Annotated in this window: 51 protein-coding genes (1 of these 51 running past the window's edge); 21 read left to right on the forward strand and 30 right to left on the reverse strand. The window is 64.4% G+C overall.

All coding sequences use genetic code 11. The features are described 5' to 3' along the window. Positions 1–300 precede the first annotated feature (300 nt). Positions 301–1,413, forward strand: coding sequence for an SMP-30/gluconolactonase/LRE family protein (locus tag AC628_RS04220; RefSeq protein ID WP_074125546.1), 1,113 nt, complete (start codon positions 301–303; stop codon positions 1,411–1,413). A 139-nt stretch (positions 1,414–1,552) separates the two neighbouring features. Here the strand turns inward: AC628_RS04220 and ppc are convergent, their stop codons facing one another. The 3 genes from ppc to AC628_RS04235 all read right to left on the reverse strand — a co-directional run bounded on the left by ppc (position 1,553) and on the right by AC628_RS04235 (position 7,030). Next, complete coding sequence (gene ppc, locus AC628_RS04225; RefSeq protein WP_143201434.1) at positions 1,553–4,345, reverse strand: phosphoenolpyruvate carboxylase; 2,793 nt, start codon at positions 4,343–4,345, stop codon at positions 1,553–1,555. 242 nt (positions 4,346–4,587) lie between these two features. After that, complete coding sequence (locus AC628_RS04230) at positions 4,588–6,135, reverse strand: acyl-CoA synthetase (RefSeq protein ID WP_074125498.1); 1,548 nt, start codon at positions 6,133–6,135, stop codon at positions 4,588–4,590. Positions 6,136–6,220: 85 nt separating this feature from the next. After that, entirely contained in the window at positions 6,221–7,030 is an 810-nt protein-coding gene (locus tag AC628_RS04235; protein WP_074125547.1) for a crotonase/enoyl-CoA hydratase family protein, read from the reverse strand. 101 nt (positions 7,031–7,131) lie between these two features. On the opposite strand from AC628_RS04235, the gene AC628_RS04240 reads away from it, so the two are divergent. Then, positions 7,132–8,007, forward strand: a complete 876-nt coding sequence (locus AC628_RS04240; RefSeq protein WP_074125548.1) for an SDR family oxidoreductase — start codon at positions 7,132–7,134, stop codon at positions 8,005–8,007. Between the two features lie 254 nt (positions 8,008–8,261). Then, positions 8,262–9,842 carry a fatty acid--CoA ligase gene (locus AC628_RS04245; RefSeq protein WP_074125499.1) on the forward strand — a complete coding sequence of 527 codons (1,581 nt, stop codon included), beginning with the start codon at positions 8,262–8,264 and terminating at the stop codon, positions 9,840–9,842. 159 nt (positions 9,843–10,001) lie between these two features. On the opposite strand, the gene AC628_RS04250 is transcribed toward AC628_RS04245, so the two are convergent. Next, positions 10,002–10,475 carry a GFA family protein gene (locus AC628_RS04250; RefSeq protein ID WP_074125500.1) on the reverse strand — a complete coding sequence of 158 codons (474 nt, stop codon included), beginning with the start codon at positions 10,473–10,475 and terminating at the stop codon, positions 10,002–10,004. A gap of 20 nt (positions 10,476–10,495) precedes the next feature. Then, complete coding sequence (locus AC628_RS04255; protein ID WP_050420078.1) at positions 10,496–11,770, reverse strand: acyl-CoA dehydrogenase family protein; 1,275 nt, start codon at positions 11,768–11,770, stop codon at positions 10,496–10,498. A 220-nt stretch (positions 11,771–11,990) separates the two neighbouring features. Here AC628_RS04255 and AC628_RS04260 point away from each other — a divergent pair, with 220 nt between their 5' ends. Further along, positions 11,991–12,770 (forward strand): enoyl-CoA hydratase-related protein, encoded by a 780-nt coding sequence (locus AC628_RS04260; protein WP_074125501.1) that lies wholly within the window; start codon positions 11,991–11,993, stop codon positions 12,768–12,770. 175 nt (positions 12,771–12,945) lie between these two features. On the opposite strand, the gene AC628_RS04265 is transcribed toward AC628_RS04260, so the two are convergent. The 3 genes from AC628_RS04265 to AC628_RS04275 are packed head-to-tail and all read right to left on the reverse strand — an operon-like array spanning position 12,946 to position 15,097. Then, positions 12,946–13,317, reverse strand: a complete 372-nt coding sequence (locus AC628_RS04265; RefSeq protein WP_074125502.1) for a DUF6285 domain-containing protein — start codon at positions 13,315–13,317, stop codon at positions 12,946–12,948. 2 nt (positions 13,318–13,319) lie between these two features. Further along, positions 13,320–14,306: a phosphotransferase family protein gene (locus tag AC628_RS04270; RefSeq protein WP_074125503.1), complete on the reverse strand. Its 987-nt coding sequence runs from the start codon at positions 14,304–14,306 to the stop codon at positions 13,320–13,322. Beyond that, positions 14,303–15,097, reverse strand: coding sequence for an enoyl-CoA hydratase/isomerase (locus AC628_RS04275; RefSeq protein ID WP_074125504.1), 795 nt, complete (start codon positions 15,095–15,097; stop codon positions 14,303–14,305). Before AC628_RS04275 ends, AC628_RS04270 begins: the two co-directional genes overlap by 4 nt. A gap of 163 nt (positions 15,098–15,260) precedes the next feature. On the opposite strand from AC628_RS04275, the gene AC628_RS04280 reads away from it, so the two are divergent. From AC628_RS04280 to AC628_RS04300, 5 genes are all read left to right on the forward strand, one after another. Further along, positions 15,261–16,043, forward strand: a complete 783-nt coding sequence (locus tag AC628_RS04280; RefSeq protein ID WP_050406764.1) for an SDR family NAD(P)-dependent oxidoreductase — start codon at positions 15,261–15,263, stop codon at positions 16,041–16,043. A gap of 352 nt (positions 16,044–16,395) precedes the next feature. Then, on the forward strand, positions 16,396–16,773 hold the full coding sequence (locus tag AC628_RS04285) for a VOC family protein (RefSeq protein WP_074125505.1): 378 nt from the start codon (positions 16,396–16,398) through the stop codon (positions 16,771–16,773). A gap of 162 nt (positions 16,774–16,935) precedes the next feature. Beyond that, on the forward strand, positions 16,936–18,210 hold the full coding sequence (locus AC628_RS04290; RefSeq protein WP_074125506.1) for an acyl-CoA dehydrogenase family protein: 1,275 nt from the start codon (positions 16,936–16,938) through the stop codon (positions 18,208–18,210). 272 nt (positions 18,211–18,482) lie between these two features. Then, positions 18,483–19,121: a flavin reductase family protein gene (locus AC628_RS04295; RefSeq protein WP_074125507.1), complete on the forward strand. Its 639-nt coding sequence runs from the start codon at positions 18,483–18,485 to the stop codon at positions 19,119–19,121. Further along, a complete protein-coding gene (locus AC628_RS04300) occupies positions 19,114–19,389 on the forward strand; it encodes a GNAT family N-acetyltransferase (RefSeq protein WP_074125508.1) in 276 nt (91 codons plus the stop codon). The genes AC628_RS04295 and AC628_RS04300 overlap by 8 nt, the downstream gene beginning before the upstream one ends. Positions 19,390–19,580: 191 nt before the next feature. Here AC628_RS04300 and yghU read toward each other — a convergent pair whose 3' ends face one another. After that, on the reverse strand, positions 19,581–20,462 hold the full coding sequence (gene yghU, locus AC628_RS04305) for a glutathione-dependent disulfide-bond oxidoreductase (protein ID WP_074125549.1): 882 nt from the start codon (positions 20,460–20,462) through the stop codon (positions 19,581–19,583). A 276-nt stretch (positions 20,463–20,738) separates the two neighbouring features. On the opposite strand from yghU, the gene AC628_RS04310 reads away from it, so the two are divergent. Continuing rightward, complete coding sequence (locus AC628_RS04310) at positions 20,739–21,872, forward strand: nitronate monooxygenase (RefSeq protein ID WP_074125509.1); 1,134 nt, start codon at positions 20,739–20,741, stop codon at positions 21,870–21,872. Between the two features lie 142 nt (positions 21,873–22,014). After that, a complete protein-coding gene (locus AC628_RS04315; RefSeq protein WP_074125510.1) occupies positions 22,015–23,526 on the forward strand; it encodes an acetyl-CoA acetyltransferase in 1,512 nt (503 codons plus the stop codon). A 100-nt stretch (positions 23,527–23,626) separates the two neighbouring features. Here the strand turns inward: AC628_RS04315 and AC628_RS04320 are convergent, their stop codons facing one another. From AC628_RS04320 to ltnD, 6 genes are all read right to left on the reverse strand, one after another. Next, positions 23,627–24,832 (reverse strand): efflux RND transporter periplasmic adaptor subunit, encoded by a 1,206-nt coding sequence (locus AC628_RS04320; RefSeq protein WP_074125511.1) that lies wholly within the window; start codon positions 24,830–24,832, stop codon positions 23,627–23,629. After that, a complete protein-coding gene (locus AC628_RS04325) occupies positions 24,819–27,998 on the reverse strand; it encodes an efflux RND transporter permease subunit (RefSeq protein WP_074125512.1) in 3,180 nt (1,059 codons plus the stop codon). Before AC628_RS04325 ends, AC628_RS04320 begins: the two co-directional genes overlap by 14 nt. Before the next feature lie 380 nt (positions 27,999–28,378). Next, positions 28,379–30,070: a methyl-accepting chemotaxis protein gene (locus AC628_RS04330; protein ID WP_074125513.1), complete on the reverse strand. Its 1,692-nt coding sequence runs from the start codon at positions 30,068–30,070 to the stop codon at positions 28,379–28,381. A gap of 170 nt (positions 30,071–30,240) precedes the next feature. Then, complete coding sequence (gene otnK / locus AC628_RS04335; protein WP_074125514.1) at positions 30,241–31,518, reverse strand: 3-oxo-tetronate kinase; 1,278 nt, start codon at positions 31,516–31,518, stop codon at positions 30,241–30,243. After that, positions 31,515–32,297, reverse strand: a complete 783-nt coding sequence (gene otnI / locus AC628_RS04340) for a 2-oxo-tetronate isomerase (protein WP_074125515.1) — start codon at positions 32,295–32,297, stop codon at positions 31,515–31,517. The genes otnK and otnI overlap by 4 nt, the downstream gene beginning before the upstream one ends. A gap of 12 nt (positions 32,298–32,309) precedes the next feature. After that, positions 32,310–33,221, reverse strand: coding sequence for an L-threonate dehydrogenase (ltnD, locus tag AC628_RS04345; protein ID WP_074125550.1), 912 nt, complete (start codon positions 33,219–33,221; stop codon positions 32,310–32,312). 184 nt (positions 33,222–33,405) lie between these two features. On the opposite strand from ltnD, the gene otnC reads away from it, so the two are divergent. Continuing rightward, entirely contained in the window at positions 33,406–34,062 is a 657-nt protein-coding gene (gene otnC / locus AC628_RS04350) for a 3-oxo-tetronate 4-phosphate decarboxylase (protein WP_143201433.1), read from the forward strand. A 33-nt stretch (positions 34,063–34,095) separates the two neighbouring features. After that, positions 34,096–34,383, forward strand: coding sequence for a hypothetical protein (locus tag AC628_RS04355; RefSeq protein ID WP_083632573.1), 288 nt, complete (start codon positions 34,096–34,098; stop codon positions 34,381–34,383). Positions 34,384–34,565: 182 nt separating this feature from the next. Here AC628_RS04355 and AC628_RS04360 read toward each other — a convergent pair whose 3' ends face one another. The 6 genes from AC628_RS04360 to AC628_RS04385 form a co-directional block, all read right to left on the reverse strand. Then, positions 34,566–35,270, reverse strand: coding sequence for an ABC transporter ATP-binding protein (locus tag AC628_RS04360; RefSeq protein ID WP_074125517.1), 705 nt, complete (start codon positions 35,268–35,270; stop codon positions 34,566–34,568). Continuing rightward, positions 35,254–35,985 (reverse strand): ABC transporter ATP-binding protein, encoded by a 732-nt coding sequence (locus tag AC628_RS04365; protein ID WP_074125518.1) that lies wholly within the window; start codon positions 35,983–35,985, stop codon positions 35,254–35,256. Before AC628_RS04365 ends, AC628_RS04360 begins: the two co-directional genes overlap by 17 nt. Continuing rightward, positions 35,982–36,968, reverse strand: a complete 987-nt coding sequence (locus AC628_RS04370) for a branched-chain amino acid ABC transporter permease (RefSeq protein WP_074125519.1) — start codon at positions 36,966–36,968, stop codon at positions 35,982–35,984. Before AC628_RS04370 ends, AC628_RS04365 begins: the two co-directional genes overlap by 4 nt. Next, entirely contained in the window at positions 36,968–37,846 is an 879-nt protein-coding gene (locus AC628_RS04375; protein WP_074125520.1) for a branched-chain amino acid ABC transporter permease, read from the reverse strand. The genes AC628_RS04370 and AC628_RS04375 overlap by 1 nt, the downstream gene beginning before the upstream one ends. A 191-nt stretch (positions 37,847–38,037) precedes the next feature. Then, the gene (locus AC628_RS04380; RefSeq protein WP_050420056.1) at positions 38,038–39,285 is read right to left on the reverse strand and encodes an ABC transporter substrate-binding protein; all 1,248 of its coding nucleotides are present in this window, start codon (positions 39,283–39,285) and stop codon (positions 38,038–38,040) included. 85 nt (positions 39,286–39,370) lie between these two features. Next, entirely contained in the window at positions 39,371–40,189 is an 819-nt protein-coding gene (locus tag AC628_RS04385; RefSeq protein ID WP_074125521.1) for a putative hydro-lyase, read from the reverse strand. 119 nt (positions 40,190–40,308) lie between these two features. Here AC628_RS04385 and AC628_RS04390 point away from each other — a divergent pair, with 119 nt between their 5' ends. Genes AC628_RS04390 through AC628_RS04400 form a run of 3 tightly spaced genes read left to right on the forward strand, consistent with a single transcriptional unit; the run spans position 40,309 to position 43,449 of the window. Beyond that, positions 40,309–41,241 carry a LysR family transcriptional regulator gene (locus AC628_RS04390; protein WP_074125522.1) on the forward strand — a complete coding sequence of 311 codons (933 nt, stop codon included), beginning with the start codon at positions 40,309–40,311 and terminating at the stop codon, positions 41,239–41,241. A 14-nt stretch (positions 41,242–41,255) separates the two neighbouring features. Then, positions 41,256–42,506, forward strand: coding sequence for a Zn-dependent hydrolase (locus AC628_RS04395; RefSeq protein WP_074125523.1), 1,251 nt, complete (start codon positions 41,256–41,258; stop codon positions 42,504–42,506). Between the two features lie 31 nt (positions 42,507–42,537). Then, a complete protein-coding gene (locus AC628_RS04400) occupies positions 42,538–43,449 on the forward strand; it encodes an NAD(P)-dependent oxidoreductase (protein ID WP_074125552.1) in 912 nt (303 codons plus the stop codon). Between the two features lie 273 nt (positions 43,450–43,722). On the opposite strand, the gene AC628_RS04405 is transcribed toward AC628_RS04400, so the two are convergent. Continuing rightward, positions 43,723–44,796: a tartrate dehydrogenase gene (locus AC628_RS04405; RefSeq protein ID WP_074125553.1), complete on the reverse strand. Its 1,074-nt coding sequence runs from the start codon at positions 44,794–44,796 to the stop codon at positions 43,723–43,725. A gap of 168 nt (positions 44,797–44,964) precedes the next feature. Between AC628_RS04405 and AC628_RS04410 the strand changes: the two genes are divergently transcribed. Then, positions 44,965–45,741, forward strand: coding sequence for an SDR family oxidoreductase (locus tag AC628_RS04410; RefSeq protein ID WP_074125524.1), 777 nt, complete (start codon positions 44,965–44,967; stop codon positions 45,739–45,741). Positions 45,742–45,836: 95 nt separating this feature from the next. On the opposite strand, the gene AC628_RS04415 is transcribed toward AC628_RS04410, so the two are convergent. Beyond that, on the reverse strand, positions 45,837–46,688 hold the full coding sequence (locus tag AC628_RS04415; RefSeq protein ID WP_074125525.1) for an alpha/beta hydrolase: 852 nt from the start codon (positions 46,686–46,688) through the stop codon (positions 45,837–45,839). 88 nt (positions 46,689–46,776) lie between these two features. Between AC628_RS04415 and AC628_RS04420 the strand changes: the two genes are divergently transcribed. Then, on the forward strand, positions 46,777–48,198 hold the full coding sequence (locus tag AC628_RS04420; RefSeq protein ID WP_074125526.1) for an amidase: 1,422 nt from the start codon (positions 46,777–46,779) through the stop codon (positions 48,196–48,198). 6 nt (positions 48,199–48,204) lie between these two features. Here the strand turns inward: AC628_RS04420 and AC628_RS04425 are convergent, their stop codons facing one another. Together AC628_RS04425 and AC628_RS04430 are read right to left on the reverse strand one after the other, a co-directional pair. Next, positions 48,205–48,837: a TetR/AcrR family transcriptional regulator gene (locus AC628_RS04425; RefSeq protein WP_074125527.1), complete on the reverse strand. Its 633-nt coding sequence runs from the start codon at positions 48,835–48,837 to the stop codon at positions 48,205–48,207. Between the two features lie 213 nt (positions 48,838–49,050). Then, positions 49,051–50,217 carry an OpgC domain-containing protein gene (locus AC628_RS04430; RefSeq protein ID WP_245321023.1) on the reverse strand — a complete coding sequence of 389 codons (1,167 nt, stop codon included), beginning with the start codon at positions 50,215–50,217 and terminating at the stop codon, positions 49,051–49,053. 206 nt (positions 50,218–50,423) lie between these two features. Here AC628_RS04430 and AC628_RS04435 point away from each other — a divergent pair, with 206 nt between their 5' ends. Next, positions 50,424–51,161, forward strand: coding sequence for a CBS domain-containing protein (locus tag AC628_RS04435; protein ID WP_083632574.1), 738 nt, complete (start codon positions 50,424–50,426; stop codon positions 51,159–51,161). A 379-nt stretch (positions 51,162–51,540) separates the two neighbouring features. Here the strand turns inward: AC628_RS04435 and AC628_RS04440 are convergent, their stop codons facing one another. From AC628_RS04440 to AC628_RS04460, 5 genes are all read right to left on the reverse strand, one after another. Continuing rightward, complete coding sequence (locus AC628_RS04440) at positions 51,541–52,164, reverse strand: S1C family serine protease (RefSeq protein ID WP_245321024.1); 624 nt, start codon at positions 52,162–52,164, stop codon at positions 51,541–51,543. 149 nt (positions 52,165–52,313) lie between these two features. Continuing rightward, positions 52,314–52,883 carry a hypothetical protein gene (locus AC628_RS04445; RefSeq protein WP_245321025.1) on the reverse strand — a complete coding sequence of 190 codons (570 nt, stop codon included), beginning with the start codon at positions 52,881–52,883 and terminating at the stop codon, positions 52,314–52,316. Between the two features lie 96 nt (positions 52,884–52,979). After that, on the reverse strand, positions 52,980–53,429 hold the full coding sequence (locus tag AC628_RS04450; RefSeq protein ID WP_074125531.1) for a c-type cytochrome: 450 nt from the start codon (positions 53,427–53,429) through the stop codon (positions 52,980–52,982). Positions 53,430–53,788: 359 nt separating this feature from the next. Next, positions 53,789–54,814, reverse strand: a complete 1,026-nt coding sequence (locus tag AC628_RS04455) for a histone deacetylase family protein (protein ID WP_074125532.1) — start codon at positions 54,812–54,814, stop codon at positions 53,789–53,791. A 48-nt stretch (positions 54,815–54,862) separates the two neighbouring features. After that, entirely contained in the window at positions 54,863–55,567 is a 705-nt protein-coding gene (locus AC628_RS04460) for a GntR family transcriptional regulator (protein ID WP_074125533.1), read from the reverse strand. A 148-nt stretch (positions 55,568–55,715) separates the two neighbouring features. Here AC628_RS04460 and AC628_RS04465 point away from each other — a divergent pair, with 148 nt between their 5' ends. Further along, positions 55,716–56,489 (forward strand): class II aldolase/adducin family protein, encoded by a 774-nt coding sequence (locus AC628_RS04465; protein WP_074125534.1) that lies wholly within the window; start codon positions 55,716–55,718, stop codon positions 56,487–56,489. A gap of 27 nt (positions 56,490–56,516) precedes the next feature. Next, positions 56,517–57,671, forward strand: partial view of an ABC transporter substrate-binding protein gene (locus tag AC628_RS04470; protein WP_074125535.1) — the 5' portion only. The gene runs 396 nt beyond the window's last position; only the first 1,155 of its 1,551 coding nucleotides appear in the window; it begins with the start codon at positions 56,517–56,519; the stop codon falls past the right edge of the window.

Genomic DNA, 57,671 nt, shown 5'->3' on the forward strand with positions numbered 1-57,671 from the left:
AGATGCCGCCGCCTCGCCAAAGACTTCGAGGCGACGGTGGCAACCGAAGCTGCCTGGCTGCTGATTGCACACATCAGACTCCTGACCCGCAGACTTGCCGCTGCAGATAGGGGGCGATGATTTATGAGTCAGACTCTCAGGATGAGGTCTTCGATCTGACAGTTTTATGAAAAAGTCGCCTCCGCGAAGCCGCGGGGGCGACACACTCTTTGGTTGTTTCTTCATAGCGTGCCCGCATTGTGCCAGAATTGCGGGCGCATGATCGTCCTCCCCGATAACAAGAAACCTGGGAGGACTTTCGTGACAAATCCAAGCAACACAGAGCAACACGAGAGCGACGGAACGAAGGCGTTCGACCGTCGGACCATTTTGCGCGGCGCAACCGCGCTTGCTGCAACCGCGATGGCGGCGTCAGATGCATCCGCGCGCGACTACGGCCGCAACGCGGAACCGCAGCGCTATCCCGATCCGGATATCGTCGTAATCGACGACAAGCGCTTCAAGGCCAAGGTCGGCAACACCGCGATCAAGCGGCTGTACACCGGCTGCCTGTGGGCAGAAGGCCCGGCCTGGAACGCGCAGGGGCAGTATCTGGTGTGGAGCGACATCCCGGCCAACCGGCAGTTGCGCTACCTCGACGATGACGGCCACATCTCCGAGCAGTTCCATAAGCCGTCGAACGAAGCCAACGGCTCGACCTTCGATTTCGAGGGCCGGCAGATCACCGCCGAGCGCACGCGGCTGGTGCGCTACGAGCACGACGGAACCGTCACGTCATTGGCGGAGCAGGCCAACGGCAAGCAGCTCAACGGGCCGAACGACATGGTCGTGCACCCCAACGACAAGTCGATCTGGTTCACCGATCCCGGCTACGGCGCGGTCTCGATCTATGAAGGTCAGCGCGCCAACACCGGCTCGAACCAGCCCTACCAGAAAGAAGCCGTCTATCGCATCGACGCCACGACCGGACAAATCACCAAGGTCTGCGACGAACCGTTCAAGCCCAACGGCATCGCCTTCAGCCATGACTACAAGAAGGTCTATGTTTGCGACACCGGCATCACGCATTATCCGAGCGCCAAGAACATCGTCTGGCAGTACGACCTCAACGGCGACAAGCTCTCCAATCCGCGCACGCTGATCGACATGACGCTGGACGGCAAGTCGGGCTTTCCGGACGGCATGCGCGTCGACATCGACGGCAATATCTGGGTCGGCGCCGGCTGGGTCGGACCGGGCTATGACGGCGTCCAGGTGTTCGCGCCCGACGGCCAGCGCATCGGCCAGATCCTGTTGCCCGAGACCTGCGCCAACCTCACCTTCGGCGGCAAGAAGCGCAACCGCCTGTTCATGACGGCGAGTCAGTCGCTGTATGCGGTGTATGTGGAGACGCGAGGCGCGCATAACTGCTGATGCAAACACGCTGTCGTCCCTGCGAAAGCAGGGACCCATAACCACCAGTGCCGATTGTTTGAAAAACTGGGGCTCCAGCTTCTCACAATTCAGCCAGTCGTGGTTATGGGTCCCGGCCTTCGCCGGGACGACGCCGTAGCTAACCGCTATTCCTCAGCCCCGCCGAAATGCCGTTGATCGTGATCTGAATCCCACGCAGCACCTGCTCGTCCGGGTTCTGCGCGCGATGCTCCTTCAACAGCTCCACCTGCACGTGATTGAGAGGATCCATGTAAGGGAAGCGGTTGCGGATGCCGCGCTCCAGCAGCGGGTTGCCCTGCAGCAGCCGGTCGTGGCCCATGATGTCGAGCAGCGTCTCGATCGACAGATGCCACTCGCGGCGGATCTCGCCGAAGATCTTCTCGCGCAGCGCGACGTCGGGCACCAGTTCAGCATAGCGCGAGGCGATCGCGATCGAGCTCTTCGCAAGCACCATGTCCATGTTGGACAGCAGCGTGCGGAAGAACGGCCATTCCCGGTAGAGCTCCTGCAGGAACGGCATGCCCTGCTCCGGATGCTCAGAGATCCAGGTCTCGACCGCAGCGCCGAAGCCATACCAGCCCGGCAGCATCAACCGGCATTGCGCCCAGGAGAACACCCAGGGAATCGCGCGAAGGTCCTCGATCTCGCGGGTCTTCTTGCGCGAGGCCGGACGACTGCCGATGTTCAACGTCGCGATCTCGTTGATCACGGTCGAGCCCCAGAAGTAGTCGGCGAAACCGGGTGTCTCGTAGACGAGCCCGCGATAGGCCTTGAACGCGAGCGCGGAAATCTCCTCCATCGCCTTGAGATATTCGGGGCGCGGCGCGCTCCGCCGCGGCTGCAGCAGGCTGGTCTCGAGCGTTGCCGCGGCGAGGATCTCCAGATTGCTGCGGCCGACCTCGGCGTTGGAATATTTCGACGAGATGATCTCGCCCTGCTCGGTGATGCGGATCTGGCCGTTCACCGCGCCGCCGGGCTGCGCGATGATCGCATCATAGCTCGGGCCGCCGCCGCGGCCGACCGAGCCGCCGCGGCCGTGGAACAGGCGCAGCCGCACGCCGTGGCGCTCGAACACCTCGACGAGGCCGATCTCGGCCTTGTAGAGCTCCCAGCCCGAGGTGACGAAGCCGCCATCCTTGTTGCTGTCGGAATAGCCGAGCATCACCTCCTGCACGCTGCCGAGACTGTCGACCAGCTTGCGATAGTCGTGCAGCACCAGCATGCGGTCCATGATGCCGCTCGAGGCCTGCAGGTCCTCGATGGTCTCGAACAGCGGCACGATGTTGACGGCGCTGCGGCCGGACGGATTGACGAGGCCAACCTCCTTCAGCAGCACCGCGACCTCGAGCATGTCGGACATGCCCTGGCACATCGAGATGATGCATTGGGAGATCACCTCGGGGCCGAATTTGGCATGCGCCTCGGCCGCGGCGCGGAACACCGCGAGCTCGCTTTGGGTCTCCTCGGAATATTTGACGAAGGGCGAGGCCAGCGGCCGTGCGTTGCGCAGCTCACCGAGCAGCAGGCTGACACGCGCGTCCTCGCCGAGCGCCAGATACGACATGCCGGGATTGGCGGTGTCAAGCAGCTCTGCGACGGTGCGCTCATGCACTGCCGAGTTCTGGCGGATGTCGAGCCGCGCAAGATGGAAGCCGAAGCAATCCACCGCGCGCCGCAGGTGCCGCAGCCGGCCGCGCCCGATCACACCGGAATTGTTCGCGATCAGTGAGCGGTTGAGCACATCGAGGTCGGCCTGGAATTCCCTGACGGTCGCATAGGGCTCGGCCTTGCCGACCGGCGGCCGCATGGTCTCGACCTCGAGCCGCGTCGCGGTGGCTGCGAGCCGCGCATAGATGCCGGAGACGGCCAGGCGATACGGCTCGCCGCTGCGATGCGGCGAAGTGTCGGGCGAACGCTCGGCCAGGATCCGCAGCTCCTCCGAGACGTCGGCAAGGTGCGCCGCGAGCGACAGCTCGGCACCGAGTGCATGCAGCTCCTCGAGGTAGAAGCTGAGCGCCCGGCTCGACTGCAGCCGCAGCGTGCCGCGCATCACCTCTGCGGTGACGAACGGATTGCCGTCGCGATCACCGCCGATCCAGCTTCCCATCCTGAGGAACGAGGCGAGATCGCCGGCCTCGCCGCCCTCCTTGTTGAGCCGGTCCTCCAGCGCGCAATGCAGCCGCGGCACCTCCTGCAGGAAGGTGTAGTCGTAGAACGACAGGCCGTTGGCGACCTCGTCGAGCACGGTCAGCTTGGTCCGGCGCAGCAGGTTGGTCTGCCACAGCGTCACGACCGCGCGGCGAAGCTGCTCATCGCTGGCTTCGCTCTCCTCCGGCGTCATCTGCAACCGCTCGCGGCGGTCGAGCAGATGGGCGATCTCCATCTCGCGGTCCATCGTGCTCTTGCGGCGGACCTCGGTCGGATGCGCTGTCAGCACCGGGCTGACCAGCGCGCCCCTGAAGAAGCTGCGCAGGTCGGCCGGGCTGATGCCGGCCTGGCGGGCATGCACCAGCGTCTGCTCCAGCGTGCTCGGCCGCGGCGCCCCGCTCGGGCCGCGGCTGCGCATCTGGCGGATGTTGTTCTGGTCCTCGGCGATGTTGGCGAGGTGGGAGAAATAGCTGAAGGCGCGGACGATCCGCAGCGTCTCTGCGATCGACATGCCGTCGAGGATGCCTTCCAGCTCCCGCCGCGCCAGCTTGTCCTCGTCGCGATGGAACCGGACCGAGGTCTGACGGATGCGCTCGACCAGGTCGAACACGTCGGCCCCCTCCTGGTCGCGCACGGTGTCACCCAGCACGCGCCCCAGCAGCCGGATGTCGTTCCGGAGCCGTGCATCCTCCTCCTGTGCTTGCGCTTCCGCAGCGCTCTTGGCACGGATTTCGGTCTCGGAGGGCATCGTTTGGGGAGGCAAAGTCTGGGGAGACATGGCGTGGCTACTCCAGAGGCTGCCCGGCTCCTCCCAAGTGTGCGCTTTTTTTGCCGCAGCGCAAGATGAACTTGCGCGGTGCACCACCGCCGTCGTCCCGGCGAAGGCCGGGACCCACAACCACAGGGCCTTGTTGTTATAGCTCGCTGTGGCCCCAACCTTCGTGATCATATGGAGCGGTGGCTATGGGTTCCGGCCTTCGCCGGGACGACGGCGAGTTTGCGGCGCTAGATCCTCCGCCCAGCCCGTTCCCAATACGGGTCGCGCAGCCGGCGCTTGAATATCTTTCCGGAATCCTCGCGCGGCAGGTTGGTCTGGATCTCGATGTGCTTGGGCACCTTGTAGTCGGCAAGCGCGATCTTCAGCTGCGCACGGATCGAGGCGATGTCGAGCGCGACGCCGGGTTGCGGCTCGACCACCGCCATCAGCGCCTCGCCGAATTCGGCATCGGGAATGCCGAACACCGCGCAGTCGTGCACGCCGGGCACCGCATGCAGCACCGCCTCGATCTCGGCCGGATAGATGTTGACGCCGCCCGAGATCACCATGTCGCGCTTGCGATCGCAGATGAAGACGTAGCCGTCCGCATCGATATAGCCGACATCGCCCGAGGTGATGAATCCCTGCCGGTCGATCTCGGCGCGCTTCTCGGACTTGTTGTGATAGGTGAAATCTGGATTGCCGGCGATCCGCGAGTAGATTTCGCCGATCTGGCCCTGCGCCACCTCCTCGCCGTCGTCGCCGATGAAGCGAAGCTCGGCGCCGGGCGAGATCTTTCCGACCGTTCCCGGCTTCTTCAGCGCATCCTCCGACGTCGCGAACGTCACCGCGCCCGACTCCGTCGAGCCGTAGAATTCGTAGATCACGGGCCCCCACCATTCGATCATGGCGCGCTTGACATCGGCCGGGCACGGCGCGGCGGCGTGGATGATGTGGCGCAGCGACGACATGTCGTACTTCCTGCGCACCTCCTCGGGCAGTTTCATCAGGCGGATGAACATCGTCGGCACCATGAAGATGGTGTCGATCTTCTCGCGCTCGATCAGCGCCAAAAATTCCTCCGCGTCGAACCGCGGCATCAGCACCAGCACGCCGCCAAGCTTGCCCGAGCGCAAGCCAAAAGAATTCGGCGCCGAATGGTAGAGCGGTCCGGGCAGGATCGCGCGCGCACCCGGCTTCAGGCCGTAGATCATCGCGCGCATCGCTTCCGCATTCGCGGTCTGCTCCGGCGTCGGCGCGAAGCGGCGTACGCCCTTCGGATGGCCCGTGGTGCCCGAGGTGTAGATCATGTTCTGCGGCTGCGGCACCACCGGGCCGTCATAGCGCGGGAATTGCGCCAGCCAGGATTCGAAATCGATCGCGAAATCTGGTGTCGCGAGATGATCGGGATTGATCTTGTAGCTCGCGAGGATTTCGGGCGGCGTCGGCACGCTGAGCACGGTGACGTCATCGGGGATCGCGCCGCGCAGCGGATGCAGCATGTCGGCGTGGCCGATCAGGACGCGCGTGCCGGAATCCGTCAGCACATAATTGATCTCCTCCGGCTTGAAATGCCAGTTGATCGGCACGCCATAGGCGCCGAGCCGCATCGCGGCGTAGGCGGCCTCGATGAAGGCGATGTCGTTGCGCATCAGCATGCAGACACTGTCGCCCGGCTTGACGCCGAGCTTGGCAAGGCCGCTGGCGATGCGCTCGGTGCGCTCGGCCACCGCAGCGTGATCGCGCCGGCGCTCGCCGCTGATGACGCCGAGGAAGGGTTGGGACGTTTCGCTCATCTTGTTCTTGTTCTTCGTGTTCGGTTAGCAAGGTTGGTTGTGTCCGTCATGGCCGAGAGAACCCGGCCATGACGGCAGCACATCATTACACATCTGCAAACTTCGGCGCACGCTTCTCCAGATTGGCGCGCACGGATTCGGTCTGGTTCGGGCTGCCGAGCAACTTCTGCTGCTCGACGGATTCCGCGAGCAGCGCGGCCGCCGGATCGACCGACAGGTTGTTCAGTATGCGCTTGGCGGCACGGATCGCATCCGGGCTCTTGCCGGCGATCTCGCGCGCGACCTCGAGCGCCGCGGCGCGCGGATCGTCACAGACGCGGGTGGCAAGGCCGTAGCTCTGGGCTTCCTGCGCCGAGAAGATGCGCCCGGTATAGGTGAGCTCGCGCAGGATGTCGTCGCGCACGAGGCTCGCCAGAATCGGCGTGCCCGCCATGTCGGGGACGAGGCCCCATTTGATCTCCATGATCGACATCCGTGCGTCAGCCGATAGGAAGCGCATGTCGGCGCCGAGCGCGAGCTGGAAGCCGCCACCGAAGGCAACGCCGTGGACCGCGGCAATCACCGGCACCGAGAGCTGGCGCCAGCCCCATACTGCCTGCTGCGGAAAATTGGCCTTGCCGTGGGTCCGGATGGTGAGGTCGCGCTTCTCGCCGCCCGGCACCCCGTTACCGCCATCCTTCATGGCGGCGAACCGGCCCATGTCGAGGCCGGCGCAAAACGCCCGGCCTTCGCCCGACAGCACGACCACGCGAACGGATTTTTCCTTGGAAAGACGGTCGGTTGCGGCGACCAATGCCTCGAACATCGCGGCATCGAGCGCGTTCATCTTGTCGGCCCGCACCAGGCGGACATCGGCGATACCGTCTGAAATCGATATCGAAACGCGATCTTCCATCATTCCCTCCGCTTTGTTCCTTGAGTTGGCGCTTTACAGAAAGGCCGTTGTCCGCTTTTAGTCAATCGACCAATTAACTGACAACCCCCGTGGAGGAAACGATGTTCTCTGATCAGCTTCTTGCCGGGCGGCGCATCCTGGTAACCGGTGGTGGCACCGGCCTTGGCAAGGCCATGGCCTCGCGGTTCCTCCAGCTCGGCGCCGAGGTGCATATCTGCGGCCGCCGCAAGAGCGTTTGCGACGAAACCGCCACCGAGCTGATGGCAGAGCATGGCGGACGCGTAGTCAGCCACGGCGTCGACATCCGCAATGCCATGGCGGTCGACGAGATGATCGACGCGATCTGGACCACCAGCGGTCCCCTCACCGATCTGATCAACAACGCCGCCGGCAATTTCATCTCGCGCTCGGAAGAGCTCTCCGCGCGAGGGTTTGATGCAGTGGCCAACATCGTGATGCACGGCACCTTCTACGTGACGCACGCGGTCGGCCGGCGCTGGATCGCCGGCGGCCATCGCGGCAACGTGATTTCGATCACGACGACCTGGGTGCGCAACGGCTCGCCCTATGTGGTGCCGTCGGCGATGAGCAAATCGGCGATCCATGCGATGACGATGTCGCTCGCGGTCGAATGGGGCCGCCACGGCATCCGCCTCAACACCATCGCGCCCGGCGAGATCCCGACCGAGGGCATGAGCAAGCGCATCAAGCCCGGCGACGAAGCCGGTGCGCGCACCAAGGCGATGAACCCGATGGGCCGCGTCGGCACCATGGAAGAGTTGCAGAACGTCGCGGTCTTCCTGATCTCCGGCGGCTGCGACTGGATCAACGGCGAGACCATCGCCATGGATGGCGCGCAGGCGCTCGCGATGGGCGGCAATTTCTATCAGCTCCGCGACTGGAGCGACGACGACTGGACCAAGGCGCGCGAGTCGATCAAGGCCCAGAACGAGAAGGACCGCGCGGCGCGCGGTTGAAGCCCGCGCTTGCGCCACGATCACAACTGTCGTCCCTGCGAAAGCAGGAACCCATAACCACCGCTCAAAACCACCGAGCACGCTGGGGCCACAGCGTGCTCGACAACTCAATCCTGCGGTTAAGGGTCCCGGGTCGCGCTTCGCTTGCACGGGACGACGATGTGGATGTATCTCGCGTAACACCCCGTATTGTTTTTCCCGCGCGGTGCGGCCACACTCCGCGCAAACAAAACAAGACGTCACGGGGGGGAAACATGTCCGACGCGCCGAAACTGAGCAACCTTGCCGACATGGTGCGCGACCGCGCGAGCAGCCGCGGCGCTGCGCTGGCCTATGAGTTCGAGGGCCGGCAAACCTCTTTCGCCGAGTTCGACACCAAGACCAACCGCGTCGCCAACGCGCTGATCGCGATGGGCATCAAGAAGGGCGAGCGTATCGCCTATCTCGGCAAGAACAGCGATTTCTATTTCGAGCTCCTGATGGGCGCGATGAAGGCCGGCGTGGTGATGGCGCCGGTGAACTGGCGGCTCGCGGGTCCCGAGGTCGCCTTCATCGTCGACGACTGCAAGGCCCCCGTTCTGTTCGTCGGTCCCGAATTCATCACGCAGGCGCGCAACATCGTCGACAAGCTGCCCAGCGTCCACACCATCATCACGACAGAGGGCGGCGCGCCGGAATGGCCCGACTTCGTCGCCTGGCGCGACGCGCAGAGCGGCGACGACCCGCGCGTTGCGATCGAGCCGAAGGATATCGCGATCCAGCTCTACACCTCGGGCACGACGGGCAAGCCGAAGGGCGCGATGCTGTCGCATGCCAACTTCCTCAATCTCGTGCAGAGCGGCAACGAGGCCGAGAAGCCGGAATGGAACCGGTGGACCACCGACGACGTCTCGCTGGTCGCGATGCCGATCTTCCATATCGGCGGCTCCGGCTGGGGCGTGATGGGGCTCTATCACGGCGCCCGCGGCGTGATCGCGCGCGAGTTCGATCCGACCAAGGTGCTCGACTTCTTCGAGCAGTCCGGCATCACAAAGCTGTTCATGGTGCCGGCAGCGATGCAGTTCGTGGTGCGGCAGCCGCGCGCGCGGCAGGTCGACTTCTCCCGCCTGAAATACATGCTGTATGGCGCCTCCCCGATCCCGGCGGCGCTGCTGAAGGAGTGCATCGAGGTCTTCAAATGCGGCTTCGTGCAGATGTACGGCATGACCGAGACCACCGGCACCATCGTCGCGCTGTCGCCCGAGGATCATATCGAAGGGCTCGAGCGGATGCGCTCGGCCGGCAAGGCGCTACCCGGCGTCGAGCTCGCGATTCTCGACGAGAACGGCAAGCCGCTGCCGCCGGGCGAAGTCGGCGAGATCGCCACCCGCTCCGGCTCCAACATGGCCGGCTACTGGAATCTGCCCGAGGCCACCGCGAAGACGATCGACAGCGATGGCTGGCTGCGCACCGGCGATGCCGGCTACATGGACAAGGATGGCTATCTCTACATCCACGACCGCATCAAGGACATGATCATCTCCGGCGGCGAGAACATCTATCCGGCCGAGGTCGAAAGCGCGCTGTGCGACCACCCTGATGTCGCCGAAGCCGCCGTGATCGGCATTCCCGATGACAAATGGGGCGAGGCGGTGAAAGCAGTGGTGGTGATGAAGCCCGGCAAGACGGCTAGCGCGACCGACATCATCAACTTCACCCGCGAACGCATCGCCGGCTACAAGACGCCGAAATCGGTCGACTTCATCCCGGCGCTGCCGCGCAACCCGTCCGGCAAGATTTTGCGGCGGAGCCTGCGTGAACCGTACTGGGTCGGCAAGGACCGGCAGGTGAATTAACCTCTCCGTCGTCCCGGCCAAGCGAAGCGCGAGCCGGGACCCATAACCACCGCTGTTCGTTGCGCACAATGCTGGGGCCACAGCCGCCTCAACCAACATCCGACTGTGGTTATGGGGTCCCGGCTTTCGCCGGGACGACGGTGGAGAGAGGGGCACGCATCACTTCTGCTTCATCTTCTCCCGCAACAGCCGCCAGCGTTCCTGCGCCTCCTGCGGCCAGACTTCCCTCCGGTCGTAATACTCGGCGAACACCTTGGCGCCCGGCGGGAACGTCACCCAGGGCTGCTTCGATGAGGTGAAGATGTGGACATCGGGCGGGCACTGGCTCGGATCATCCAGCGTGCCGACGCGGACGAAGCGCACCGCGGGGCCCGAGCCCGGATAATTGCTCCACACCGCAACCTTGCAGACCGGGCAGCGGGCGATCTTCTGGCCCTTGCCGCTGGCCGACGGCGTGTCGACGATCTCGGGCTCGGCCGCGATGTGCGCGACCCGCTCGGCCTCGTACATCGCGTTGAGCGCGTGCACAGTGCCGGTCTCACGCTGGCACCAGGTGCAGTGGCAGGCATGCACGATCATCGGCCTGCCGTTGAGGCGGTAGCGGACGTTTCTGCAGGTGCATCCACCTTCCATGTCGTACCGCCTCCTCCGCGTTAGTGCTTGCCGGCTCCCATGTAGCCGAACAAGAAGCCCGCCACCTTGCGCTTCTGGATTTCCTCGCTGCCTTCGGTGATGCGATAGCGGCGGTGGTGGCGGTAGATGTGCTCGAACGGCTTGTGACGCGAATAGCCCATGCCGCCATGCACCTGCATGGCGCGGTCGGCGGCCTCGCAGCACAGCCGGTTTGCCCAATAATTGCACATCGAGACCCGGTCCGACAGCGTGTGCTCGACCTGCGCCTGGGTCAGCTGATCCATCTCCCACGCCGTCTTTCGGATCAACAGCCTGAGCATCTCGGCCTGGGTCGCAAGCTCGACCAGCGGCCACTGGATCGCCTGGTTCTCCGCCAGCGCCTTGCCGAACGGCTTGCGCTCGCGGGCATATTTCACGCTCTCGTTGATGCAGTAGACCGCAGCGCCGAGCGAGCTCGCCGCCTGGCGGATCCGGTTCTCGTGCACGAAACATTGCGCCAGCGACAGGCCGCGGCCGACCTCGCCGAACTGCGCATCCTCAGGCACGAACACGTCGGTGAAGCTGACGCGCGGATGATCGGTCGGCATATTGAAGGTCCACATATACTCCTCGACCTTCACGCCCGGCGATTTCGCTGGCACCAGGAAGCAGCTGATGCCGCGCGCGTCGCCGTCATTGCCCGAGGTGCGGGCAAACAGCGCGCAGTGCGTCGCGACATGCATGCCCGTGGTCCACATCTTCTCGCCGTTGATGATCCAGCCCTTGACGTTGTCGCGGGTCGCCTGCACCGCCTTCGTTTCCATATGCGTGGCGTCGGAGCCGTGCTCGGGCTCCGTGAGGCCAAACGTGATGCGGTACTTGCCGGTGATCGAGCCGTCGATCATCGCCTTCTGCTCGTCGGTGCCATAGCGGTCGAGCATGGTGACGATCGGCAGATTTCCGACGATCGAATGTTCATTCTGCAAATCGTTGTGCAGGCCGAGCCCCTTCGAGGCAAAATGCTCGCGGATCACAGCCATCCAGAGATTGGAGCCGTCCTTGCCGCCGTAACGCTTCGGGATCGCGAAGCGCAGATGGCCGGCAGCATCGGCCAGGTTCTTGGCCTTGCGCAGCAGAAGCTCCCATTCATGGCGCGGCAGGCCGCCCTTGTCGAAATCGGTGCGCGCCCATTCGCGGCGATGATCGAAGAAGCGGATGTTGTCATCAGCCTCTTCCAGCGGCTTGATCTCGCGTTCGATGAAGCGATCGAGCTCGGCGAGATAGGCTGTCAGGTCAGCCGGCAGATTGAAATCCAAGGCGGTCTCTCCCGAAGATTTTGTTGATTCTGGTTTTGCGTTTAGACGCTATCGCGTATCCGCGTTCGGATCGATTAAGGTGAGAAGCACGCGGCCAAGTCAAGCAGGCGAGTGAGGCTTGAGCGCGCGGTCGCGTTGCGTAATTGGATGGCACGGAACGGCGCGCAGGCGCTAGGATATCGGCAATATTCTTCGCCGCAGAAAATCGACGGGAGCAAACATGGATCTGAAATTCTCCAAGGTGACGCGCAAGGGTCCCATCACCATCGTGACGCTGTCGCGGCCCGAGGTTTACAACGCGCTGCACATCGACGCGCATTTCGAGCTCAACAAGGTATTCGACGACTTCTCCGCCGATCCCGAGCAGTGGGTCGCGATCGTCACCGGCGCCGGCGACAAGGCGTTCTGCGCCGGCAACGACCTGAAATGGCAGGCCGCCGGCGGCAAGCGTGGCTGGGACAAGGGCGGCTTCGCCGGCCTCACCACCCGCTTCGACTGCGACAAGCCGATCATCGCTGCCGTCAACGGCGTCGCGATGGGCGGCGGATTCGAGGTCGCACTGGCCTGCGACCTGATCATTGCCGCCGAGAATGCGACCTTCGCCCTGCCCGAGCCGCGCGTCGGCCTCGCCGCGCTCGCCGGCGGCCTGCAGCGGCTGCCGCGCCAGATCGGGCTGAAGCGCGCCATGGGCATGATCCTGACCGCGCGCCATGTCAGCGCCAAGGAAGGCCTCGAACTCGGCTTCGTCAACGAGGTGGTGCCGCAGGGTGAGGCGCTGGCCGCCGCCGAGCGCTGGGCCGAAACCATCGCCAAGAACTCGCCGATGTCGATCCGCGCCTCCAAGCAGGCGATCCAGAAGGGCCTCGAGGTCTCGCTCGAGCAGGCGATGACCGAGCAGCGCGAATATCCAGCGGTGAAGGCGATGGCCGCCTCGCAGGATTACATCGAGGGGCCGAAGGCGTTTTCGGAGAAGCGGCCGCCGAAGTGGCTCGGGCGGTAGTCGCCCGCTCCCCGTCATTGCGAGGAGCGTAGCGACGAAGCAATCCATGCCTCCACAAGCGGCCAGATGGATTGCTTCGCTTCGCTCGCAATGACGGTGTAGGATGGGTGGAGCGCAGCGATACCCATCGGCGTTGTGCACGCGTCGTGATGGGTATCGCTTCGCTCCACCCATCCTACGTTTCGAGTTCCCTCTTGTAGGACGCGTAGTTCGGCTGATCGACGGCGAGCTTGTCCAACGTGGTCTGCCAGAGATGCTCCGGCAGTCCCGGTGTTTTCAGATCGACCTCACCGCTTGCGATCTTCTCCGACAGCGCGCGGTTCAACTCCATCAGCGTCCCGTCGGCGCCGAGCAGCGCCTTCAGCCGTGCGGCCTCGGTGGCATCGCCGGCCTCGGCGAGCGCAAGCTGCCGCGTCACGAGGTCGAGCGCGTTGATGCCGACGCGCAGCTTGAAGCCGTTATGCCCCTTGATCGCGGGCGCGATCTCGGTGCGCAGGAAATCGGCGACAGCCTTGATCAGTTCGGTGGGTGTCGGTTCGTCCTGCATGGTTATCTCCCCCGCGGAGCTAGCAACCGCAACAGATCGATCTCGGTCTCCGATGCGCGCCGCCCGATCATCGCACGCTCCATCGAATGATCGGGGCCGGAGCGGAAGCGCTGCATCATGCCACAGCACATCACGCCCCAGCGCAGCGTGCCCATCACTTCCCAGAACATCACGCGGTCCGGATCAGCCTTGCGGCCGGCCTCCTCATAGCCCGCGAACAGATCTTCGCGCGTGCCGAAGCCGCCGACAGGCTTGTCGATCTCGCCGAAGCGCCACGAATTGACGCAGATCCAGCCGAGATCTTCCATCGGGTCGCCGAAATGCGCGAGTTCCCAGTCGAGCACCGCGCGCACACCGTCGGGCCCGATGATCAGGTTGCCGTGCCGGAAATCGCCATGCACCAGCGTCACCTCGGACGACGGCCCGGGATCGTGATCGCGCAGCCAGCGCAGCGCCAGCTCGAACACCGGCCGCGGCCAGTTGAAGCTGTGATACTCGCGGGAGAGATCCTCGATCTCCTTGGTCGCCGTCAGGCCACGCAGCTTCGGCAGTTTCGCCTGCGGCAGGCCATGGATGCCGGCGATCACGCGGCCGAGTTGGCGCGCCAGCATCGGCCGCGCGGTCGCATATTCCTCGTCGCGCAAAATTTTCCGCGCGATGGTCTCGCCTTCGACCCGCGCCATGATGAAGCCGCGGCCAAGGCCGTCTTCCGGCCTCAAGACGTGCATCACCTTCGGCGACGGCAGGCCCGCGTCATGCGCGAGCTGCATCAGCGTGGCCTCGGCATCGAGGCCGGCGGCGCGGCCGGGCGCGGCACCGTAGCCCGGCGGCGCGCGGCGCAGGATCGCGCCGACATTGCCATTTGGGTGCACGATATCGAACGTCCAGGTCTCCTGGCTGGCGCCGCCGGATAGCTTGGCGGCGCCGGTGACGCCCGTCGCACCGGGATGAAACGCGGCGACGCAGCGCCTGAGCTCGGTCTCGATCATTTGCCCTTGAACTTCGCCGGCCGCTTCTCGAGAAATGCCGTGACGCCTTCCTTGAAATCCTCAGCTCTGCCCGCGATCCGCTGTGACTCGAATTCCAGATTGAGCTGATCCTCGAGGGTATTCTCCGGGCTGTCCCAGTAGAGCTTGCGGATCAGCGACAGCGCGACCGTCGGGCCGTTGGCGAGATCGTGCGCCATCTTCATCGTCTCTTCCATCAGCGCGGCGTCGTCATAGACGCGATTGACGAGGCCCCATTCCAGCGCCTTCTCGGCCGGTAGCCGCTCGCCGAGCAGCGACAGTTCGACCGAGCGCGCCTTGCCGATCAGCCGCGGCAACAGCCAGGTCGAGCCGCAATCCGGCACCAGGCCGATGCGGCGGAACGCCTGCAGGAAATAGGACGAGCGCGCGCACAAAATGAGGTCGCCCATCAATGCAAAACTCATCCCGGCACCCGCGGCCGGACCGTTCACCGCCGTGACGATCGGACAGTGCAGCTTACGCAATCGGCGCAGGAACGGATGGAACGCGGTCTCCAGCGCCGCGCCGGCGTTGCTCTTGCCGGGCTTCTGCTGCTGGTTACGGCCCTGCAGATTGGCGCCGGTGCAGAATGCCCTACCCGCGCCCGTGATCACCAGGCAGCGCACCTCGTCGCGCTTGTCGTCGATTGCATCGAGCGCCTCGGCGAGGCCGCCCAGCATGTCGATCGAGACCGCGTTCATGACTTCCTGATGGTCGAGTTTGAGAACCGCGACCGATCCGTCGAAGTCGAGCGTGACGTGTTTGAACTGCATGGTTTCCTCTTTACGTTGCTTCCGCGGTTGGTACCGCGGTAGGTCGATGGGTCGACCGATATTTGGACCCATATTTGATTTTTGTGCCGGGCTTGTCCATGGTCGGCGGCAAGCCCATCCGTGAACGCGTGATTAGCGCGCACCAAACCAAATGGAAACCCCAATGAGTGGCATCTTCGATCTCACCGGCCGCGTCGCTGTCATCACCGGCGGCAATGGCGGCATCGGCCTCGGTATCGCACAGGCGTTGAACGCTGCCGGCTGCAACGTCGCGATCTGGGGCCGCAACGCGGAAAAAAACGCCAACGCCGCGGCCTCGATGAAGGCCGGGCCCGGCAAGGTCGCAACGCAATTCTGCGACGTCAGCGATCCCGGCTCGGTCAAGACCGCGATGAAGGCGACGCTCGACACCTTCGGCCGCGTTGACGGCTGCTTCGCCAACGCCGGCATCGGCGGCGGCGGACGCCGCTCCTTCATCGACCGCACCGAGGAGGAATGGCGCAAGATGTTCGCGACCAATCTCGACGGCGTCTTCCACGTATTCCAGGCTGCGGCACGCCACATGACCGAGCGCTCCGAAGCCGGCGACAAGTTCGGCCGGCTGGTCGCAACCTCGAGCCTCGCCTCGCTGTTCGGCACCGCGCGCAACGAGCACTATGCCGGCACCAAGGCCGCGCTGAATGCGCTGTGCCGCGCGCTCGGCGTCGAGCTCGCCCGCCACGGCGTCACCGCAAACGCGATCCTGCCCGGCTGGATCAAGAGCGACATGACCGCCGGCATCATGGCCAACGACAAGTTCGTCGCCAACGTGATGCCGCGCATCCCGGTGCGCCGCTTCGGCGAGCCGAGCGATTTCGGCGGCATCGCCGTCTACCTCATGAGCAAGGCGTCGTCCTATCATACAGCGGATTGCTTTGTGATCGACGGCGGGTACACGGCGTTCTAGCCTAGCTCTTGCCGCATCACCGGTGTCGTCCCGGCGAAGGCCGGGACCCATAACCACAGGGTTGAGTTGTTGAAGAAAGGCTGTAGCCCCAGCGTCGCGCAACAATGAGTATTTGGGGTTATGGGTCCCGGCCTTCGCCGGGACGACACTGCATTTGTTGCACAGGCTGCGAAACATACATCCGCATCCTCGTGGCGCTGGTGCGTCCGAGTCTTGCGTTTGCCCGACCTCATCTTGAGCCAGGTGCCGCGCGACGCAGCGTCGCTTCCGTCGCGACAAAACTGCTGCTAAGCGTTCCAGCCGTAAGGGCGCAACAAGGCGGCTTTCGTAACCAAGAGGGAGGATATTTCAGATGTTTTCACACGTGATGGTTGGCACCAACGATCTGGACAAGGCCAAGGCGTTTTATGATGCGCTGCTCGGCACGCTCGACGTCCGGCCGGCCCGGGTCGACGGTCACCGCATTATGTACCTCACCAAGGCCGGCATTTTCATGGTGTCCAAGCCGATCGACGGCGAACCAGCGACGCACGCCAATGGCGGCACGATCGGCTTTGCCTGTTCTTCGCCGGAGCAGGTCGAGGCCTGGCACGCGGCCGGCATCGCCAATGGCGGCAAGCCTATCGAGGATCCGCCGGGCGTGCGCGAAGGCGGCGGCATCAAGCTCTACCTCGCCTACTTGCGCGATCTCGACGGCAACAAGATCTGCGCAATGCATCGGATGGTCTGACGATCCGGCACGCGTCGTGCGCGGCGGCGTTCAAACAACGTTTGAAACGCCGCCGCTAAATTCCGCGATGCGGTAGAGATCCTGCGAAAATCGGTGCTCGCGCTTCGCGCCGCACGCGTTTATTGTCCGCCGCGAACGCGCCTTCGCGAGGGAGAAACGACAATGAAGCATGCCTATGTGCCGCGGACCACGAACTACACGCTCAATCCGGGCGACGAGCTCAACGACCTCCGTATGTCGGACAAGGTCCGCCCGCTCTACGACCATGTAAAGCAGTTCATCCGCGACACCGTCGACCCGATGTCGGTCGAGTTCTATCGCGCCGGCGAGAAGAAGACCAACCGCTGGAGCTTCACCGACGAGCAGCTCGCGATCCTGCAGAAGGCCAAGGACAAGGCCAAGGAAGTCGGCCTCTGGAACTTCTTCCTACCCGACGCCGAGACCGGCGACGGCCTCAACAACCTCGACTACGCCTATATCGCCGCCGAGCTCGGCAAGAGCCCGCTGGCCTCGGAGACCATGAACTGCTCGGCGCCCGATACCGGCAACATGGAAGTGCTGGAGCGGGTCGGCACCAAGGCGCAGAAGGAGAAGTGGCTGAAGCCGCTGCTCAACGGCGAGATCCGCTCCGCCTATGCGATGACCGAGCCGAACGTCGCCTCCTCCGACGCCAAGAACATCTCGACCACCGCCAAGCTCGTCGGCGACGAATGGGTGATCAACGGCGAGAAGTACTACATCTCCGGCGCCGGTGATCCGCGCTGCAAGATCATGATCGTGATGGTGAAGACCAGTCCGGACGCGGCGCCGAGCAAGCAGCAGTCCCAGATCCTGGTGCCGATCGACACCCCCGGCGTCGAGATCCTCGGCCCGATGCACGTGTTCGGCCATGACCACGCGCCGCGCGGCCACATGCATCTGCGCTTCAACAATTGCAAGGTGCCGAAGGAGAACATGCTGCTCGGCGAAGGCCGCGGCTTCGAGATCTCCCAGGTCCGCCTCGGCCCGGGCCGCATCCATCACTGCATGCGCACCATCGGCAAGGCCGAGAAGGCGCTCGACATGATGGTGCAGCGCGGCCTGACCCGCGAAGCCTTCGGCAAGAAGATCGCCCATCTCGGCGGCAACATGCAGATCATCGCCCAGGCGCGCTGCGAAATCGAAGCGATGCGACTGATGGTGCTGAAGGCCGCCAAGGCAATGGACGTGCTCGGCAACAAGGAAGCCCGCGTCTGGGTCTCGATGGTCAAGGCCATGGTGCCCGAGCGTGCCTGCAAGGTGATCGACCAGGCGATCCAGATGCACGGCGCCACCGGCATCTCGCAGTGGTCGCCGCTCGGCGAAATGTACCAGGACGTCCGCCATCTCCGCTTCGCCGACGGTCCGGACGAGGTGCACTGGATGGTGGTCGGCCGGCATGAACTGAGCATGCCGTAACCTATCTTCCCCTTCTCCCCGCTTGCGGGGAGAAGGTCGGGATGAGGGGGAGTCTCCACAAGGATAGTGAAAAACGCACTCGCAGAGACTCCCCCTCACCCATATCGCATCTAACGATGCGAATTGACCTCTCCCCGCAAGCGGGGCGAGGTAAGAAAGCAAGAGCAAGTCTGCAAGGCGGGTTAGCGCAAGCGAGCCCGCCTTTTGCTTTTCGAACCGCCGGCGGCGGGTTACGCTTCGTTCGCCCGCACACCGAAATTCCGGACAGCCCCATGGAATATGCCGCAAGCGACCTCAGCCAGCGCGAACGCTACAAGGTGCTGACCTCCTTCGTGCTGCCGCGGCCGATCGCCTGGGTGACGAGCACGAACGCGGACGGCGTAGTCAATGCGGCGCCGTTCTCGTTCTTCAACGTGTTCTGCGAGGATCCACCGCTCTGCATGTTCGCGGTCAACCGGCGGCCCGACGGCCGCGAAAAGGACACGCTGGCCAACATCCAGCGCCTCGGTGAATTCGTGGTCAACCTGACCGACGAGCCGCTGGCGCGCGCGATGCACGAGAGCTCGGGCGACTTCCCGCCCGAGATCGGCGAGCCGGATTATCTCGGCCTGAAGCTTGCACCCTCACGCAAGATCGCGGTACCCAGGCTCGCGGATGCGCCATTTGCGATGGAGTGCAGGACCTGGAAGCTGATCGACGTCAACGGCGACCGCCAGCTGATCATGGGCGAAGGCATCCACTTCCACATCCGCGACGAACTGTGGGACCATGAGGCGATGCGCGTCCACATGGAGCGCTACCACCCGATCGGCCGCATGTTCGCCGATCGCTACTGCCGCACCGACGACCGCGTGGTGTTTCCCGCGGCTGAAGGCGCGAAGCAAAATAGCCGAGGATCAGACAATGAGTGAAGCATTCCGCGACAACGCCGCGCAGAGCCGGTTCGAGCTCGCCGTCGACGGCCACACCGCCTTCGTGGTGTACCGCAAGACGCCGGACACGATTACGCTGGTTCATACCGAGGTGCCGCCGGAGCTCGGCGGCCGTGGCATCGGCTCAAAACTCGCCCGCGCCGTGCTCGACGCCGTGCGCGCGCAGAAGATCAAGCTCGTCGTGAAATGCGAGTTCATCCAGGGCTTCATGAAGAAGAACCCGGAGTATGATGATTTGCTGGCATGATGCATGGTGAGGAGCGCGGAACGGAACGCGTTCCTCATGACGGATCTATCATCGTCATTGCGAGCGAAGCGAAGCAATCCATCGCGCCGCATACGCGGAAACATGGATTGCTTCGTCGCTTCGCTCCTCGCAATGACGACGGCGAAAGCTTCAGAACCTCTCAGGATGACGGGTCAAATTGATCGCGCAGACTACGACGCCGCCGGCTCGCCGATCTTGTCCTGCGTGTTGGTCTCGAAATCGCTGGCCTCGTGGCGCTCGTGGAGCTGGCTCGACGGCTCGCCCCAGGTGCGGTTGACCATGCGGCCGCGCTTCACCGCGGGCCGGGCCGCGATCGCGTCGGTCCAGCGCTGCACGTTCTTGTAGTCCTGCACCGAGAGGAATTCGCCGCCACCGTAGAGCAGGCCCTTGGCCAAGCTGCCGTACCAGGGCCACACCGCGATGTCGGCGATGGTATAGACGTCGCCCGCGAGATATTCGTTGTCGGCGAGCCGGCGGTCGAGCACGTCGAGCTGGCGCTTCACCTCCATCGCAAAGCGATCGATGGCGTATTCGATCTTGGTCGGCGCATAGGCATAGAAGTGCCCGAAGCCGCCGCCGAGATACGGCGCCGAGCCCATCTGCCAGAACAGCCAGGAGAAGGTTTCCGCGCGGGTCTTGACGTCGGTCGGCAGGAAGGCGCCGAATTTCTCCGCCAGGTAGACCAGGATCGAGCCCGACTCGAACACCCTGATCGGCTCAGGCCCGCTACGGTCCATCAGCGCCGGGATCTTGGAGTTCGGGTTGACCGCGACGAAGCCGCTGCCGAACTGGTTGCCGTCGATCTTGATCAGCCAGGCGTCGTACTCCGCACCCTTGTGGCCCGCCGCGAGCAGCTCTTCCAGCATCACGGTGACCTTGACGCCGTTCGGTGTCGCCAGCGAATAGAGCTGCAGTGGATGCCGACCGACCGGCAATTCCTTGTCATGGGTCGGGCCGGCGATCGGCCGGTTGATGCTGGCGAAGCGCCCGCCGCTCTCCTTGTTCCAGGTCCAGACTTTCGGCGGCTCGTAGGCAGAGGTGTCGTCAGTCACGTCGTTGGCTCCCGGTTTTACGTTTTTCCGTGGCGCGGCGACCGCCGTGCCCATCCGCATGTCCGCACTAGATGGTGGGCACACGTCGCTTTGCCCACCCCGCCGGATCGCATTTTCTATCCAGCGGAATGCGCTGCGAGCGATGCTGCCAAGCAGCGTCTGCACGCAAGATCGCCGCGGCCGAAACCCGCTTGGCTTCGCTGACCGTGATGCGCTAGCGTTGCAGGGGCTGATGCCAACAAGCACAAGAAGCGGCCGCCGGGAGAAAACCAACCCATGAAATCACCGATCTGCGACATGCTGGGGATCGAATTTCCCCTGCTCGCTTTCAGCCATTGCCGCGACGTGGTGGCGGCGGTCAGCCGCGCCGGCGGCTTCGGCGTGCTCGGCGCGACCGCGCATTCGCCGGAGACGCTGGAGCAGGAGCTGAAATGGATCGACGCGCATGTCGACGGCAAGCCCTATGGCATCGACGTGTTGATCCCGGAAAACATCTCGACTGCCGGCGAGAAGAACGTCACCTGGAAGAGCCTCGAGGCACGCGTCTCGCAGGAGCATCGCGACTTCACCCGCAATCTCTTGAAGAAGTACGACATCGAGCTGACCAGCCGGAATGTCGCCGACAACCAGCCACAGCCGTTCGATGCCGAAACCGCGCTGCAACTGCTGGAAGTCTCGTTCCGCCATCCGATCAGGTTGATCGCCAACGCACTCGGCGTGCCGCCGAAGGCGATGATCGAGATGGGCCGCAAGCACGGCGTGCCGGTCGCAGCGCTGGTCGGCTCCAAGGAGCATGCGCTGCGCCAGGTCGCGGCCGGCGTCGACATCCTGGTCGCGCAGGGCACCGAGGCCGGCGGCCATTGCGGCGAAGTCTCGACCATGGTGCTGGTGCCCGAGGTGATCAAGGCGGTCAAAAAAATCCGCGACGTGCCGGTGCTCGCCGCCGGCGGCATCATGACCGGCAGCCAGATGGCGGCCTGCATGGCGATGGGCGCGGCCGGCGCCTGGACCGGCTCGGTGTGGCTTGCCACCGTGGAATCGGAGACCTCGGAGATCTTCCGCGAGAAGATGATCGCAGCCTCCTCGCGCGACGCGATCCGCTCCAAGGGTCGCACCGGCAAGCCGGCGCGGCAGCTCCGCTCGGTCTGGACCGACGCCTGGGATCGCTCGCCGGACAGCCCCGGCGCGCTGCCGATGCCGCTGCAAAGCATCATCAGCCGCGACGCCTTCAATGCCATCGACCGCGCCGCCGCGGCCGGCAATGAGAAGGCGCGCGATCTCGTCAGCTATTTTGTGGGCCAGGGTGTCGGCCTTGTCGACAGCGTGAAGTCGGCCGGTGCCGTGGTGCAGGAGTTCAAGGAAGATTTCGTCGAGGCTGTCGAACACATGAACGCGCTGGTCGCGGATTAATACGCCCACCGTCGTCGTTGCGAGGAGCGAAGCGACGAAGCAATCCATTTATCCCCGAGTCGAGAAATGGATTGCTTCGCTTCGCTCGCAATGACGCCCAGAACAAGCATCGAGTCCAATACCGCAGAGTGAAGCAGCAAGAATGTCGAACAGCATCCCCGAAGACCGCATTCCCGTCATCGTCGGCGTCGGCGAGATCGTCGATCGTCCGAAGGACATCGCCGCCGGCCTCGAGCCGCTCACGCTGCTGGAGGAGGCGCTGAAGCGCGCCGAGGCCGACAGCGGCGCAAAGCTGCTCTCCGAGGTGCAGTCGCTCGACGTCGTCAACTTTTTGAGCTGGCGCTACCGCGACCCCGAGAAGCAACTGGCGCAGCGGCTCGGCATTGCGCCCGCGCATCTCTATTACGGCCCGGTCGGCGGCGAGAGCCCGATCCGCTATCTGCACGAGGCGGCGCAGCGCATCGCGCGCGGCGAATGCAGCGTGGCGGCAGTTTGCGGCGCGGAGGCGCAATCGACCGCGACCAAGGCGCAGCGCGCCGGCGTCGAGCTGCCGTGGACGCCGTTCGCGCATGATGTCGAGGAGCCGAAGCGCGGCGCCGCGTTCCAGAAGCCGATGGCGGTGACGCTTGGCGTATTCAGGCCGATCACGGTCTATCCGCTCTATGAGTCCGCAACCTCGGCGCATTGGGGCCAGACGCCGCGCGAGGCGCTGAAGGAATCCGGCGACCTGTGGTCGACCTATGCGCGGGTTGCGGCCGACAATCCGAACTCCTGGCTGAAGAAGAAGTTCACCGGCGACGAGATCACGACGGCAACCCCCGATAATCGGATGATCGCCTGGCCGTATACGAAACTGATGGTGGCGAACCCGACGGTGAACATGGGCGGCGCGCTGATCCTGACCAGCCTCGCCAAGGCGCGCGCGGCCGGCGTGCCGGAGGACAGGCTGATCTATCCGCTCGGCGGCGCCTCTGCGGAAGAGCCGCGCGACTATCTGACCCGCGACCAGTTCGTCGAGAGCCACGCGCAGACCGCGGTGCTGAAGGCGGTGATGGATCTCGTCGGCGGCGACGGCAAAAAGTTCGACGCGATCGAGCTCTATAGCTGCTTCCCCTGCGTGCCGAAGATGGCGCGCCGGACGCTCGGCCTGGGCGCCGACGTGCAGCCGACCGTGACCGGTGGCCTCACCTTCTTCGGCGCGCCGCTCAACACCTACATGACGCATTCGGCTTGCGCGATGGTGCGCAAGCTGCGCAGCGGCGGCACGCTCGGCCTGCTCTACGGCCAGGGCGGCTTCGTCACCAAGCATCATGGCCTCGTGCTGTCGCGCGCGGCGCCGACGGCCGCGCTCAAGCAGGAGACCTCCGTGCAGGCGGAGGCCGATCGCAACAGGCGCGATGTGCCCGACTTCACCGCGGAGGCGACAGGGAAAGGCAAGGTCGAGGCCTTCACCGTGATCTATCGCGCCAATGGCGAGGTCGAGCACGGCGTCACCATGCTGCGCACCGAAGACGGCCGCCGCACGCTCGGCCGCATCCCGGCAAGCGACATGGCAACGCTGGCTTATTTGCAGGACCTCGACCGGACGCCGGTCGGAACCATAGGCAACATCGTCACCGCCGGTGACGGCATGCTGGAATGGCGGGTAGGTTAAGGGCCAGCGTAGCCCGGATGGAGCGCAGCGCAATCCGGGGGCACTCCACTGATAGGCCTGCCCCGGATTTCGCTTCGCTCCATCCGGGCTACTCGAGAACCTACCCCTTCACATCCTGCTTTTCGGAGGCCGTGGTCGGCTTGCCCTTGGTGGCGCCGGCACCGGTGACGCGGACATGATCGCCGTCGGCGAGACCGTCCGGCGGGGCGGTGATGATGCGGTCGTCGGGCGCGAGGCCTGAGGCGAGCTCGATCTCCTTGCCGAGATCGCGGCCGATCTTCACGGTCTTGAACAGCACCTTGTCGTCCGGGGTCACGGTCGCGACCCGCAGGCCGTTGCCGTTGAAGATCAGCGCGCTGGCGGGAATGCTGAGCGGCGTTGCGTCGCGCTGCAGGTTCAGCTTCACGCTGGCATAGCTGCCCGGCATCAATTCGCCGGAGGAATTGTCGAGCCCGAGCTGCATCCGCGTCGTGCCGGAGGCAACGTCGACCGCCTGCGAGGAAGCTTCCACCGTCGCCTGGAAGCTGCGGTTCGGGTAATCCGGCAGCGACAGCGTGGCCTTGGCGCCGATCTTGATCGCCGGAACGTAGTTCTGCGGCACGTTGACATAGACGCGCAGCTTGGTGATGTCGGAGACCGTGAACATCGCCGGACCCGAGTTGCCGCCGGCATTGATCAGCGCGCCGACGTCGGTGTCGCGCGAGGTCACCACGCCGTCGAACGGCGCCGTGATCTTCTTGTAACCGGCGAGCGCTTCCAGCCGCTCGACATTGGCCTGGCCGGCCCTGACCGCACCGTTCTTGTTGGAGAGGTCGGCGGTGCGCTCGTCGATCTCCTGCGCCGAGACGAAGTTCGAGGCCACCAGCGTCTTGCGCCGGGCGAGCGTCGCCTCGGAGAGCTTGGCCGAGGCCTGGGCGCTGGCGAGATCGGCGCGCGCCTGCAGCAATTGCTGGTCGAGGTCGGGCGCCTCGATCTCGGCAATCACCTGGCCGGCCTTGACGCGGGCGCCGATGTCGGCGTCCCAGTTCTTCAGATAACCGGACACCCGGGCATAGATCGGCGCGCGGGAATAGGCCTCGAGCCGGCCCGGCAGATCGATCGTGGGGCTCAGCGCCTTGGCGTTGGGCAGCGCCACCGCGACGGTCGGAATGGCCTGGTCGTCGGTCCATTCCTTCAGCCGGTTGTCCTGCTCCTCGCGGGCGCGGATCCCGGTGCCGACGATCAGCCCCGCGCCGACCAGTGCAACCACGCCGAATATGCCCAACCTCCGGCCGGACACCGGTGGGCGCTGTTCAGTGGGCTGCATGCGGAATCTCCGATGAGGCGGCGGCTTTGGCGCCTTGCTTCTTGTGTACCATACTGAATACCACGGGAACAAACATCAGGGTCGCGAAGGTGGCGAAGATCAGGCCGCCGATCACGGCCCGGCCGAGCGGCGCGTTCTGCTCGCCGCCCTCGCCGAGCCCGAGTGCCATCGGCGCCATGCCGATGATCATGGCGAGCGCGGTCATCAGCACCGGGCGGAACCGGACGAAGCCGGCCTCCAGCGCCGCCGCGACGGGATCGCCAAGCTCCTCATAGCGCTCGCGCGCGAAGCTGATCACCAGCACGCTGTTGGCGGTCGCGACGCCCATGCACATGATGGCGCCGGTGAGCGCCGGAACCGACAGCGTGGTCTGGGTGGTGAACAGCATCCAGACGATGCCGGCGAGCGCTGCCGGCAGCGCCGTGATGATCACGAACGGGTCCGACCAGGACTGGAAGTTCACCACGATCAGGAAATAGATCAGCACGACCGCGCCGAGCAGGCCGAACAACAGGCCGGTGAAGGCCGAGTTCATGGTCTGCACCTGGCCGAGCAGCACCACGGACGAGCCCTTCGGCACCTCCTTAGCGGTGTCCGATATCAGCTGGCGCACGTCGGTCGCGACGCCGCCGAGATCGCGGCCCTGCGTCGTGGCGTAGATCTGCACCAGCGACTGGATGTCGTATTGCGAGACCACCGCGCTCGAGGTCGCGCGCTTGATGTCGGCGATGCCGCCGAGGATCGGCGCCTGGGTGTTGCCGGTTGCGGTGATCGGCAGCGTCTGCAACGCGCTCAGCGAATCGATCTGGTATTGCGGCGTCTGCATCACGATCGAATAGGACACGCCGTTATCGGGATTGAGGAAATAGGTCGGCGCCACCTGCGAGGAGCCGGCGAGGTTGACGACCAGCGAATTGGTGACGTCGCGCTCGGTCAGGCCGACATATTGCGCGCGGGTGCGGTCGACATCGATGTTGAAGGTCGGGTTGTTAGGCGACTGCTGGATCCGCGCATCGGCGATGCCGGGGATGCGCTTGATCTTGGCCAGCAGCTTGTTGGCATAGGCGTAGTTGGCGTCGAGATTGGCGCCGCGGATCTGCAAATCGATCGGCGCCGGCGCGCCGAAGTTCAGGATCTGGCTGACGATGTCGGCCGGCAGGAAGGAGAAGCTGGTGCCCGGGAACAGCCGCGGCAATTGCTCACGCAGCGCGCGCACATGCTCCTCGGTCGGCTTGTGACCTTCCCTGAGTTTGATCTGGATGTCAGCATCCTGCGGGCCGATCACGCCGGTGTTGTTGTAGGTCAAATTGATGCTGGAGATCGGCATGCCGATGTTGTCGGTCATGGTCTCGATCTCGCCCGGGATCAGCTTGCGGATCGCCTTCTGGACATCAGCCATCTGGTTGGCGGTCTCCTCGACGCGGGTGCCGACCTGGGTGCGGACATGCATCAGGATGTTGCCGGCGTCGACCGACGGGAAGAAGTTGCGGCCCAGGAACGGCACCAGCAGAAACGACGCGGCCACCACCGCGAGGAAGCCGCCGACGAACACCTTGCGATGGCCGAGCGCCATCGCAAGCAGGCCATGGTAGCCGCCGCGGATGCGCTCGAACCGCGCTTCGAAGCCGCGCTGGAACCAGACAAAGGGATTGCGCGACTTCGGCGGCGCACCTTCGTGATGGACATGCGGCTGCAACAGATAGTTCGCCATCGTCGGCACCAGGGTGCGCGACAGGATGAACGACCAGATCATCGCGAACATGACAGCTTCGGCCATCGGCACGAACAGGAAGCGCGCGACGCCGGTCAGGAAGAACATCGGCACGAACACGATGCAGATACAGAGCAGCGAGACGAAGGCCGGCGTCACGATCTGGTTGGCGCCGTCGAGGATTGATTGCTCGACCGGCTTGCCCTGCTCCAGGTGGTAATTGATGTTCTCGATCGTCACCGTGGCGTCGTCGACCAGAATGCCGACCGCGAGCGCAAGGCCGCCGAGCGTCATGATGTTCAGCGTCTCGCCGATCAGGGACAGCATAATGATGGCCCCCAGCACCGACAGCGGGATCGACACCGCGATGATGACGGTGGAGCGCCAGCTGCCGAGGAACAGCAGTATCATCACGCTGGTCAGCAGCGCCGCAATCACGCCTTCGAAGGCGACGCCGCTGATCGCACCGCGGACGAACACCGACTGGTCGCCGACGAAGCCGATCTTGAGCGCGTCCGGCATCTGGTCCTTGACGTCGATCACCTTCTGCTTGATGCCGGCGATGATATCGAGCGTCGAGACCGCGCCGGCCTTCAGCACCATCATCAGCACCGAGCGATTGCCGTCGACATGGACGATGTTGGTCTGCGGCGGGTTGCCGTCGCGGACGGTGGCGACGTCGCGCACATAGACCATCGCGCCGTTGACGGTCTTGATCGGCAGGTCGCCGAGCTCCTCGATCCGGAGCGGCGAGTTGTTCAGATTGATGGTGTATTCGAAATTGCCGATCTTCTGGGTACCGACCGGCGTGATCAGGTTCTGCGCCGCGAGCGCATTGGCGACGTCCTGGCCCGACAGGCCGCGCGCCTGCAGCGCGGTCGAATTGAGGTCGATCTGGATCTGGCGCTGCTTGCCGCCATACGGATAGGGGATCGCGGCGCCGGGCACCGTGACCAGCGGCGTGCGCAACTGGTTGATGCCGATGTCGGCGAGGTTCTGCTCGGTCAGGCCGTCACCCGACAGCGCGACCTGGACGATCGGAACCGTCGAGGCGCTGTAGTTGAGGATCAGCGGCGGCGTCGCGCCCGGCGGCAGCTGCTTGAGCAGGGTCTGGGCGATCGCCGTGACCTGCGCGTTGGCGGTGCGGATGTCGACGTTCGGCTGGAAGAAGATCTTGACGATGCCGATGCCGTTATAGGAGTTCGCAACGATGTGCTCGATGTCGTTGACCGTCGTGGTCAACACACGCTCGAACGGAGTTGTGATACGTCCCGACATCTGGTCGGGAGGCAGACCGGTGTACGACCAGGCCACGCCGATCACGGGGATGCGGATTTCGGGAAAGATGTCGGTCGGCGTGCGCAGTGCCGCCAGCGGTCCGATAATCAGCAGCAGGATCGCCAGCACGACGAAAGTATATGGCCGGCTCAGCGCGATACGGACCAGTGCGATCATAAAAACAGCATTCCCGAAATGAAGCCCGCCCAGGCAGAGGAATCGACATTGCAAAAGCCGTTCCGCAGCGGCCGATTTACCTGATGCAGCGCAAAACGCCAACCCGCGGAGCCGCCGCGGCCTTCACTTCCTTGGCATCCTTCGTGAGGCTCTGTGCCCGGGCCGGGCGCGCCGGCATGCCGTGCGGCCGATCGCGATCGCATCGTCATCAAAAAGAGACGGCCCTGCTTCAAAAGCGAGCCGGCTGAGGATGCGGTTTCGGCCGCCGCGAGGCTAGTGCATCGCAGCCCTGCAAAAATGCAAAACGTGGTGAGTCGGTCGGCCCACCACGCTTGGATCCGTCAGCCCGTGCGGACGGGAGGTGCCCCGGCGGCTTCGGGTCAGGCCGCGCGGACGGCCTCGAGGAACTTGCCAACTTCGAGCTTGAGGCGGTTGCTGTCACCTGAGAGCGACTGTGCTGCCGACAGCACCTGGCTCGAGGCCGAGCCGGTTTCGTTGGCGCCGTGCTGCACGTCGGTGATGTTGGCCGAGACCTGCTGGGTGCCCCGCGCCGCCTGCTGCACGTTGCGGGAGATCTCCTGCGTCGCCGCGCCCTGCTCTTCGACCGCGGCGGCAATGGTGGACGAGATCTCCGACAATTTCTCGATGGTCGAGGAGATTTCCTTGATCGCGCCGACCGACTCCTGGGTCGCGGTCTGGATGCCGGCGATCTGCTGGCCGATCTCGCCGGTCGCCTTGGCGGTCTGCTCGGCCAGCGCCTTCACCTCGGACGCGACGACCGCAAAGCCGCGGCCGGCCTCGCCGGCGCGCGCCGCCTCGATGGTGGCGTTCAGCGCCAGCAAATTGGTCTGGCCGGCAATCGTGTTGATCAGCTCGACGACGTCGCCGATGCGCGCGGCGGCCTTCGACAGCTCGCTGACGCGATCGTTGGTGGTGCGCGCCTGGCCGACGGCGTCGCCCGCCATCCGTGCCGATTCCTGCACCTGGCGGCTGATCTCGGTGACCGACGACGATAGCTCTTCGGTCGCCGACGCCACCGACTGCACGTTGGTCGACGCCTCCTCGGACGCCGCCGCGACCGAGGTGGTCAGTTCCTGCGAACGCCGCGCCGTCGACGACAGCGTGCTGGCGGAAGCTTCGAGCTGGGTCGAGGCCGACGACACCGTCTGCACGATCTCGCCGATCATCTGTTCGAAATTGCGGGTGATGGTGTCGACCCGGCGGCCGCGCTCGATCTTGGCCTCGGCATCGGCGGCCGCGGCTTCATCGGCCGCCTTCTTGGCGACCAGGGCTTCCTTGAACACCTGCAGCGTATCGGCCATCGCGCCGATCTCGGTCTTCTCGCCCTGGTGCGGCACAACGGCGGTCAGATCGCCACGGCCCAGCGCCTGCATCGGGCTCACGATCGAGGCGATGCCGGCCGAGATGTCGCGAACGGTGTAGAAGCTGACGCCGACGCTGATCAGGATCGCGAGGCCGAGGATCACGGCCACCATCATCAGAGCCGAGCCGTAGTTGCTGGCGGCTTCCTGGCCGGCCTTTTCAGCACCGACGTTGTTGAGCTCGATGTCCTTGTTCAGGATTTCGTCCGCTTCGAGACCGATCTTGTTGACAACCTTGGTGTTGAGCTCGTGCGCCTCATGCGGAAGCTTGCCCGCTTCCTTGCGCGAGATGGCCATCACCTCCTCGGTGCCCTTCCTGTACTTGTCCCAGGTCTCGGACCACTGCCGGTAGAGCGCCCGCTCCTCCGCGGAGGCGATCATCGGTTCATATCTCGCGCGCGCCTTTGTGTTCATCTCGACGACGCTGGCGAGCGTCTTTTCCACCGCCAGCTTCTCTTCGAGCGTTTCCGAAAGCATGTGTTCGCGGATCACGTTGCGATAGGTGATGACCCCGGCGCGCAGCTCACCCAGCACGCGCACGCTCGGCAACCAGTTCGTCGTGATGTCGACAGTGCTGGCGTTGATCGCCCGCATATTCCACACGGCAAGCAGGCCCATGCCCGTCAGCGCGACAAGCAGGAACGCAACCGCGGCAATGATCTTGGCGCGGATCGAGTATTTGGCGAACATCTTGGGGTCTCTTGGGTATCGGGCTCGCGAAGCCCAATCGGATGGCTGGGGGCGCGGCGGTGCGCCACAGACATCAAAGCCAGCCCCCCTCCTTAAGTAGGGTTAATTTGGTCCTCCGCTGAACTACGGAGATACCCGTCACCATAGTGACATGATGCGCGAGAGGCGCATCAAGGCATCAATGCCAGCGCATCCGAGAAGAACTCCGGCCCGCCGAAATTGCCCGATTTCAGGGCAAGCACCATCTCGCCAGTGCTGGCACCGACCGCGCGCAGAACCGGCACGCCTGCGGCGATTTCCGCACCGACCAGGAAGCCGGGGATACCGAGGCGATCGACCACGGCGCCTGACGTTTCACCACCGGCAACCACCAGCCTGTGCACGCCCGACTGCACCAGCCCCTCCGCGATATCGGCCATGGCCTGCTCGATGGCATGTCCGGCCGCATCGCGGCCATGACGCGATTGCAGAGCTGTCACCTCATCCGGGGTCGAACTGCTCGCAATCAGGACCGGTCCCTTTCCGAGCCGATCTTTGGCCCAGACGAGTGCGCGCTGCGCCTCGTCCTTGCCGGCGATCGCCCGTCCGGGGTCGAGATGCAGGACCGGCATCACCTTCTCGGCGCTGGCGATCTGGCGCAGCGTCGCCTGCGAGCAACTGCCTGCGAGGCAGGCCGCCGGGCCGCCGACCGCAGCCTTGGACGTTGCATTTTCAGCCGCCGATTTGGCCCTGCCCGCTGCGACCAGCGCCCGGGCCAATCCGAGCCCGATGCCGGAGGCACCGACCGACAGACGGTGATCCAGCGCCACCTGCCCGATGGCCTCTAGGTCGCGGTCGAACACCGCGTCGACGATCGCAGCGCCGACGCCGCTACCCGCGAGGTCGGCGAGCTTCGCCCGAACGGCGTCGGCGCCGCGGGAGAGCGTCGCGAGATCGACCAGGCCGACCTTGGTCTTGCTCTGCCGCGCGAGCACGCGGACCAGGTTGGAATCATGCATCGGGTTGAGCGGATGGTCCTTCAGCGGGCTCTCGTTCAGCGGCACCGCGCCTACGAACAGATTGCCCTGATAGACGGTACGGCCGGTTTCCGGGAAAGCCGGCGTCACCAGCACGATGCTATCTCCGGAGTCGGCGCGCAGCGCGTCCATCACCGGGCCGATATTGCCGGCGTCGGTGGAATCGAAGGTCGAGCAGATCTTGAACAGGATGTGAGAGGCGCCGCGGCCGCGCAGCCAGGCCTCCGCCGCGCGCGAGCGCGTCACGGCCAAACTCGCCTCGATCGAGCGGCTCTTCAGCGACACCACGACGGCATCGACCTCCGGCAGCGCGAGATCGTCGGCGGGCACGCCGATGGTCTGCACCGTGCGCAGGCCGGCGCGGGTCAGCGTGTTGGCGAGGTCGGAGGCGCCGGTATAGTCGTCGGCGATGCAGCCAAGGGCCAGCGTCACGATTTTGCTCCGACATAGGGCTTGAACCACGCAAGACCGTCGGTGGTCTTGCCGCGCGGATTGTATTCGCAGCCGACGAAGCCGCCATAGCCCAGCCTATCCAGCTCGCCGAACAGGAAGGGATAATTCAGCTCCTCGCCATCGGGCTCGTTGCGCGAGGGGATCGAGGCGATCTGGATGTGGCCGATGACCGGCATCATCTCGCGCAGCCGCATCGTGACGTCGCCATGGATGATCTGGCAGTGATAGATGTCGAACTGCAGCTTCAGGTTCGGGATCTTGAGTTCACGGATCAACTCGTACGCGAAGTTGAAGTCGTTGAGGAAATAGCCCGGCACGTTGCGCGGATTGATCGGCTCGATCACGACGTCGAGGCCGTGCGGCGCGAAGAATTCCGCAGCGTAAGCGACCGATTTGTAGAAGGCTTCGACGGCGTGCCGATCATTTCGGTCGGCGATCCCGGCCATCAAGTGCAGACGCTTGACGCCGGTCGCCTGCGCATAGGGCAGTGCGGTCTTCAAGCTCGCTTGCAAATCGGCGAAGCGATCCGGCAGCGCGGCAAAACCTTTCTCGCCGGCGTTCCAGTCGCCCGGCGGCAGGTTGAACAGCGCCTGCGTCAGCCCGGCGCCTTTCAGCCGCTTGCCGACCTCCTCGGCCGGATGCTCATACGGAAACAGGAATTCGACCGCGGTGAAGCCCGCTCTTGCTGCGGCGTCGAAGCGGTCGAGGAACGGGACCTCGTTGAACATCATGGTGAGGTTGGCGGCAAAGCGGGGCATTGCAGGATCCTCTTATTTCGCGCCGGGAAGCTTGGTGCCGGTGACCTGCGCATACATCCGCGCCACCGACGCATCGTCGTCGCGGCCCATGCCGGCGGCCGCGGTCATCAGGAACATCTGCAGCGCCGCGGCCGAGACCGGGACCGGGAAGCGCGCGCTGCGCGCCATGTCCTGGATGATGCCGAGGTCCTTGACGAAAATCTCCACCGCGCTGCGCGGCGCGTAGTCGCCGTCGAGCACGTGCGGCATGCGGTTCTCGAACATCCAGGAATTGCCGGCGGAGGCCGTGATCACCTCATAGACCTTGCGGATGTCGAGGCCCTGCTTGGCGGCGAAGGCGATCGCCTCGGAAGCAGCCGCGATGTGCACGCCGGCCAGCAGCTGGTTGATCATCTTGAACGCGGCGCCCTGCCCGGCGGCATCGCCGAGCTCGTAAAGCTTTGCCGCCATCGCATCCAGCGCCGGCCGCGCCTTCGCGAACGCCGCCGCGCTGCCGGAGGCGAGAATGGTCAGCTCGCCTTGCGCTGCACGTTGCGCGCCGCCGGAGATCGGGGCATCGAGATAGTGCCGGCCGGTCGGCTCGAGCTGCTTTGCGAGCCGCCGCGCGATATCCGGGTCCATGGTCGCCGAGGAGATGAAGACTGTGTCCTTGGCGAGGGTCTCGGCGACGCCATCCTTGCCGAACAGGATCGCCTCGGTCTGCGCCGCATTGACGACGACGCTGACGACGATGTCGGCATCCTTGGCCGCTTCGGCCGGCGTTTTCGCGCCCTTGCCGCCGTCGGCGACGAAGCGCGCGACGGCATCGGCCGAGACGTCGCAGCCGGTCACGACAAAGCCGGCGCGCTTGAGCGAGGTCGCCATGCCGTATCCCATCGAGCCCAGCCCGATGACGGCGACGTGCGGTGTTGCGGAACTGGACATGCGGCGATCCCTGAACATTTTTGGTTGTTTGAGCATTTTCGGAAAACCGGCTTTCACCCTTCCCGATCATGCGCATTGCTGCTTGCCTATCACGGCTTGGCCGCGCTGCCAAAGCATGAGACAAAGCTGAAAATGGATGGCGGCAAAGATGACGCCAAGAGCGAGACCGGAAGAGCGAAACCGGATGAGCGAAACAAAGCTTCGTGAAGACATCTGCCGCTTCGGCCGCTCGCTGTTCGAGCGCGGGCTGACGCCGGGCTCCTCAGGCAATATCAGCGTCCGGCTCGACGACGGCGGCTGGCTGGTGACGCCGACCAATGCCTCGCTCGGCTTCCTCGATCCGGCGAAAATGTCGCGGCTCGACGGCACCGGCCGGCTGGTCTCCGGCGATGCCCCGACCAAGGAAGTGCCGCTGCACACCGCGCTCTACCAGACGCGCGCGAGCGCCGGCGCCGTGGTGCATCTGCACTCGACCCATTCGGTCGCGCTGTCGATGCTGCCCGAGATCGACCCACGCGCCGCGCTGCCGGCGATGACGGCCTATTACGTCATGAAGTGCGGCCAGACCGCGCTGGTGCCCTATTATCGCCCCGGCGACCCCGCCGTGGCCGACGCGATCAGGGGGCTGGCCGGGAAATATTCATCGGTGCTGCTCGCCAATCACGGGCCGGTCGTGTCAGGCGATACGCTGGAAGCCGCGGTGTTCGCGACCGAGGAGCTGGAAGAAACCGCCAAACTCTATCTGCTGCTGCGCGGGCTGAACCCGCGCTATCTCTCGCCCGAACAGGTGGCGGATTTGACCAGGACGTTCGGGCTCGTGCTGCCGGATCACCCTCACTAGATCAAGCAAAGGTGAGATATGCGGAGGACAGTCATGATGAGGTTCACGAACTTGGCACTCGCCGTTCTGTTCGCCGGCCACCTTGCGGGCTCAACCGCACGGGCCGAGCAGTCCTTGCAGGACCTGCTGGCGATCCAACTGCGCGCGCAGGGCTATGCTTGCGACAAGCCGCTCAAGGCCGAGAGAGACGACAAGCTCTCGAAGCCCGATAACGAGGCCTGGACGCTGACCTGCAGCAACGCGACCTACCGCGTCACCCGCGTGCCCGACCTCGCCGCCAAGGTCGAAAAGGTCGAAGAGGGCAAGGAACAGGGCAAGTAGGCTGTTGCCTGCAAAAGCGACTTGTCCGAGCTAGGCGCCACACACACCGGCGTCATCCTGAGGTGCGCGCCACTTCGGCGCGCCTCGAAGGATGGCCGCAGGCGCTTGTGGCTCATCCTTCGAGGCTCGCTCCGCTCGCGCCTCACAGGATGACGTTTGCGTGCGTGGAGGCGTTGCAGAGGCTACAGCCCCAGATACGCCTTGCGCACGTCGGGATTGCCGCTGATCTCGGCGGCAGTGCCCTGCATCAGCACGCGGCCGGTTTGCAGGATGTAGGCGCGGTCGGCTATCTCGAGGCATTCGGCCATCCGCTGCTCGACGATCAGGACGGTCATGCCAGCATCGCGGATGCGCTTCACGGCCTGGAAGATCTCGTCGACCAGCTTCGGCATGATGCCCTGCGACGGCTCGTCGAGCATCAGAAGGCGCGGCCGCGTCATCAGCGCGCGGCCGATCGCGAGCATCTGCTGCTCACCGCCGGACAAGGTCTCGGCGCGCTGCTCGAGCCGCTCGCCGAGCCGCGGGAACAGGTTGAACACCAGGTCGAGCGGCGCGTCGCGGTCGGACTTGCTGCGATAGAGATAGCTGCCGAGCCGCAGATTGTCGCTTACCGACAGCCGCGGAAACAGCCGGCGGTTCTCCGGCACGAAGGCGATGCCGGTTGATGTGATGACGTGCTGCGGCTGGCCGTCGATGCGCTTGCCGTCGAAGGTGACGGTGCCGGCGCGCGGACGCTCGGCGCCGGCGATCGATTTCAAAAGCGTCGACTTGCCGGCGCCGTTGGCGCCGGCAACGCAGACGATCTCGCCCTTGGTGACGTCGATCGACACCGAGGAGATCGCAACCAGGCCCTGATAGGCGGTGGTGACTTCACGCACCGACAGCATGACGATCCCCGAGATAGGCAGAAATGACTTCCGGATTGCGGACGACCTCAGTGGGCTTGCCCTCGACCAGCACCTTGCCGAGATTGAGCACGATGGCGCGATCGACCAGCGGCATCACGATTTCCATCACATGCTCGACCATCAGCACGGTGACGCCGGTGGCGCGCACCTTGCGCACCAGCTCGACGCCGGTCTGTGCCTCGACCGGCGTGAGGCCAGTGAGGACTTCGTCGAGCAGCAGCAATTTCGGCTCGGTCGCGAGCGCACGCGCGACCTCGAGCCGGCGCTTCTCCGACGGCACGAGGTCGGCCGCCAGCTTGTCGGCGCGCGCCGCAAGGCCGCAGAACTCCAGCACCTCATAGGCCTTCTGCCGCGCGATCCGCATCTTGGTGTTGCGGATCAGCGCGCCGACGATGACGTTGTCGATCACGGTCATGGTCTCAAAACTCTTGACCACCTGGAAGGTGCGTCCGACGCCGTGCTGGCAGCGTTCCGCCGCCGGCAGCCTTGTGACGTCCTCGCCGTCGAAGATGATCGAGCCCTGGGTCGGCGGCAGCACGCCCGCGATCAGGTTGAACAACGTCGACTTGCCGGCGCCGTTGGGGCCGATCAGGCCGACGATCTCACCGCGCCCGACCGAGATCGAGACGTCGCTGTTGGCGACGAGGCCGCCGAAGCGCTGCCAGACGCCACGCGTTTCAAGAAGCGCCGTCATCGTGCGGCCTCCTTGCGCCCGGTGAGCATGCTGAACACGCTGACCAGACCGCGCGGCAGCGCCAGCGAGATCACGACGATCAGCGCGCCGTAGACGATGAGGTCGACGCCGCGGCCGGACCCGCCGATGAACGAGCGCGTCAGCTCGGTGAGCGGGATCAGGATCACCGCACCCAGGACCGGGCCCCACAAGGTGCCGATGCCCCCGAGCACGGCAGGCAGCGCCATCAACAGCGAGAACTGGAAGCCCATCACGCTCTCAGGATCGATATAGGACACGAACTGGGCGTAGAAGCTGCCGCCGACCGCGACCAGGAACGCCGAGACCGCCGCCGCGCCCATCTTGGAGTTGAACACGACCACGCCGAGGCTTTCGGCCGCATCGGGATTGTCCTTCACCGCACGCCACCAATAGCCCCATTTGGAATCTTCCAGCCACCAGGTGACGAACCAGGCGATGCAGGCCAGCGCCAGCGCAAAATAGAAGTACGGCAGCTTCGATCGGGTGAACTGGAATTTCAACCAGCTGTCGCCGCGCACCGGGATGTCGATGCCGAGGGCTGCGCCCGCCCAATCCCAGTTCTGGATCAAAACCAGCGCAATCTCGGCGATCACGATGGTCGCGATCACGAAGTAATGCCCGCGCAGGCGGAAGCAGGGATAGCCGAGCGCCATCGCGATCACGGCGGAGATCGCCCCGCCCGCCAGCATGCCGAACCACGGCAGCACGCCGAACTTGGTGAACAGGAGCGCAGTGGTGTAGGCCCCGAGCCCGAAATACAGCGCATGACCAAGCGAGATCTGCCCGCAATAGCCGGACAGGATGTTCCAGCTCTGCGACAGCGCGGCATACATCAACGTCAGGACCATGATGTTCTGGACATAGACGTCCTTGACGAACAGCGGCACCAGCGCGGCGACCACCGCGAGGCAAGCCGCCATGATCAGGTCACGCCTGCGGCGTTGGGCGAACTGGGTGTCCATCACATCGATCCGAACAGGCCACGCGGGCGGATGAAGACGACCAGCAGATAGACGGCATAGATGCCGACCGATTTCAGCGACGGCGGCAGGATCAGCGCGGTGCTCGCCTCCACCAGGCCGACGATGATGCCGCCGGCAAAGGCGCCGAACACGCTGCCGAAGCCGCCGAGCGCCACCGTGACGTAGGCGATCAGCGCAAAGGACGCGCCGACGTCGGGATAGATGTAGAAGAAGATCGCCATGATGGCGCCGGCAAGCCCGACCAAGGCCGCGCCGAGGCCCCAGCCAAGCGCGAACACCCGGTTCTTGTCGATGCCGACCAGTGCCACCGCGCCGGCATCCTCGCGGGTCGCTTCGAGCGCACGGCCGAAATCGGTGCGATTGATGAAGAAGTAGAGCGCGACGAAGGCCGCGATCGACAGCATTGCGCCGATCAGCTGCGGCTCCGGCAGATAGATGCCGGCGATCGAGATCGTCTTGCCGCCGACCCAGGAATTGGTGACGCTGCGGTAGTCGGGCGTGAAGAAGAACTGGGCGAGGCCCCGCATCACGATCGCAAGGCCGAAGGTGGAGAAGATCTGCACCATGCCGGCATTGGCCTTGGCGCGCATCGCAAACCGGACCACCAACAGATAGACCACCGCGCCGAACACGAACAATGCCGCGGCGACCAGCGGCGCCGCGAGCAAGGGATCGATCGCGAAGAACGCGAACAGGAAGAAGGTCGCGTACATCGCGATCATCAGGAACTCGCCGTGCGCGAAATTCACGACGTCCATCAAACCGAAGATCAATGCGAGGCCTGCGGCGATTAGTCCGTAGAGCAGCCCCATCAACAGGCCGCTCGCCAAACTCTGGATAATGGTCTCGGCTGTCACCGCTGACGCTCCATGCGGAACTCGCTACCGCCATCCGCCGTCATTGCGAGCGAAGCGAAGCAATCCATCGCACCGCAACGGGAAAGAATGGATTGCTTCGTCGCTTCGCTCCTCGCAATGACGGAACTAGCGCCTCTCTTTGTGATCGTCTCAGCTGTCACCGCCCTCTGCCCCCTCTAGCGTCCGACCGGTCAGCTGTTCATCGGCCAGATCGCCTCGGAGACGGCGGCCTGTTCCGGGAAGATCGTCACGAAGTTCTTCGCAGAATATTGCAGCAGCACCGGATCGGCGAAGTTGTTCTGCCCCATCTCGTCGAACTTGACCCGCCGCCACGGCATGATGGTGACATCGCCCGGCATGTCGGTCGCGACCAGCGCCTCGCGGATCTTCTCGCCGTCGGTCGACTTCGCGCGGTTGACGGCATCGGCCATGATAATGAGGCCCATGAACTGGCGCGACGTATAGTCGTTGAAGTCCTTGCCGGACTTGGCGCGGTACATTTCGTTGATCAGACCGACCATCGGCCGCTTCTGCGCCAGGTCGAGCGAGAAGCTGCCGCGCGAGATCACGCCCTCGAGCTTGTCGCCGACCGCGTCATAGGTCGCCTTTTCCGAGAAGCCGGCGTCCTGCGCCATGATGTTCTTCGGCTTGTAGCCGAGCTCGGCCATGGTCTTGACCAGGAGGATCGAGTCGGTGGTGTAGCTCGACGGCATCAGCACGTCGGCATTGGCCGCCTTGAGCTGCTGCACCTCGGCGGTGAGCGACGGCGAGTTGGCGCGATACTTGATGTCGGCCACGATCTTGTAGCCGCGCTCGGCGGCGAGCTTGGTTTGCGCGTTCGCCGAATCGGTGCCGAAGATGGTGTCTTCGTGGAACAGCGCCAGCGTCTCGATCTTCTGGCCCTTCTTCTTCATCGCATCGAAGAAGTCGAACATCGCAGCCGAGAACATCTCGTCATGCGGCGAGGCGCGGAAATAATACTTCAGGCCACGGCGATGCAGGCTCGGCGAGGAATTGTCGGCCGAGATGAACGGGACGCCGTAGCGCTCGCAGGTCTGGCTGACGGTGACGGCCACCGCGCTCTGATAGGTGCCGACGACGGCGCAGACCTTCTCCTGGGTGATCAGGCGCTCGGTCTCGGCACGGCCCTTCTGCGGATCGGCCTGGTGGTCGGCGAACACCAGCTTGACCTTGGCGCCGCCGAGGCCGGACAGGCCCTCGCCCTTGGCGAGCGGCAGCGCAAAATCATAGTTCTTGTTGATGATGTCGGCCGCGGTGTTGAAGGCATGCTGCGCGTCGACGCCGATCGCAGCGCTGGAGCCGGACAGCGGATAGATCACGCCGATTGCCACTTCGCTCGTTTGCGCGCGTGCGGCGATCGGACCGAGCGCAGCGGCGGCGGTGGCACCCAGCAATACGTTACGGCGAGAGATCGTCATCGAAATTTCCCCTTCAGCTTTGTTCTTATCGATGTGACGCTTGTAGCGCGCAGTAAAGCCTCAATGAATTGCACGAATTGCCTATTCAGAGCACAGCGAGCTGCCTGTTCCTGAGATCGGTCACCAGCATCAGCCCCGGCGCATGCGTGATCGCGAACGGCAGCTTCGCAGCTGCGATCACCGATTGCGGCGTCACGCCACAGGCCCAGAACACCGGGATCTCGTCATCGGCCACGGGCACCGCGTCGCCATAATCGGGCTTGGCGATATCCTTGATGCCGATCGCATGCGGATGGCCGAGATGCACCGGCGCGCCATGCACCGACGGGAAGCGCGAGGTGATCTGCACCGCGCGGATCGCATCCGCCGGCTTGAACGGGCGCATCGACACCACCATGGGTCCTTCGAACGGCCCCGACGGCTTGCAGGCGATATTGGTCCGGTACATTGGCACACGCAGATTGCGCTCAATGTGACGGATCGGCAGCCCCTCTTCCAGCAGCGCCTCCTCGAACGAGTAGGAGCAGCCGAGCACGAAGGTGACGAGGTCATCGCGCCAGTATTTGGTGATGTCGGTCGGCTCGTCCGCCACCTCGCCGTCGCGCCAGACCCGGTAGCGCGGCACGTCGGTGCGGATGTCGAGGTCGAGGCCGAGCGCCGGGATTCTGAAATCGCCGACGTCGGACATGCCGATGATCGGGCACGGCTTCGGATTGAGCTGGCAGAAGCGGTGGAAGGCGCCGGCGAGCTTCTCCGGCAGGATCGCGAGATTGCCCTGGACGAAGCCGTTGGCGAGACCGGCCGTCGTCGCCGACGCCATGCCGTCACGGCAGGCGCGCCGCGCTTCGACGCTCGCCAGCCCTGGTTCCTCTTGAGATCGCTGCACTGCCGCAAAAACAGTCATGGGGTTCTCCTGCCCATAATCTCGACAAGGACAAACCAACACCAAGCGTGATATAATGTCTAATCGTCCTTTCTAATCAAAATCGATAAAGCAAATTTATCGATCGGGAAAATGCTTCCATGACGGACTTCCGCTCGATCGAAACATTTCTCTGGGTCGTCAAGCTCGGCAGCTTCCGCGGCGCCGCCCAGCGGCTCAACACCACCCAGCCGGCGATCTCCCAGCGCATTGCCCAGCTTGAGCGCGAGATGGGCGTCAAGCTGCTCAACCGCGACCACCGGGTGGCCTCGCCGACGCCGAGCGGGCGGCTGATGCTGATTTATGCCGAGAAGCTGATCGGCCTGCGCTCGGAGATGATGGCCGAGGTCGGCGACCGTTCGGCGATGCGCGGCGCGCTGCGGCTCGGTGTCGCGGAAACTATCGTGCATACCTGGCTGCCGCGGCTGGTCAAGAGCGTCAACGAGATCTACCCGAACCTGTCGCTGGAGATCGAGGTCGACATCACACCGAATTTGACGCCGCGGCTGCTGGCGCAGGAGATCGAGCTCGCCTTTGTGCTCGGACCGGTCTCGGCATCAGGCGCGCACAACCATGTGCTGTGCGACTATCCGATCGGTTTCCTGGCGAGCCCCTCGCTCGGCCTCGGCTCTGGCCCGGTGGCGCGGCAGGATCTGGCGCGGTTTCCGATCATCACCTTTCCGCGCAAGACCCAGCCCTACGAGACCGTGCGCGCATTGTTCAATGCCCCCGATCTGCCGCCGATCCGGCTGCACGCCTCCACCTCGCTCGCGACCGTGATCCACATGGCCAATGAAGGGCTTGGCATTGCGGTCATTCCGTCGGCGATCGTCGAGAACGAGCTTGCCGACGGGCGCTTGCAGCTGCTCGACACCGACCTCAAGCTGCCGCCCCTCACCTTCACCGCGAGCTGGCTCGCCTCCCCCGATGCGGTCGCCATCGAGCGCGTCGCCAATCTCGCCAGGCAGATCGCGCAGACCAGCGTGGCGGTTGACGGCGCGAGAGTGGCGCGTCATGAAAAAACGGTCGCGTAAAGGGAAGAGCCGCAATGAGCCGAGCCGCCACCAACCTGCAGATCGATTCCGCCCGCCTCTGGGGCACCATCCACGAAACCGCGCAGTTCGGTGCAACGCCAAAGGGCGGCGTGCGGCGGCTGACCCTGAGCGCCGAGGACAAGCAGGTGCGCGACTGGTTCCGCAAGGCCTGCGAGGACGCCGGCCTGGACGTGCATGTCGATGCGCTCGGCTCGATGTTCGGCCTGCGCAAGGGACGGGACATGTCGAAGCCGCCGATCGGCGTCGGCTCGCATCTCGACACCCAACCGACCGGCGGCAAATATGACGGCATCCTCGGCACCCTCGCCGGCCTCGAGCTGGTACGCACGCTGAACGATGCCGGGATCGAGACCGAGCTGCCGATCTGCATCTGCAACTGGACCAATGAGGAAGGCTCGCGCTTCGCGCCGGCGATGATGGCCTCGGCCGCCTATGTTGGCGACTTCACCACCGACGACATCCTGACGCGCAAGGACGCCGAGGGCGTCACCGTGGCGCAGGCGCTGGACTCGATCGATTATCGCGGCGATGCCCCGGTCGGCCGCCAGAAGTTCTCAGGCTTCGTCGAGCTGCACATCGAACAGGGCCCGATCCTGGAGGCCGAAGGCAAGACCATCGGCGTGGTCGATTCCGGCCAGGGCGTGCTGTGGTACGACGGCAAGATCGTGGGCTTCGAGAGCCATGCCGGCTCGACCCCGATGCCGCTGCGCCGCGACGCGCTGGCAACGCTGTCGGAGATCGTGCTGGCGATGGAGAGCATCGCGAAAAAGCACGGCCCGAAGGCGGTCGGCACCATCGGCGAGGCTGTCATCGCTGCGCCCTCGCGCAACGTCATCCCCGGCGAGATCGCCTTCACGGTGGATTGCCGCAGCGCCGACGCCGCGATCATGGATGCGCTGGACCGCGACCTGCGTGCCGCCATCGTCGAGATCGCAGCAAAGCGCAAGGTCGAGGTGCAGCTTGATCTCGTCTGGCGCAAGGCGCCGACGCATTTCGATCCGAAGCTGGTCGACGCCGTCGAGAACGCGGCCAATCAGCTCGGCTATTCGCACCGCCGGATCACGTCCGGCGCCGGCCACGACGCCTGCAACCTCAACACCGTGATGCCGGCGGCGATGGTGTTCGTGCCCTGCAAGGACGGCATCAGCCATAACGAGCTGGAAGATGCCACGCAGACCGATTGCGCGGCCGGCGCCAACGTCCTGATGCATACGGTGCTGGCGCTCGCCGGCGTCGCATCCTGATCTTCATATCTCCCCTTCGATGGAGGCTTTCGTGCGCGCAGTGTTTGTCGACGCCAATGAATCGCTCGCTGTCATCACCGAGCGCCTGGAGAAGCCCGGCGATCCCGCGATGCGGATCAACCGCAACCCGGACATCAAGCCCGAGGATTATCCGGCGGTGCTCGACGGCGCCGAGATCGCGGTGGTCGATCACACGGCGCTGCCGACCGACATCGCGAAGAAGTGTTCAGGCCTGAAGCACGTCGTGTTCCTCGGCACCGGCGCGCGCAGCTACATGAACCCGGAAGAGCTCGCCGGGCTCGGCATCGCCGTGCACCTGATCAAGGGCTATGGCGACACCGCCGTCGCGGAGTCCGCGATCGCACTGATGTGGTCGTCGGCGCGGGTGATCGCGCAAATGGACCGCGAGATGCGCGCCGGCAACTGGCTGCGCGAGGACGGCATGCAGCTCACCGGCAAAACGCTTGGCCTCGTCGGCTTCGGCGGCATCGCCGCCGAGGTCGCCCGCATCGCGGGCGGCAGCGGCATGAAGGTGATCGCCTGGAACCGGTCGCCGAAGAGCCATCCCGGCGTCGAATTCACCGAGCTCGACACGGTGCTGGCGAGCAGCGACGTGGTCTCGCTGCATCTGCTGCTCAACGACGAGACCCGCGGCCTGATCACGCGCGAGAAGATCGCGAAGATGAAAAAGGGCGTGGTGCTGATCAACACCGCCCGCGGCGCCATCGTCGACGAGCAGGCGATGATCGATGCGCTCAACTCCGGCCACATCCGCCACGCCGGCCTCGACGTCTACAACATCGAGCCGCTGCCGAAGGATCATCCGCTGACGAAAATCCCGAACGTGACGCTGTCGGCGCACTCCGCGTTCCGCACGCCCGAGGCGAGCGAGAATTTGATCCACGCGGCATGGGAGCATTGCCGCAGGATCGTGCAGGGGTAATTTCCACCGTCGTCCTGGACAAGCGAGCGTAGCGAGCGCGATCCAGGGCCCATAACCACCGCTTCGCGTTGTGGCGATGGCTGGGGCCACAGCGAACCCCAACGACAAGGCCCTGTGGTTATGGGTCCCTGCTTTCGCAGGGACGACAGCACGGGGTTGGATGACGAGCCCCCCTCTCCCACAAGGGAGCGAGGCAGACCTCACAAGGCAGCACGCACTCGGGGTGATCGGTCCTGGCTTTCGCCAGGACGACCCCGTGATTGACTCCGCAGCCTAGTCCACCATCTCCGCGACCGCCTTGCCGCAGACCGTGGTGTCGGCATTGCCGCCAAGATCCCGCGTGCGCAGGGTGCGTTCGCCGAGCGTGCGCTCGATCGCGCCGACGATGGCATCCGCGGCCTGCTTCTCGCCGAGATGCTCGAGCATCATCGCGCCCGACCAGATCATGCCGATCGGGTTGGCGATGCCTTGGCCAGCGATATCAGGCGCCGAGCCGTGCACCGGCTCGAACACCGACGGGAAATCGCCTTCCGGATTGATGTTGCCCGACGGCGCGATGCCGATCGTGCCGGTGCAGGCCGGGCCGAGGTCCGAGAGGATGTCCCCGAACAGGTTGGAGCCGACCACGACGTCGAACCAGTCCGGATGCAGCACGAAGTTCGCGGTGAGGATGTCGATGTGGTACTTGTCCCACTTCACACCGGGATACTTCTTGGCCATCGCCTCCACCCGCTCGTCCCAATAGGGCATGGTGATGGAGATACCGTTCGACTTGGTCGCCGAGGTCAGATGCTTCTTCGGCCGCGACTGCGCCAGATCGAACGCGAATTTCAGGATGCGGTCGACGCCGGTGCGGGTCATCACGGTCTGCTGCGTGACGAATTCGCGGTCGGTGTCCGGGAACATGCGGCCGCCGACCGAGGAATATTCACCCTCGGTGTTCTCGCGCACCACCCAGAAATCGATGTCGCCGGGCTTGCGGTTCGCCAGCGGCGACGGCACGCCGGGCATCAGCCGCACCGGGCGCAGATTGACATACTGGTCGAACTCGCGGCGGAACTTGATCAGCGACCCCCACAGCGAGACGTGGTCCGGGATCTTGGCCGGCCAGCCGACCGCGCCGAAATAGATCGCGTCATGCTTGCCGATCTGGCCCTTCCAGTCGGCCGGCATCATCTCGCCGTGCTTCTCGTAATAGTCGTAGGAGGCGAAGTCGAAATGGTCGAACTTCACGTCGACGCCGTGCTTCTTCGCCGCCGCCTCGATGACGCGCAGGCCCTCCGGCATCACTTCCTTGCCGATGCCGTCGCCGGGAATGACCGCAATCCGATATTGCTTCTTGCTCATCGAGAACACCCTTGTGATTTGCCCGGCCGGCAACGCCGTCTATCCTGATCGCCCTGCAATGGACCAAACTTCGCGCGAGCGCAACGCTGCAGTGCAGTGTTGACCGCCACGCGACCCTGCCCCACCAATTTCGCCGATATCCGTTCCTCATACCAAGCGAGACATCCCATGGATCTGCATCTGCGCGGCAAGCGTGTCCTGATCACCGGCGCCTCCAAGGGCATTGGCGCGGCCGCCGCCGAAGCCTTTGCCGAGGAAGGCGCCAATCTGCTGCTCGCCGCCCGCAACGGCGACCAGCTCAAGGCGCTCGCCGAGCGGCTGCGCTCTACGCACCAGATCGATGCCGCGATCAGCGTGGTGGACTTACGCAAATCCGAGGACCTCGCGCGGCTGGCCAAAGAGGCCGCCGACATCGACATCCTCGTCAACAATGCCGGCGACATCCCGGGCGGCTCGATCGACAAGATCGACGAGGCGACCTGGCGGCACGCCTGGGAGCTCAAGGTGTTCGGCTATGTCAATTTGACGCGCGCGATCTACGCGCAGATGAAGGCGCGCGGCGGCGGCGTGATCGTCAACGACATCGGCGCGGCCGGCGAGAAGTTCGACGCCAACTACATCTGCGGCAGCGCCGGTAACGCGGCGCTGATGTCGTTCACCCGCGCGCTCGGCGGCAAGAGCCTCGCCGACAACATCCGCGTCGTCGGCATCAACCCCGGCCCCGTTGGGACCGACCGCCACGTCACGCTGCTCAAGACCCGCGCCAAGAACCAGTTCGGCGACGAGAACCGCTACAAGGAATTCCAAAAGGGCCTGCCGCTCGGCCGCCCCGCACATGCGCGCGAGATCGGCGACCTGATGGCGTTCCTGGCCTCTGATCGCGCGGGGTATACGTCGGGTGTGATCTACACGGTGGATGGCGGGCTGACGTCGGGGTGGGGTTAGACCCTCTCCTCGTCATTGCGAGCGAAGCGAAGCAATCCATCTGGCCGCTTGTGGAGAGATGGATTGCTTCGTCGCTTCGCTCCTCGCAATGACGGTTAGGTGGCCGTCCGCTCGAACAACTGCCGGATCAGCGTCGTGATCCGGCCCTGCGGCGCCAGCAGCTCGTGCATGATCGAGAAATGATCGGCGCCTTCGATCTCCTCATAGGTCACCGGCAAGCCGTAGCGGGCGCGATGGCCGGCGAAATCGGCGGTCTGCTTGCGCAGCAGCGGCAGTTCGGCGCTGCCGACCACCAGCGACAGCGGTTTTGCCGTGCCGCCTTGCTGCATCATGGGCGAATTGCGCCGTGAGGCGGCTTCGTCGAGCCTGAGCTTCTCGTTGAGGTAGGAATGCCTGATCGGCTCGAGGTCATAGATGCCCGAGATCGCCATGCCGGCCCGGACATGGGCGTTCGACAGCGCCATCGATGTCAGATGTCCGCCGGCCGACCAGCCGGACACGACGATGCCATCAGTAGCGGCACCGAGCGTGGGCAACTGCCCGGCAAGAAAATCGATGCCTGCGTGAATCTCGGCGACGATGTCGTCGAGCGTCGCATCCGGCGCCAGCGTGTAGCCGATCAGGGCGACATTGATGCCGTGCGCCATCGGCCCCTCGGCAAAGATCGTGAACACCTCCTTGGCGCGGGTCTGCCAATAGCCGCCATGGATGAACAACAGCGTCGGCGCACCGTCGCGGACTTTCAGGAAATCGATCCGGTTGCGCTCGCGCGGACCATACCGGAGATCGAGATGGCCGGCGTGCTTCTGCCGCAGCGCCGCCGAGCGCTGCTCCCAGCCGGCGGCGATCTCGGCGCTGCCTTTGACGGCCACTCCGTTGTTCAAGCCAAGGTCGTGCTCCTGCTGGCTCATCGCGCGCCAGTCCAGCGCGGAAAACAACGCTGCCATCCCTGCCCCTTCGGTTCTCGTCGCATTGCCACGACGGCAGGAAATGTTCTACAGCACAAGGAAACAGAAGACATAGGAGCAACGGCGCATGGCTGATCAGGGCTTGGTGAAGGAAACGGCGTGTGCCGTCGTCGAGAAACTGAAAGCCGGCGAGGTCACGCCGCTTGATCTGCTCGATGTGCTGGAACAGCGCATCGCCGAGGTCGACGGCAAGGTCAACGCGCTGCCAATCCGCTGCTTCGACCGCGCCCGCACCCACGCCAAGGCGCTGATGCAGAAACCGGCCGGCGAGCGCGGCCTGCTCGCCGGCCTTCCCGTTCCGATCAAGGACCTCACCGCCGTCTCCGGCGTGCTGACCACGCTGGGCTCGCCGATCTTCAAGGACAACGTGCCGGCGAAGTCGGACATCCTGGTCGAGCGCCTCGAACAAAATGGCGGCGTGATCTACGCCAAGTCGAACACGCCGGAGTTCGGCGCCGGCGCCAACACCTTCAACGAGGTGTTCGGTCCGACCCGCAATCCCTGGGACACGTCCCGCTCGGCGGCCGGCTCCTCCGGCGGCGCGGCGGCGGCACTGGCCAGCGGCACCGCGTGGCTCGCTCATGGCTCCGACATGGGCGGCAGCTTGCGCAACCCGGCGAGCTTCTGCGGCATCGTCGGCCTCCGGCCGTCGATCGGCCGTGTCGCCCAGACGCCGAAATTCGGCGTCGATCGCACGCTCGGCCAGCAGGGACCGATGGCGCGCAATGTCGAGGACCTCGCATTGCTACTCGATGCGATGAGCGGCGAGCACGCCGCCGATCCGCTGTCGCTCCCCTCGCTGCCGACATCGTTCCTGTCGGCGGCGCGCTCCAACCAGAAGCCGAAGCGCATCGCCTATTCGCCCGATTTCGGCATCACGCCCGTCGATCCCGAGGTCAAGGCCGTGACCCGCAAGGCGGCCGAGCGTTTCGCCGAAGCCGGCGCGATCGTCGAAGAGGCATCTCCCGACTTCAGCGAAGCCCATGAATGCTTCCACGTGCTGCGCGCGTTCGACTTCGCGATCAGCAAGGCCGAACTGCTGCGCACCAAGCGCGACCTGCTCAAGCCAGAGGTGATCTGGAACATCGAGGAAGGGCTGAAGCTCACGGTCGAGAAGCTCGAGCGCGCCGAGGCGCAGCGCGTCGCGATAACGCAGCGCGCGCTCGAGTTCTTTGACAAATATGACCTGCTGCTGGCACCGGCGACCATCGTGCCGCCGTTCCCGGTCGAGCACCGCTATGTCGCCGAGTGCGACGGCAAGAAGTTCGACAATTACGTCGAATGGCTCGGCATCGTCTATGCGATCACGCTGGCCTGCTGCCCGGCGCTGTCGCTGCCCTGCGGCTTCACCGCATCGGGCCTGCCGATCGGCCTGCAGATGGTGGCGAGGCCCCGCGCCGAGGCGCAGCTTCTGGCCGGCGCGAAAGTGCTGGAGGATATTCTCGGCGTGCGCGGCACCACCCCGATCGATCCGCGGCCGCCGCGATAAGGCGGCCTACGCCTGGTCTTCCGTCGCCTGCAGCGCGACTGACAGTGCGAGCTTGGTCTGCTCGACGATCTCGTCCATCAGCTCCTCGCGGCTGATCTGGGCGACCTCGCCGGTGAGCAGGCCCTGCTCGGCGAGCATCACGATGCCGTGCAGCCCGGCCCAGATCTTCAGCGCCTGCCGTTCGCGCAGCAGCCCGACGGCCGGAGCCTCGAACGACTCGATCAACAGCGCCAGCGTTTCCATCGCCGCAACGTGCAGCTCGCTGCCGACAGGCGCACAGGCCATGGTTCGGGATGCGAACATCAGCCGGTAGATGCCGTGGCGCTCGAGCCCGAAGGCCAGCGCAGCCTGGGCAAAGCGCGACAGTTTCGAGCCCTTGCCGGGCAGCTCGATCGCCTCGCGCATGATCACGTTGAACTGCCGGAATGCTTCCGCGGTCACCGCCTCCAGCAGCGCCTCGCGGTCGGCGAAATGCCGGTACGGCGCCGGCTGCGAGACGCCGAGCTGCTTGGCCAGCGCCTTGATGCTGATCGCCTCGGGACCACCGAGCTCGACCTCGCGCAACGCGGCCTGAATCAGCGCTTCGCGGAGGTCGCCATGGTGGTAGGTCTTGAATGGCTTACGAACGATTTGTCCCATTGCGGCAAGTGATCGTGGACTGCGGAGTGAGTCCTGAGGAGGACAGAGTAGCGAAATCAAAGACTTACGTCACTCAATTATTTTGCGAATGCGAGGCCGATTTAACCATGAACTGCCAAGCTGCCCGGGGCTTTTCTCGAGCAGAAATTGCGTAGGTTTCGACCGGATCTCGCGCCGACACTCAAGGGACTGCGCGATCTGTCCCACCTCCCTTCATAGCAGTTTCGGATGTCGCCGGCTTCGTTTGCTGATCCATGTGATAGATGTCGCAAACAGAGCGAGCGCCGCGATCCCCGCAGCGCTCACCACGAACTGCGCCGCGATGCTGTCGGACACCTTGATGAGATACAAATCCGCCAGCAGGGAGAGCACGACGGCCGCACAATAGGTTTCGAGCGAACACTCGCCGCAACGAATTGCTCCTTTCAGGACGACCATGCCAAATCCGCGCCAATTCGTCGGCACGAACCTCGCCACGACGATGGCGATCGCCAGGAAATGCAGCAGCCGCAGCGGGTCCAGATCCGGCTTGTCGATCGGATAGATCAACCGCTCGATGTAGTCAGGGATCGCGGCCGCCAGTGGCGCGATCTCCCAGCTCAATGCGACCACCAGACTAAAACCGATGTACGCGATCGCAAGCACAACGACGGGCCTGGCAACGATTATCTGCGAAAGCATCCGATAGCCTCGCGTGGCCCACCACGCCCCAATAACGACCAGGAACTGCCAGGCAAGCGGATTGAAGTACCATTGATTGGTCGGCCACTCCGGTAAGTTCCAGCCGTACAATTGGACCAGCACATAGATAAGCGCGGAGAACAGCAGAGACGCGTTCGGAAACTTCAGTATTCCCCAAAGGACAGGCGCAAACGATAGATGAAAGAGCACGAAGGTTGGCAGCGCATCCGTGTTTACTGGGCGGTACATCAGGATGGCGGCGTAGCTCAGAGCTGCGCCCGGATTTTGCAGCAGGACCTTCACGTTGGTTTGGTCGGCCAGGCGATCGCTTCCCCAGCCGTACACGACCATGGCAAGAGTCACGGTCAGGATGAGAAAGGCGGCATAGATCTCCCAGCTTCGCAGCAGCGTATGCGCGACGACTGAAGTCCACCCGTCGCGACGGCGGACATCGCTGTAGCTCAGTGCACAGGTCACGCCGGACACGAACATGAAGACTTCGGTCGCATCGCTGAAGCCATAGTGGCGCAGGGTCAACCAGCTGAAGACGTTGTTGGGAATGTGATCGAGGAAGATGCACCAGACTGCAAGACCTCGGCACAGATCCAGCCGGAGATCGCGGTCCAACGCCGCGCTGTCGTGCCTCCCCTGATGAAAGATCGGCGATGCGGAATGCTGGCGGGATTCTCCGCCGTTCAAGCGACCCGTCGCACAGTCAGAAAGCATTGGACTATTACCAACCGTCGTCGGCCTACCCGGCCCAATTGCCTGTCGCATCATTGGCATATCAGCGCAATTGCACGACCGTCCGGTTGATAAATATCAACACACGTGTCCTTGCCGAGCGTTAGCTAAACACCGTCAGCTCAAGTCGGAGGATCTACGCCGTGCGCGTACGGGAGATCATGTCACGGAACGTCATCACAATCGATGCCGATGCATCGGTGAGCGACGCCATCAAGACGATGCTGTCCCACCACATCGGCGGCCTTCCTGTCATCGATCAGAGTCGCGCGCTCATCGGCATCCTGTCGGACGGAGATTTCATTCGGCGTGTCGAACTTGGAACGGAGAAGCGTCGCGGCCGCTGGCTTGCCATGCTTGCAGGCACGAGCCAAGTTGCACTCGACTTCGCCCGCCAGCACGGCCGCAAAGTCAATGAGATCATGTCGGCCGATCCGATCACCGTCGACGAGAACATGCCGCTCGAGCAAGTCGTTCAACTCATGGAATCGCACGGCGTCACGCGGTTTCCGGTCATGCGCGACAAAAGCCTGGTCGGGATGGTCACGCGCACGGACTTCATGACCGCGATCGCAAACCTTGGTCTCGAACGGCTCTCCCCTTCCGCCAACGACGATCAGATTCGCGCGGCGGTGATTGCGGCACTCGGGCATGCGTCCTGGCGACCCGCAGCTCTGAACGTCAGCGTGCATGACGGGATCGTCAACTTACGCGGCAACATCCGGAGCGACAACGCCCGCAAAGCCGCGACCGTCGCGGCGGAGAACGTTGCGGGCGTGAAGCGGGTCGAAGACCAACTGTCGAAGATCACTTACCCGCCGCCGGAAGAGGATTATGGCGGCGGCGACTTCGTCTCCTTGGAGGAAGAGCCTTCGACAGAGGATGATCAGCCCTTCTAGAGCCACCAGCGCCTGCCTCGCGCCGCCGGATTCGGCGTTCAGTTGCCAACGGGATGGATTGCGGCGGTGTTCGCAGACAACTCCGATCCCGGACCGGGACACCATCCTTCGTGACGAATGTGTTCTCGTCAGGATCTGCGACCGCAGCCCAAAGAAGCTGCCAGCTGGACGACAGCTGACAGCTTCGACGGGGCTGGCTGTGCGCAATTGGGGTATCTGCGCAACCCGAGTAAAGCGGATTGCCGAGAGGCCGGATTTGACCTGCATCAAATCCGGCTTGCGATCTTATGCCGCGTCACGAGACGCAATACGTTTCGCCTCGCCACCCGCCAACAGCCGGACCGCACACCTCAAGATCGACCCGCGATGATGAGGGAGCTTAATTCAATCTGACGAAGAGGCGATCAATCGCATCCGAGGGAATTGCCAGGCCGAAGCCCCGCTCGGCCTCGCCGGTGGTGGCGACAACAATGCCGATCACCTCGCCCCGCAGATTGAACAGCGGTCCGCCCGAGCTGCTGCCGCTGTCAAGTAAGGCGTCGGTCTGAATGAGATCCTGGCAGGGAATGCCGGCGCGCGAACGATGCAGAGCGCTGACAATGCCGAAACTGACGCTTTGAGCAGGTCCCGCCGTCCCCCCGACTGCAAGCACGAAATCTCCCGGCTCGGCATCGATCGATCGACCAACAGTGGCTGCGGTGAGGCCGGAGGCCGAAACCCTCAGCATGGCTAGGTCAAAGCGCTCGTCGGCCACCACGAACTTCGCCTCAAACCGGCGTCCGTCCGACAATTCGACCGAGAGTGCCTTGGCGCCGTTGATCAGATGATTGCTCGTCACGATCAATCCGGACTCCGACTTGATGATGACGCCCGCACCAGACACCTCCTTCGTCATGGGAGGACCGGAGTTTATCGACCCGGAGGTTGCCGCCGTCCCGGTATCGACCTTTATGCTGACGACAGTTCGGATGATTTTCCCGACCAGAGGCGCAAGCGTCTGCACGTCCCGGATTTCTCCCGCTTGCACCTGCCCGGCCCAGAGCAGCAGGAGACTTGACGTTACAACGGCGATCAATGAGGACAACCGATCGGACCGGGTCCTCGCCAACTCGCGACAGGCCCTTTGCGGCATCATCTCGTGCTCGCTTCGCACTATTCGGCTACGGCGATCGGCAGCACGCCCGGCCGCCGCTCCGCCGCAATGATTGCCTTCCACAATGCAGCAATGCTGCCTTGGGTGGTTGGCAGAACCGAGCAATGCCCCGCAGCGTCGAATTCGCAGAACCTCGCCGCCGGATCCTCACATATCTCCGCAAACGCCCGATTGATGAGGTCGAGACATTCCAGCAGTCTGGCGATGTTTTCCAGACCAGCACGACGTTGAAGATCAAGCAGGCGAAACGTCACGACTGGCGGGTCGCCGTAGCAGATCTCGGGATGGGCAAGCCCGAAGAGCACCTCGACAGCGGATGGCACCTGTCTAATTCGATTGAGAAGGTTCGCAGCCTGGGCTTCTGTGCAGGCAATCAGGCGCGGCGGCGGCGCTCCGGTTATCGACCTTGCACCGAGAACCGCCGATATCTGCTGCTCAAGCCAGAGACGAACGGGAGCCGGGGCGCTCTGGATTTGCTCGGCATCAAGCACTATGCCTGTCATCGCTGATCCTCCGCTTTCTGCAAGATCACTAGCGCCATTGCTTGCGGCGGCCTTGATGAGGATCAATCAGGGACGCGTCCGCCTTCATGCGTCTGTGACCGCGAGCGATCCGGCTGCCACGGGCGGACGCGGCGAGACGGCTATCGAGATCGCCCTTGGCCGCTACTTCTGCTGGATGCGGTTCAGATAGTCGATCACGGCAAGGATCCGCGTTCGCACAACGACCTCCCGCAACTCCCGCGATGGATCGAGCGCATCGTACGCCGGATCAACAGTGTGAGGCACGTTCATGATGGGGTTGAATCGTTCTCCCCAGATTGGCATTTCATGCGTACCGTGCGCGGGAACTTTCTTCCGCCCATCGATGGTTTGATAGACGGCACTCGTCGGAAAGACGCCGTTGTTGTCCTTGGCCAAGGTCGTCAGATCGGCCGGCGGCACCTTCAGCAGTTCGCTGAACGGTCCCTTACCCTTTCCATCCACGCCATGGCAGTTTGCGCACGACGCCTGAAATTCCGCCTTGCCGACATCGGCGTCTTCAGCGTGAACGGGCGCAGCGAAAGCAGCGGTCAGGCCGGCAATCATCAGCGACTTAAGGCAACGGGTCACCATATCGCGCCCCCGGTTTTCGGATGAATCTGTATAGCGGTCCCGAGGTTCCCTCGGCTTGACGCAGGTCAATGGACGTCATCTCCGCAACCGACCGACAGACTCTTGGCAATATGATCTTGGATGGCAACTCATCGGCATCGCTGCGAGCCCTCCTCGCGGGCTTCTCGCGATACTTTCAGTTTGGCGATGTTGCCGCCCGGCAGCCAGACCTCAGCCAGCGGCATGGCCGAGGAATCGAAACATCCACGGCCGATCAAGATCCATGTCCGCAACCACAACAGTGAACGGAGGGCTTACGGGGGATCCCTTCCCGACCGGTTCGCGAAGCCGGCCGGCGACTGGCCGGCTCCTGCTAGCCGCTAGCGCGCGGCTTCGAATCCGCCGAGCACCGCCGTCAGATTGGCGCCGAGAATATCGGAGAGATAGCCGCCCTCCTGCACGAGCACCGTGGGCAGGCCGAACCGGGCCAGCCCCTCGCCGATGCGGCGGAAACCGTCGGTCGTGACGGCGAGGCCCGCCAGCGGGTCCTTCTCGGAGGCGTCGAGGCCGAGCGCGACCACGAGCGCGGTCGGCGCGAAAGAACGGATCGCCCGCTCCGCCGCCGCCAGCGCCATCATGTAATCGTCGTCGCCGGTGCCCTTGGCGAGCGGAATGTTGAGATTGGCGCCGAGACCGGGTCCGGCACCGCGCTCATGCGCGTAGCCCCAGACGAACGGATAGAAGAACGACGGATCGGCGTGGATCGAGACGGTGAAGACATCACCCCGCTCGTAGAAGATGCCTTGCGTGCCGTTGCCGTGATGCACGTCGACATCGAGGATGGCGACGCGCTCATGCTTCTGACGCAGATGCTCCGCCGCGATCGCGCTGTTGTTGAGGAAGCAGAAGCCGCCGGCCATGTCGCGATAGGCATGGTGGCCGGGCGGACGGCACAGCGCATAAACCGCGTCCTCGCCGTCCAGCACCACCTGCGCGGCGGTGACCGCGACGTCGCTCGAGGCGCAGGCGCCGGCCCAGGTGCCCTTGCCGATCGGCGCTGCGGTGTCCGCCGTGTGCCAGCCGAGCTTGCCGACGATATGGGTCGGATAGGTGGCGGCGTTGCGCACCGGGTGGATGTTCGCGATCATCTCCGGCCCGGCATCGCCGAGCGCGGTCCACGCATCCCAGGCCTCGGCGAGAAAGCTCAGATATTCCGGACTGTGCACGCGCGCGCGCGGTCCCTGCCCGAATTTGGTCGGCTCGATCAGCGTGTGCTTGCCGGCCTTCAGGCCCGCCAGCAGGCGGTCGGCGCGCTCGGGCTGCTCGGTGGTGCGCTGGACCACGCCGCGGACCAGGAAGAACTGCGGATCATGGCTGCGGTGCAGATCACTGTAGACGGCCTTCACGGGAAACTCCTGTTGGATGAATCAGAAAGATCGCAACATCGCGCGCGGCTATTTCGCCGCCGCCGGCCATGGCGGAATCTCGCGCACCAGCCGTCCGACTTCGCGCCAGGCATGACCGATGTGATAGTCGACATACGCGACGATGCGCTCGGGATGACCGGCCTCGATCGCGGCGAGCACCGGTTCGTGCGTGCGCGCGATCTCATGCGGATCGTCATAGAGGCGGCCGATCAGGCCGATCACCATGCGCAGCTCGGAGGCGAGATCGTCGAACAGCCGCAGCATCCGCCGGTTGCCGGCGATCTCGCAGATCAGGCGATGGAAGCGGTAGTCCTCCTCGACCTGCCGCGCCGGATCGTCGAGATCGGCGGTCTCGTGCAGCACCTCTATCTGCCGGCGCAACTTGTCGCGCGTCTCCGGCGTCAGGTTGCGCGCGGCGAGCACTGCGGCATGACGCTCGACGCACAGACGCAGGTCGTAGATCTCGTCGATATCATCGGCGGCGAACTGCCGGACGAAGAAGCCGCGGCGCGGATTGGCTACCAGCAAGCCCTGCTGCTCGAGCAGCCGCGCCGCCTCGCGCACCGGCGCCCGGCTCACCCCCAGCTCGCGCGCGATGCCGGCTTCGACCACCTTTGATCCCGGCGGCAGCCGCCCCAGAACGATGGCCTCGGTCAGGCGACGGGCGACCTGGCCGACGAGGTCGGTCTCATTGAGGGCCGGCAAGCCGACCGGAGGGGAAATCGTGCGCATCAAAAGGGTCCGTTTCGACCCTTGTACATTATTTAATCGTCGATTGTCGACAGTTTGATCTTGATCAATTCTTAGATTGTCGACAGTTTAGTGACGCGGGCATTGCAACGCAACAAAAACGGCCCGCGGACAGGGACTAGCAGCAACGATGACGACGCATGTGCGGCCCGACGCCGTGAAGGACCAGAACCAGCAATTCCGCATCGACCTCGCCGCGGCCTACCGGCTGATCCACCGGCTCGGGCTCGATGACAGCATCTACACCCACATCTCGGTGCGGCTGCCCGGCAGCCATGACCGCTTCCTGATCAATCCCTACGGCCTGCGCTTCGAGGAGGTGACGGCGTCGAACCTCGTCACCGTCGATCTCGACGGCGTCGTGATCGACGATCCGCTCGGGCTCGGCATCAATCCGGCCGGCTTCACTATCCACAGCGCGGTGCATGCGGCGCGGCAGGACGTCGCCTGCGTGCTGCACACCCACACGGTGGCCGGCGTCGCGGTGTCCTGCCAGAAGCAGGGACTGCTGCCGCTCAATCAATGGTCGATGCAGTTCACCGGCTGCCTCGCCTATCACGACTATGAAGGCATCGCGCTCGATCTCGACGAACGCGAGCGCCTGGTCGCCGATCTCGGCGACAAGTTCGTGATGGTGCTGCGCAATCACGGCATGCTGACCTGCGGCCGCTCGGTCGCGGAAGCCTTCAAGCTGATGCACAATCTGGAGCGCTCCTGCCGCGCGCAGCTCGCGATCCAGTCCGCCGGCGCCGAGATCGCGCCGCTGTCGGACGCGGTCGCTCACAAGACCGCCGGTCAATACGCGACCTTCTACGACAGCATCGAGACCCACGGCGTGCCCGATACCGAGTGGGCGGCCTTCAGGCGCATGCTCGCGCGCACAGATCCGGATTTCGTCAACTAGAGCGTATTCGAACGAGAGAGCCCGAACATGTTGAAGCGAGTTCTGTTGAGTCTTTTGGTGGCGAGTGCCCTGAGCACTGCGGCTTTCGCCGAGGAGCCGAAATCCGGCGGCGTGATCAACGCGGTGATCCAGCCGGAGCCGCCGGGTCTGATGATGGGCCTCGTACAGAACGGCCCGACCCAGATGGTCGCGGGCAACATCTATGAAGGCCTGCTGCGCTATTCACCGAAACTCGAGCCGCTGCCCGGTCTCGCCGAGAGCTGGAGCGTCAGCGAGGACGGCAAGACCTATACCTTCAAGCTGCGCAAGGGCGTCACCTGGCATGACGGCAAGCCGTTCACCTCGGCCGACGTCGTGTTCTCGATCGAATTCCTCAAGCAGACCCATCCGCGCGCCCGCGGCAATTTCGCGCCAGTCGACAAGATCGAGACACCTGACGACAACACGGTAATCTTCAACCTGAAGCAGCCGTTCGGACCGTTTATCGGCGTCTTCGAGGTCGGATCGCTGCCGATGATCCCGAAGCACATCTATGAAGGCACCGATTTCAAGACCAACCCCGCCAACAATACGCCTGTAGGCACGGGCCCCTTCATGTTCAAGGAATGGCAGAAGGGCTCGTTCATCCGCCTGGTCAAGAATCCGAGCTACTACATCAAGGGCCTGCCGCATCTCGACGAGATCTACTGGCACGTGATCCCCGACGCCGCCGCACGTGCGGTGGCGTTCGAGACCGGCAAGGTCGACGTGCTGCCAGGCGGCTCGGTCGAGAATTTCGACGTGCCCCGCCTGTCCAAACTAAAGAATGTCTGCGTCACCGGCGCCGGCTGGGAGTTCTTCAGCCCGCTGTCATGGCTGTGGCTCAACAACCGCTCCGGCCCGACCGCGAACAAGAAATTCCGCCAGGCGGTGATGTACGCGCTCGATCGCAATTTCGCGAAAGACGTGATCTGGAACGGCCTCGGCAAGGTCGCGACCGGCCCGTCGAGCTCGTCGATCAAGTACTACAGCAGCGACGTGGCGAAATACGACTATGACCCGGCCAAGGCCAAGGCGCTGCTCAAGGAAGCCGGCTACAACGGCGAGAAGGTCCGCCTGCTGCCGCTGCCGTATGGCGAAACCTGGCAGCGCTGGGCCGAGGCCGTGAAACAGAACCTGCAGGATGTCGGCATCAACGTCGAA

The sequence above is a fragment of the Bradyrhizobium sp. NAS96.2 genome (assembly GCF_001908235.1).
Lineage (GTDB): Bacteria > Pseudomonadota > Alphaproteobacteria > Rhizobiales > Xanthobacteraceae > Bradyrhizobium.

What these genes read in the sequence shown, in the direction of transcription:
- AC628_RS04230 (WP_074125498.1), bottom strand. Translation starts at nt 6,135, where the DNA reads ATGAGCGAAACGTCCCAACCCTTCCTCGGCGTCATCAGCGGCGAGCGC.
- AC628_RS04235 (WP_074125547.1), bottom strand. Translation starts at nt 7,030, where the DNA reads ATGGAAGATCGCGTTTCGATATCGATTTCAGACGGTATCGCCGATGTC.
- AC628_RS04240 (WP_074125548.1), top strand. Translation starts at nt 7,132, where the DNA reads ATGTTCTCTGATCAGCTTCTTGCCGGGCGGCGCATCCTGGTAACCGGT.
- AC628_RS04245 (WP_074125499.1), top strand. Translation starts at nt 8,262, where the DNA reads ATGTCCGACGCGCCGAAACTGAGCAACCTTGCCGACATGGTGCGCGAC.
- AC628_RS04250 (WP_074125500.1), bottom strand. Translation starts at nt 10,475, where the DNA reads ATGGAAGGTGGATGCACCTGCAGAAACGTCCGCTACCGCCTCAACGGC.
- AC628_RS04260 (WP_074125501.1), top strand. Translation starts at nt 11,991, where the DNA reads ATGGATCTGAAATTCTCCAAGGTGACGCGCAAGGGTCCCATCACCATC.
- AC628_RS04265 (WP_074125502.1), bottom strand. Translation starts at nt 13,317, where the DNA reads ATGCAGGACGAACCGACACCCACCGAACTGATCAAGGCTGTCGCCGAT.
- AC628_RS04270 (WP_074125503.1), bottom strand. Translation starts at nt 14,306, where the DNA reads ATGATCGAGACCGAGCTCAGGCGCTGCGTCGCCGCGTTTCATCCCGGT.
- AC628_RS04275 (WP_074125504.1), bottom strand. Translation starts at nt 15,097, where the DNA reads ATGCAGTTCAAACACGTCACGCTCGACTTCGACGGATCGGTCGCGGTT.
- AC628_RS04280 (WP_050406764.1), top strand. Translation starts at nt 15,261, where the DNA reads ATGAGTGGCATCTTCGATCTCACCGGCCGCGTCGCTGTCATCACCGGC.
- AC628_RS04285 (WP_074125505.1), top strand. Translation starts at nt 16,396, where the DNA reads ATGTTTTCACACGTGATGGTTGGCACCAACGATCTGGACAAGGCCAAG.
- AC628_RS04290 (WP_074125506.1), top strand. Translation starts at nt 16,936, where the DNA reads ATGAAGCATGCCTATGTGCCGCGGACCACGAACTACACGCTCAATCCG.
- AC628_RS04295 (WP_074125507.1), top strand. Translation starts at nt 18,483, where the DNA reads ATGGAATATGCCGCAAGCGACCTCAGCCAGCGCGAACGCTACAAGGTG.
- AC628_RS04300 (WP_074125508.1), top strand. Translation starts at nt 19,114, where the DNA reads ATGAGTGAAGCATTCCGCGACAACGCCGCGCAGAGCCGGTTCGAGCTC.
- AC628_RS04310 (WP_074125509.1), top strand. Translation starts at nt 20,739, where the DNA reads ATGAAATCACCGATCTGCGACATGCTGGGGATCGAATTTCCCCTGCTC.
- AC628_RS04315 (WP_074125510.1), top strand. Translation starts at nt 22,015, where the DNA reads ATGTCGAACAGCATCCCCGAAGACCGCATTCCCGTCATCGTCGGCGTC.
- AC628_RS04320 (WP_074125511.1), bottom strand. Translation starts at nt 24,832, where the DNA reads ATGCAGCCCACTGAACAGCGCCCACCGGTGTCCGGCCGGAGGTTGGGC.
- AC628_RS04325 (WP_074125512.1), bottom strand. Translation starts at nt 27,998, where the DNA reads ATGATCGCACTGGTCCGTATCGCGCTGAGCCGGCCATATACTTTCGTC.
- AC628_RS04330 (WP_074125513.1), bottom strand. Translation starts at nt 30,070, where the DNA reads ATGTTCGCCAAATACTCGATCCGCGCCAAGATCATTGCCGCGGTTGCG.
- otnI (WP_074125515.1), bottom strand. Translation starts at nt 32,297, where the DNA reads ATGCCCCGCTTTGCCGCCAACCTCACCATGATGTTCAACGAGGTCCCG.
- ltnD (WP_074125550.1), bottom strand. Translation starts at nt 33,221, where the DNA reads ATGTCCAGTTCCGCAACACCGCACGTCGCCGTCATCGGGCTGGGCTCG.
- otnC (WP_143201433.1), top strand. Translation starts at nt 33,406, where the DNA reads ATGAGCGAAACAAAGCTTCGTGAAGACATCTGCCGCTTCGGCCGCTCG.
- AC628_RS04355 (WP_083632573.1), top strand. Translation starts at nt 34,096, where the DNA reads ATGATGAGGTTCACGAACTTGGCACTCGCCGTTCTGTTCGCCGGCCAC.
- AC628_RS04360 (WP_074125517.1), bottom strand. Translation starts at nt 35,270, where the DNA reads ATGCTGTCGGTGCGTGAAGTCACCACCGCCTATCAGGGCCTGGTTGCG.
- AC628_RS04365 (WP_074125518.1), bottom strand. Translation starts at nt 35,985, where the DNA reads ATGACGGCGCTTCTTGAAACGCGTGGCGTCTGGCAGCGCTTCGGCGGC.
- AC628_RS04370 (WP_074125519.1), bottom strand. Translation starts at nt 36,968, where the DNA reads ATGGACACCCAGTTCGCCCAACGCCGCAGGCGTGACCTGATCATGGCG.
- AC628_RS04380 (WP_050420056.1), bottom strand. Translation starts at nt 39,285, where the DNA reads ATGACGATCTCTCGCCGTAACGTATTGCTGGGTGCCACCGCCGCCGCT.
- AC628_RS04385 (WP_074125521.1), bottom strand. Translation starts at nt 40,189, where the DNA reads ATGACTGTTTTTGCGGCAGTGCAGCGATCTCAAGAGGAACCAGGGCTG.
- AC628_RS04390 (WP_074125522.1), top strand. Translation starts at nt 40,309, where the DNA reads ATGACGGACTTCCGCTCGATCGAAACATTTCTCTGGGTCGTCAAGCTC.
- AC628_RS04395 (WP_074125523.1), top strand. Translation starts at nt 41,256, where the DNA reads ATGAGCCGAGCCGCCACCAACCTGCAGATCGATTCCGCCCGCCTCTGG.
- AC628_RS04405 (WP_074125553.1), bottom strand. Translation starts at nt 44,796, where the DNA reads ATGAGCAAGAAGCAATATCGGATTGCGGTCATTCCCGGCGACGGCATC.
- AC628_RS04410 (WP_074125524.1), top strand. Translation starts at nt 44,965, where the DNA reads ATGGATCTGCATCTGCGCGGCAAGCGTGTCCTGATCACCGGCGCCTCC.
- AC628_RS04415 (WP_074125525.1), bottom strand. Translation starts at nt 46,688, where the DNA reads ATGGCAGCGTTGTTTTCCGCGCTGGACTGGCGCGCGATGAGCCAGCAG.
- AC628_RS04420 (WP_074125526.1), top strand. Translation starts at nt 46,777, where the DNA reads ATGGCTGATCAGGGCTTGGTGAAGGAAACGGCGTGTGCCGTCGTCGAG.
- AC628_RS04425 (WP_074125527.1), bottom strand. Translation starts at nt 48,837, where the DNA reads ATGGGACAAATCGTTCGTAAGCCATTCAAGACCTACCACCATGGCGAC.
- AC628_RS04435 (WP_083632574.1), top strand. Translation starts at nt 50,424, where the DNA reads ATGTCACGGAACGTCATCACAATCGATGCCGATGCATCGGTGAGCGAC.
- AC628_RS04450 (WP_074125531.1), bottom strand. Translation starts at nt 53,429, where the DNA reads ATGGTGACCCGTTGCCTTAAGTCGCTGATGATTGCCGGCCTGACCGCT.
- AC628_RS04460 (WP_074125533.1), bottom strand. Translation starts at nt 55,567, where the DNA reads ATGCGCACGATTTCCCCTCCGGTCGGCTTGCCGGCCCTCAATGAGACC.
- AC628_RS04465 (WP_074125534.1), top strand. Translation starts at nt 55,716, where the DNA reads ATGACGACGCATGTGCGGCCCGACGCCGTGAAGGACCAGAACCAGCAA.